The organism is Pseudonocardia sp. (genome assembly GCF_025465255.1).
Taxonomy (GTDB): domain Bacteria; phylum Actinomycetota; class Actinomycetes; order Mycobacteriales; family Pseudonocardiaceae; genus Pseudonocardia.
Window position 1 is genome coordinate 1 of record NZ_JAODNI010000113.1, and the last position, 56646, is coordinate 56646.

Here is a 56646-nt window from a genome sequence, read left to right on the forward strand (position 1 = left end):
CGGCCGCGCTCGCCGCCGGGCTGCACGTCACGCTCGTCGAACAGCCCTACCGGGTCGCCGGCCGTCGTGCGCCCGCCCCCGCGACGCAGCTGGACGCGGCGTGGCTCGCCGTCGCGGGGTGGGCCGCCGAGGAGTTCGCCGGGCTGCCGTTCCTGTTCGGCGGCCGCAGCTCGGGAGCGCGCGTGGCCTGCCGCAACGCCGCCGAGGGCAAGGCCGTCGCCGTGCTCTGCCTGGCCTTTCCCGTCCATCCGCCGGGAAAGCCGGAGAAGCACCGGCTTGCCGAGCTCGACGGCGTCGAGGTGCCGGTCCTGGTCGTGCAGGGGGAGCGGGACCCGTTCGGGCGCCCGGAACCTGCACCCGGCCGCGAGGTCGTGGTGTTGAAGGGGGACCACGGCCTGAAGGCGGATGTGCCGGGGGTCGGCGCGGCGGTGGGCGAGTGGCTGGAGAAGGTCAGCCCCGGACCGCGATAGCCGCGGTGCGCGCGCCCGCGAGCGCGACGAGGTCCGCGGGGGCCAGCTCGACCTCGAGGCCGCGGCGTCCGGCGCTGCAGAACACGGTCTCCCACTCCAGGGCGGACGTGTCGAGCACCGTCGCCAGCCGCTTCTTCTGCCCCAGCGGCGAGATCCCGCCCGCGACGTAGCCGGTGGCCCGCTCGGCGGCGGCGACGTCGGCCATCCGCGCCTTCTTCCCACCGACGGCCGCGGCGAGAGCTTTCAGGTCCAGGGTCGTGTCCACCGGCACGATCCCGACGGCCAGCGCGCCGTCCACCTCCGCGACCAGCGTCTTGAACACCCGGCCGGGCTCGAGCTCGAGCGCGACGGCGGCCTCCGGACCGTAGGCCCGGCCGTCGGAGTGGGTGTAGGAGTGCACCCGATGGGTGATCTTCCGCTTCGCCAGCAGCGCGGTCGCCGGCGTCCCCTGCCCTGCCATGGCTCTCCCTTTTCGGCTGCCCCACGGGAATTGCCGGGGGCCCGGACGGCGTTCGGACACTACGTGACACACGCTCTGATGGAAGCGCCGGCGGTGGCCGAGGCCCACGTCCGGCCGCACCGCCGAAGCGGTGGGCGCGTACTCTCGGCGCCGTCCGCGGTCGCCCGGGCGGCGGATGTCCGGCCTTCCCCCGGTGGGCCGGTTCCACGGGAGAGGAGCGCGGTGCCCGAGGACAGCCCCGAGAACATCGGTGCGGCGCACACAGCTGCGGCGACGGCGGACGCGGCGACACCCGAGATCGAGGAGCGCCCGGAGGACCGCGCGTCCCCCGGCGAGACGGCCGACGAGCGCACCGCGCGGTTCGAGCGCGACGCCATGCCGATGCTCGACCAGCTCTACGGTGCCGCGCTGCGGATGACGCGCAACCCCGCGGACGCCGAGGACCTCGTCCAGGAGACGTTCCTCAAGGCGTACTCGGCGTTCCGGACGTTCCGCGAGGGCACGAACCTCAAGGCCTGGCTGTACCGGATCCTCACCAACACCTACATCAACGGCTACCGCAAGAAGCAGCGCCAGCCGTTGCAGTCCCCGACGGACGAGATCACGGACTGGCAGCTCGCCCAGGCCAGCGAACACTCGTCGACCGGCCTGCGCTCCGCCGAGGTCGAGGCGATGGACAACCTCCCGGACTCGGACGTCAAGGAGGCCCTGCAGCGGCTGCCGGAGGACTTCCGGATGGCCGTGTACCTGGCCGACGTCGAGGGCTTCGCCTACAAGGAGATCGCGGACATCATGGGGACGCCGATCGGCACGGTGATGTCCCGGTTGCACCGCGGGCGTCGCCAGCTGCGCGACATGCTCACCGACACCGCTCGGGAGCGGGGATTCATCCGGGGCCAGGTCGAGGAGGTGACCACCCGATGAGCTGCGGGAACCACCACGAGACCGATTGCTCCGAGGTGCTCGCAGAGGTGTGGCTCTTCCTCGACGGCGAGTGCGACCAGGGCCGCAAGAAGCTTCTGGTCCAGCACCTCGACGAGTGCGGGCCGTGCCTCGCGGAGTACGGCATCGACGAGAAGCTGAAGGCCCTGCTGGCCCGCAAGTGCGGCGGCGAGCAGGCTCCGGACGGCCTCAAGGACCGGCTGCGCCACCAGATCCGCACCCTGGTGCTGGAGCAGGCCGAGGTGACCGTCGAGTCCGGGCCGGGCGGAACGACCGTCGAGGTCAGGACCACGCGTCGCGAGAGCCGCGGCTGAGACGGCTCGACACACAGGCGCAACCGCGACACAGCGAAGGGGCGGTACCGGGTACCGGTGCCGCCCCTTCGTCGTCGTCACGCTGCGCCTCAGCTGTTGGGGCGCTTGCCGTGGTTGGCGCCGTTCTTCTTGCGGTCGCGCTTCTTGCGTCCACGCTTCGACATGGTCGTACCTCCTTCGTCTGCGGCTGCTCTGCCTTGAGTGTCCCACGTGATTGGATGGGGCCCGTCCCCAGGCGGTGGGGTGCGCGCGGCGACGAGGAACGGCGGGTCCGAACGGGTGTCCACACTGAGCGACCTGCTGGCCGAGCACACACACCTCCCCGGGGATGCGGTGGACCATCTCCAGCGTGTCGTCGCGGAGTGGCAACTGCTCGCCGACATGTCGTTCGCGGACTTCCTGCTGTGGATCCCGCTGCCCCAGGACGCGGACCAGTCGATGACCAGCGCGCCCGTCGAGTTCCTCTGCGTCGCGCAGGCCCGCCCGACCACGGGGCCCACCGCGCACCCCGAGGACACGGTGACCCAGCGGGTGTCCCCGCAGGACAACCCGCAGCTGCGCCGGGCGGTCGTCGAGGGCCGGATCTGCCGCGAGGAGGAGCCGCGCTGGAACCTCGAAGTCCCGGTGCGCCGCGAGACCATCCCCGTGCGCTTCAACGGCCGGGTGCTGGCGGTGCTCTCCCGGGACACGAACCTCGCGATGCCGCGGGTGCCGAGCCCGATGGAGATCGCCTACCTCGGCTGCGCCTCGGACCTGTGCCAGATGATCGCGGACGGCACGTTCCCGTCGCCGTCCGCCGTGGCCGGCGCGGACACCAGCCCGCGCGCCGGTGACGGGATGATCCGCCTCGACGCCCACGGCCTCGTCGCCTACGCCAGCCCCAACGCGCTCTCGGCCTACCACCGGATGGGCCATGCGAGCGACCTCGTCGGCCTCCCGCTGGGCGCGGCCACCAAGCAGCTGGTCGGGGACCCGTTCGACGCGGTCGAGGTCGCGAGCCGCATCCAGGCGGCGCTGGACGGCCGGACGTCGATGCGCATGGAGGTCCGGGCCCGGGGCGCCACGATGCTGGTCCGGGCCCTCCCGCTGCGCCCACGGGGCGACGCGGCGGGCGCGCTCGTGCTCGTCCGGGACATCACGGACCTTCGCCGGCGGGACCAGGCGCTGCTCACCAAGGACGCGACGATCCGGGAGATCCACCACCGGGTCAAGAACAACCTGCAGACGGTCGCGGCGCTGCTGCGGCTGCAGGCGCGCCGGACGTCGATCCCGGAGGCCAAGCAGGCGCTCTCGGAGAGCGTCCGCCGGGTGACGTCGATCGCGCTGGTCCACGAGGCCCTGGCCTACTCGCTCGCCGAGCAGGTCGACCTCGACGAGCTGGTGGACACCGTGCTGCCGGTGATCGGGGACGGCGCCACGGCCGAGGTGCGGGCGAAGGTCCGCCGGGACGGCTCGCTCGGCACGCTCAACTCCGCGATGGCGACCCCGCTCGTCCTCGTGCTCACCGAGCTGGTGCACAACGCCCTGGCCCACGGCTTCGACGCCGGTCAGGCGGGTGAGGTCGTCGTCAGGGCCCGCCGTTCGGCCGGCCGGCTCGAGGTGATCGTGGCCGACGACGGCCGGGGCATGCCGGACGACTTCGACTACGACCGGTCCGACGGTCTGGGCCTGCAGATCGTCCGCACGCTGCTGACGGAACTGGACTCCCACCTGGTGGTCCGGGCCCGCGAGGGGGGCGGAACCGAGGCCCTCATCACGGTCCCGATGGCGGGGCGATAACCTTCTCGTGTGATCGCTGATCCCGGTGCCGTGGTCGCGCCGGTGCCGTGGTCGACGGTCTCCCGGTCCGGAGCTGCACGCCACAGCGAGCGCCCGGACAACACATCGCGGGCCCGTTGCCGGTGGCGTCCGGCTACGGGCCCGCGATTGGGAAGCGAGATGCTGTTGTCCCGAGAGGTTCGGGGGTGTGAACTTCTTCTTCAGGTGCCCGGGTCGTCCGGGCTGTCGATGCTCAGGCCGTGCGAGCGCGGGTCCGAGCGTTGCGCCGCTTCAGCGCACGTCGCTCGTCCTCGCTCATGCCGCCCCACACACCCGCGTCCTGGCCACTCTCGAGGGCCCAGGCAAGGCACTCGGTGACCACGGGGCAGCGGCGGCACACGGTCTTGGCCTCGGCGATCTGCAGAAGGGCCGGGCCGCTCGTCCCCACGGGGAAGAACAGCTCGGGGTCCTCGTCGCGGCAGATCGCGTGGTGACGCCAATCCATGGTGTTTCTGCTCCTCGTACTGCGCGATCGGGGTCGCGCCGATCGTCCGTCACGGTGTTTCCGCGCTTGTGAATGGTTTCACGAGCGCGGTCGGTCTTCAAGGGACAAGGTCCATCCAGGTGAGGCGACTCACCCACACCTCGCAACGATGACCGACACGATCGGTTACTGCATCGGTCAACCGCTACGACGAGCTATCAGTGTCCCTGCCCGACGGAAACCGGGATACCCGTTTCCCGTCGGACCATGCGAGGAAAATTCCCCCGCTGTCCCTCGGTGTCGCAGGACCTACCTTGGATCACCGTTTGGCCTGGTGCGAGCCCCTTGCGGCTCGGCGGTCCGTTCGTCGCGGTGAATGGACGGATGCCGTCACCCAGCGGGGTGATCATGCCGTTCGGACTGCGACGAGCTGTGCCTCTCGTACGACGACGCGTAGCGGCGCCGCTGCACAGGGTCAACGCCCGGAGGGCCCGGAACCTTCCTCAGACGACCACGCGCAGCACATCGGGCACGGACACGAACTCGACGTCGGTGCGCGAGCCCAGGTGGTCCCCGTCGAGCTGCAGGGCCAGCGGCTCGGCGCTGCGGATGCGCACGAGCGGCACGGCGTCCTGGCGAAGGACGTTGCGGCCGTGAGGATTGCCCTCGCGGGCGAGCAGGTGCGACAGCGCGTGCGCGATCGTCGGCAGGCCGAGGTGGCGCAGGGCGAACAACGCCAGGCCGCCGCTGAACGACGCCCCGGGGTTCGTCCGCACCGCTCGGCCGTTCAGGTAGGTCCAGGGGTCGGTGTTGCTCACGAACGCCATCCGCACGTCCTCGACGGGTGCGGCGCCCGGGATCTCGACGGTCATCGACGGAGGGTTGCGGCGCTGCCGGACGTACTCGGAGAAGGCGGTGCGGAAGTAGCGGCCGGGGGAGGCCTCCCGGCCGTCGGCGCGGGCCCGTTCGACCGCGGCGACGACGTCCGCGTCCCAGCCCAGGCCGGCGTTGAAGGTGAACCAGCGGTCGTCCGCCCGGCCGAGGCCGACGAGCCGGCTGCGCCTCGCCTCGAGCGCCGCCAGGATCGCGCCCGTGGCCTCCACCGGGTCCCGGGGCATGCCGAGGGCGCGGGCGAAGACGTTGGCGGAACCGCCGGGCACGACGGCGAGCGCGGGCGTCTCGGCGTCCGCGGGGGTGACGTCGATGCCCGAGCCGTCCGCGCGGGTCCGGTGCCGCACCAGGCCGTTGACGACCTCGTTGACCGTCCCGTCCCCGCCGAGGGCGACGACCAGCTCGATCCCGGCCGCGACGGCCTCCGCGGTGGCCTCCGCGGCGTGCCCGCGGTAGGCGGTCTGCAGGACGTCCAGCTTCAGCTCGCTGGCGAGCGCGTGCGCGAGCACGTCCCGACCCGCCGGGGTCGTCGACGTCGCCCGGGGGTTGACCACGAGGAGCGCGCGCACACCACGAGGGTATCCCGGCCTATTCTCGGGCCCGTGACGTCCGACCAGCCCGCGCCCCGCCCGGCCCCGGAACAGCCCGTGCGACCGCCCCGTCAGGTGCTCCTGGCCGGCGGGATCGTCGGGGCCCAGGGGCTGGTCGGCGTCGCGGTCGCGCTGGTGTTCCTGGTGCGGGCCATCGGTTCCGGTGCCCCGGGAGCCGGGATCGCGGAAGCCGTGTACTTCCTGCTCGTGGGCGGCGCGGTGCTCTTCGCCGGGACGGGGCTGCTGCGGGGGAAGCGCTGGGCGCGCACGCCGGCGATCGTCGCCCAGCTGTTGCTGCTGCCCGTCGTCTACTCGTTGATCGGGCCGTCGCAGCAGCTGGTCCTGGGGATCCTCGCCGGCCTCGTCGTGATCGGGACGTTCCTGCTGCTGATCAGCGAGCCGTCCCGGACCTGGTCGATGGACCTGTTCGGGGACGACGGCTGACCAGGGTCCGTCCTAGCCGCCGAGCTCGGCCAGCGGCTCGCCCGTGAGCCGGTAGGTCGTCCAGCCGTCCATGCCCACGGCGCCGATCGCGCGGTAGAAGGCGATGGAGGGGGCGTTCCAGTCCAGCACGGACCACTCCAACCGGGCGTACCCCCGCTCGACGCAGAGGGCCGCCAGGGCGGCCAGCAGGGCCTTGCCCAGGCCGGCCCCACGGTGGGCCGGCTGCACGTAGAGGTCCTCGAGGTGGATCCCGTGGACGCCCTCCCAGGTGGAGAAGTTCAGGAACCACAGCGCGCACCCCACGATGACGCCGTCACGGACCGCGACGTGCGCGAAGAGCGCCGGATCGGGCCCGAACAGGGCGGTGTGCAGCTGCGACGGCGTCAGCCGGCACTCCTCGCGCAGCTTCTCGTACTCGGCCAGCTCCTCGACGAGGCCCACGATCGCGGGCACGTCGCCCGGTTCGGCCCGTCTGATGCCGTTCGTCATCTCCTGCGTCACGCCTTACCGTAACTGCGCGTCATCGGCCTAGTCTCTTCGGCTGAACGGAGCAACTTCGGCCCTGCTCGCTCGTCTTCTCCGGTGGGGACAGCGGCGGAAAGGTGATCGATGGGTAGGCACAGCAGGTCGGGCAGGGCGCGCACGGCGCTCGCCGCGGGGTCGCTCGCGGCGGTCGGGATCGTCGCGATCCTCGCCGGTCCGGCCGCGCAGGCGGCGACCACGTCGCCCGCGGGCTCCGCAGCTCCCGCGCGCGTGGCGGGGACGCCGTGCACGGCGAGCGCCCACGCGTGCGTCGACCTCACGCTCAAGCAGGCCTGGCTGATCGCCGACGGCACGGTGACCCGCGGTCCTGTGCGGATCGAGCCCGGCGACGCGCAGGACCCCACCCCCGTCGGCACCTTCGACGTCCAGTGGAAGGACCAGAACCACGTCAGCGACATGCCCAACCGCGCGCCGATGCCGTTCTCGGTGTTCTTCGCCGACGGCGGCGTCGCCTTCCACGAGGGCAGCATGACCAACCCGTCCTACGGTTGCGTGCACCTGCAGCACGACGACGCGGTGGCGTTCTTCAACACCCTGCAGGTGGGGGACGAGGTCCAGGTCCACTGAGCCTGCCGGTCAGGGCAGGCGGAGGTTGACGTGGTCGAGCCTCGGCTCGCTCCGCTCGTCGCCCAGCACGCTCCACGCCGCGGGGTCCATGGCCAGGTGCGCACCGCCCGCTGGCGGGAGGCCGATCCAGCGGGCCATGAGGACGCGGCTGAAGTGGCCGTGCCCGACGAGGACGACGTCGCCCTCCGACCGCAGCGAGCGGACGTCCGTGAGCACCGCGTCCGCGCGGGCGCCGACCTGCTCGGCGGACTCGCCGCCGGGCGTCGGGTGGCTCCAGACCGTCCAGCCGGGGTCCGTGCGGCGGATCTCGGGCGTGGTGAGGCCCTCGTAGTCCCCGTAGTCCCACTCGACGAGCCGCTCGTCGACGGCGTCGGGGGTGAGGCCCGCGAGCTTGGCGGTCTCCTGGGCCCGGCTCCGCGGGCTCACCAGCACGCGGACGGGCGGCGGCGAGTCGCCGCGGAGCGCGGCGAACGTACGGCCGGCGGCACGGGCGAGCTCCCGTCCTCGGTCCGTGAGCGGGATGTCCGTGCGGCCGGTGTGCTTGCCGGTCGCCGACCACTCCGTCTCGCCGTGCCGGAGCAGGAACAGCCGGCCCTGGCTGTCGTTCGAGGCCACGGGGACGAGGCTAGTGCTCCGGAGGTGTCGACGCCGGATCCCGCGGGGGGACGCGACGCCGTCGTCGTCACCCTGCGCAGGTGACAGGCGGGCGCCTCCGCCGCCTGAAAGCCCGATCTTCCGTTCGCCACGGATCGATACCTCCGTACAGCAGCAGGTTGCTCGGCGGACGGCGTCAATGCTTGCGTCCGAAAGCAGGTGCCCTCTACCTCGGGGAATCGCTATCGGGTAGTCTGTGGATCACCCAGCGTGAGGAGTCGGACCAATGACCGGTCGTACGCTCGACCGGGTCATGGTCGGGATGCTCGAGGCGTGCTGCCGCAAGCTGTGGGGGTTCGCCCCGGCGATGATCCCGAAGATCGTCGGGCGCAAGGGCGCGTTCGGCGCCCTCGGGTGGTTCATCGCGAACATGCCGCGCTACCTGGTCTCGCTCTACGTCCTCGGGCCGGTGCGGTTCCACCTGGCCGGCATGGCGATCTCGCTCTACAACAACTGCGTCTACTGCGCGTTCGGCCACGGCTACGCCCTGGAGCTCGTCTTCCTCCGGGAAAAGGGCCGCCTGTTCCCGCTGGATGCGCGCACGCTCGAGGACTGGCTGCATCTCGAGCCCCGTCAGCTCGAGGACCGGCTGCGCGCCGTCCTGCACGAGGCCGGCCTGCACGCCGAGAGCATGTGGGTGGACCGCACGCTCGCGCTGGCGTCCGGGGACCAGCAGCCGGTCGACGGCACCGAGGCGCGGCTCGCCCACATGGTCCGGATGCTCGGCACGATGAACCGGATCGCGATCGAGTCCGGGTGCGTACCGGACCAGGCGCAGAACCCGGTGAACAAGAACCTGGTCGTCAAGGCCCGGCACACCGAGCTCCGCGCCGCCGCCAGCGTCTGACCCGGCGCCCTACGCCGGCCGCGCCCGGTCGGTGAGCAGGCGGACGGCGAGCGCCGCGAGCACGGTCCCCATCAGGTAGCGCTGAACCCGCAGCCAGGACGGGCGCCGTCCGAGGAACGCCGCGAGGCTGCCCGCGCTCAGCACGATCAGGCCGTTCACCGTGAGCGCGACGGCGATCTGCAGGGCACCCAGCGTCAGGCTCTGCAGCGCGACGGAGCCGCGGGCCGGGTCCACGAACTGCGGCAGCAATGCCACGTACAGCACGGCGATCTTCGGGTTGAGCAGGTTCGTGACCAGGCCCATCGTGAACAGGCGGCGGGTGGAGTCCGATTCGACGTGCGCGGGGACGAAGACGTTCGTGCCGCCCGGCCACACCGCCTGCCAGGCCAGGTAGAGCAGGTACGCCGCACCGGTGACCGTCAGGACCAGGTGGGCCGCCGGTACCGCGGTGAAGACGACGGCGAGCCCGGCGGTCGCGGCGGCCAGGTACACCCCGAACCCGGCGGCGACCCCGAGCAGGGACACGAGACCCGCGCGCCTGCCCTGGGTGATCGAGCGCGACACCAGGTACATCATGTTCGGCCCGGGCGTGAGGACCAGCCCGAGCGCGACGGCGACGATCCCTGCTGCGGCACCCGCGGTCACCATGCGTCGAGCCTCGCCGATCGAGCCGGCGACCGCGAGCGAGTTCCCCGAGGAGTCCGGGTCACGGCCCCGGGCGTCCACCCGCCCTCGGTATCGTCCGGACGTGGCGGAACCGGGACTGGTGCGGCGGCTCGGGCTCGGCGACGCGGTGGTGCTCGGGCTCGGCTCGATGCTCGGGGCGGGCGTGTTCGCCTCGTTCGGGCCGGCGGCCGCGGCGGCCGGCGGCGGGCTCCTCGTCGCGCTCGGGCTGGCGGCCGTGGTGGCCTACTGCAACGCGACCTCCTCGGCCCGGCTGGCGGCGGCCCACCCGGAGTCGGGCGGCACCTACGTCTACGGGCGCCGCCGTCTCGGCCCGGTCTGGGGGTTCCTGGCCGGGTGGGGGTTCGTGGTCGGCAAGACGGCGAGCTGCGCGGCGATGGCGCTGACCTTCGGCGCCTACGTCCGACCCGCGGACCCGGTGCCGCCGGCGGTCCTCGCGGTGGTGTTGCTGACCGGCGTGAACTGTCTCGGCGTGGCCAAGACCGCCGGGCTGACCCGGGTGCTGGTCGCCGTGACGCTGCTGGCGTTGGCCGCGGTCGTCGCCGCCGGCCTGGGGGGCGGTGCCGCGGACGCGACGAACCTGAGCGGGTGGACGGGCGGCGTCTCCGGCTGGGCGGGGGTCGGGCAGGCGGCGGCGGTGCTGTTCTTCTCGTTCGCCGGCTACGCCCGGATCGCCACCCTCGGCGAGGAGGTCCGCGATCCCGCGACCACCATCCCGCGCGCGATCCCCGCGGCGCTCGGCATCGTCCTCGGCGTCTACGCGGCGGTGGCGGTGACGGCGTTGCTGACGCTCGGCCCGGACGGGCTGGCGGCGTCGGCGGCGCCATTGGCGGCGGTGGCGGCCTCCGGTTCCTGGGCGTTCCTCGTGCCGGTCGTGCAGGTCGGCGGCGCCGTGGCATCGGCCGGGGTCCTGCTGTCGCTGATGGCCGGGATCGGGCGCACCACCCTCGCCATGGCGCGGGACCACGAGCTGCCCGCGGCGCTGGCCACGGTTCATCCCCGCTTCCGGGTGCCGCACCGCGCGGAGCTGCTGCTCGGCGCGCTGGTCACGGCGCTCGTCCTGGTCACGGATCTGCGGGGCGCGATCGGCTTCTCCAGCTTCGCGGTGCTGACGTACTACGCCGTCACCAACGTGGCGTCGTGGACGCTCGGCGGGCCACGCCGCCGCCTGTTCCGCGCCGTCGCGGCGATGGGCCTGCTGGGGTGCCTCGCGTTGGCGTTCGCCCTTCCGCCGCCCACCGTCGTGGCCGGGATCGTCGTGCTCGCCGTCGGGGTGGGTGGCCGCGCCGTCGCGCGCGCGTTCCGCTCCGGCGACCGGCCGAGCTCATCGGGGGGGCTCAGCGGCCGGTGACACCGTCGAGCACCTCGCGCAGCAGGTCCGCGTGGCCGTTGTGCCGGGAGTACTCGCCGATCAGGTGCACGTAGACCATCCGCAGGGACATCGCCTCGCCCCGGAAGTCGATCTCGTGGGTGAACGGCACCGCCGCGACCGCCTCGTCCGCCAGCCGCCACTCCTCGCGCAGTGCCCGGACGTCCTGTTCGGCGCGGGACGGGTCGACCCGGTCGAAGTCCGCGTCGTCGCCCGGGCCGCCGTGCAGGGGCGGTACGTCCTGACCGGCCATCCGCTGCCGGAGCCAGACCCGTTCGACCTTGGCGAGATGCCGGACCAGCCCCAGCAGCGACACGGTCGAGGGCGGCACGGGCCGTGCGGCGAGCTGCTCAGCGGTCAGGCCGGCGCACACCCTGAGCAACGTCGCGCGTTGCCGGGCCAGGTAGCCCTCCAGGAGGAGCCGGTCCTCGCCGGTCGTCGGCCCGTCCGTCAGCGGTCCGCCGACAGGGACGGGTGCAGGGCATGTCCAGATCACCACGACAGCTTCGCCGGGCCGGGAGCGGCCGACAAACGAAAAGCGGCGCCGACCCGCGGGGAATCGACCCCCGCCGGCCGGCGCCGCTCTCAGCGCCTGGATCAGGCGGCCTGCTTGGTCTCCCAGAAGATCTTGTCGATCTGCGAGATGTAGTCGAGGAGCTCCTGGCCCGTGGCCGGGTCGACGGAGGCCTTGGTGCCGCCCGCGCCGCCGCCGGCCTTCTTGGTGGCCTTGTTGAAGAGGTTGTGCAGCTCCGGGTACTTCTCGAAGTGCGGCGGCTTGAAGTAGTCCGTCCACAGCACCCAGAGGTGGTGCTTCACGAGGTCGGAGCGCTGCTCCTTGATCTCGATGGCACGCTCCCGGAACACCGGGTCCTCGTTGCCCTGGTACTTCTCCTGGATCGCCTTGACCGACTCGGCCTCGATCCGGGCCTGCGCCGGGTCGTACACGCCGCAGGGGAGGTCGCAGTGCGCGGTGGCCTCCAGCCGCGGGCGGAGAATGCGGGACAGCCGCATGGGTCCTCCCTGATGATGGTCCTGCTGGGTGATGATCGTTCTGGCGGGGCCAACCCTACTCCGGGCCCGCGGGATTCAGCAGGACGGAGACGTGTGATGCGGCTATGGCGCCGGGTGGCGGTCCGGGGACCGTCGATGTCCCCCACCCTGGCCGACGGCGACGTCGTCCTGGCCCGGTTCGGTGCCCCCGTCCGGAGGGGCGACGTGGTGCTCGTCCGCTGGTCCGCGCGGCCCGGGCAGCTGTCGGTGAAGCGCGCGGTCCGGCCGGAGGGCGCGGGCTGGTGGGTGCTCGGCGACAACCCCTACGGCTCGACGGACTCGGGTCTCCTCGGGCCCGCGGAGGTGCTCGCCGTCGTCGAGGCCCGGTTGTGGCCCACGCCACGTCGGCTGCACAGGACACCCGACCGGGGGTGACGGAAGTGACGTGCCGGGGCCCCGCGGGCCGGGTAGGGTGACCGGCCAGTACCCGACGACCGATCCCTCGCCTCGCCCCGCCGCATCCGGACGGGATGGCAGAGGGGGCCGTCCGGCACCGCGAGAGGGTCGACCCGAGGCCTCCGGTGCACGGCGAGTGGGCTGCACGTGACGTGCGCCCCGGACACCGCACACCTCCCAGGAGAGGCCCTCCCATGACCGTCGTGCCCGAGCGCGTCCTCGCGAACGAACCGATCACCCAGGAACAGATCTTCGACGCCCACGTGGGAGGCAAGCTCTCCACCGGCCTGTCGACCCCACTGTCCGACGCGCGGGACCTGACCATCGCCTACACCCCCGGCGTCGCCGACGTCAGCCGCGCCATCGCCGCGGACCCGGCCCTCGCCGCCCGCTACACGTGGACGAACCGCCTGGTCGCGGTGGTCAGCGACGGCACCGCGGTCCTCGGCCTCGGCGACATCGGCCCGCGTGCCTCGCTGCCGGTCATGGAGGGCAAGTCCGCGCTGTTCAAGGCGTTCGGCGGGCTGGACTCCATCCCGCTCGTGCTGGACACGACGGACGTCGACGAGATCGTCGAGACGCTGGTCCGCCTGCGTCCGAGCTTCGGCGCGGTCAACCTGGAGGACGTCTCGGCACCGCGCTGCTTCGAGCTCGAGGCGAAGCTGATCGAGGCGCTGGACTGCCCCGTCATGCACGACGACCAGCACGGCACCGCGATCGTCCTGCTCGCGGCCCTGCGCGGGGCCTGCGAGGTCGAGCGGCGTGCGCTCGCGGAGCTGAAGGTCGTGATCTCCGGTGCCGGCGCCGCGGGTGTCGCCTGCGCCCGGATGCTGGTCACCGCCGGAGCGCGGGACGTCGTCGTGCTCGACTCGCGGGGTGTCATCGACGCCGCGCGCGGCGGGGAGAAGGCGCGGCTCGCGGCGGAGACCAACCCGCGGGGTCTCACCGGCGGGCTCGCGGACGCCCTGCGGGACGCGGACGTGTTCGTCGGCCTGTCCAGCGCGAGGCTCCCGGAGCAGCTGCTCGCCACGATGGCGCCGCGGCCCATGGTCTTCGCCCTGTCCAACCCGGACCCGGAGATCGCGCCGGACGTCGCCGCCCGATACGCCTCGATCGTCGCCACGGGCCGCAGCGACTTCCCGAACCAGATCAACAACGTGCTCGCGTTCCCGGGCGTCTTCCGGGGCGCGCTGGACGCCGGGGCGCGCCGGATCACCGACGAGATGAAGCTCGCCGCGGCCGAGGCGATCCACCTGGTGGCCCGCGAGGACCTGGCGCCGGACCGGATCGTCCCGAGCCCGTTCGACCCGCGTGTCGCGCCCGAGGTGGCGGCGGCGGTGCGCGCTGTCGCCGAACGGGCGAGCGGACGGTAGTCACGCGCTGTAACCGAGTGCGCGTCCGGCGAACTGGGCGCCTTCCGTCGGTCGGCCCGAACGGTGACTCTCCGGTGACATGACGGGGGTCACTCACACGGGGCGTCGTGGTTCGTTCGAGGTAAGTCGGCGGATCGACCGGGCGACCACCTCGTTGTGCTCTAGGTAACGGGGGTTCGGCACACGACGCCTGGGGGGCGCAGTGGACGAGTTCGACGAGCAGTCGTCGCACACGGGGGAGACCCTGCGCGACGACCACGGCCGGGGCACGGACGAGGACACCTCGGCCGAGGCGGTGCAGCGCGCGGACCTCCGCCGCTCGCGCCACGCCGTCCTCGGCGGCGGGGTCCGCCCCGAGGTGGCGCGGTTCGCGAGCCAGCTCGCGCAGGCGATCTCGGACGCGCCGGGCGGCGTCGTGCGCTCGTCGGGCCGGGAGCCGCACGAGCTGCCGAGCGCCGCCCCGCGTGCCGTCGAGTACGTCCACGACGAGGTTCCGGCCGGAGCGCCGCAGCTCACCGAGGCGGTGACGGACCCGCGGCCGATGCAGGTCGTCGGCGCCGGGGCCGGCCCGTCCGGGTTCGCGGGGGCGCCCGTGGCCGAGCCGCTCGAGGCCCCGGCCGCATTCGACGAGCCGGTGTTCACCGAGCCGGGGTTCGCCGAGCCGGGATCCGACCCGGAGCTCACCGACCCCGTCGGCAGCTTCCCCCGCATCCTCCCCGCGCTCCGCGAGGCCGCCCTGGGCACCTCGACCCTGCCCCCCGGCACGCTCGACGGGTTCGGTCCCGGCGGCGTCGAGGTCGTCCGGCTGCCGTCCGCCCCGGCCGTCGTGTGCGACGCCTCGGACCGGATCGTGCGCGTCAACCAGGCGTTCCTGCGGCTGGCGGACCGGCGCACCGACGACCCCGTGCACGGCCCCCTCGGGATGCGGGTCAACCAGCTCGTCGCCGGCCCGGACACCGACGCCCGCCTGGTCCGGCCGGACCACTCGCTGGTGCGGGTGCGCGTCGTGCGCTGGGATCTGCCGGGCGCCCTGCGCGCGGTGCTCCTCATCGAGCTGGAGCAGCCCCAGGGTGACGCGGGAACCGCGGCGGACCGCCGCTGGACGGCCGAGCTGGAGCGGATCGCCCGCGTCGGCACCTGGACGTTCGACCTCGCCACGGCCACGCTCTCCCGCACCGAGACCCTCGACGAGCTGTACCGCTCGGTGGGCGTCGCCGCGGACACCGACCGCGGCCCCGTGGAGGGGGACCAGGTCGCGCTGCTCTGCCGCGGGCTGCGGTCCGGCGCCCGCACCCAGGACCACCACGTCGAGATGCGGCTCCCCGGGGACCGGGTGCTGAGCTGCCGGGCCGGCATCGAGCGCTCCGCGGACGGCACGCCGGTGCGGCTCGTGGGCATGGTGCGCGACGTCAGCGCGCAGCGCGTCGCCGAGGGCCGGGTGCAGCACTCCGGGCAGCGGTTCCTGGATCTCATGGCCACCGTGACCGCGGGGGTGGGGCTGCTCGACGCGTCCGGCCGGCTCGTCGACGCGAACCCGGCCCTGTGCGCGCTGCTGGACTCGCCGTTGGAGCGGCTGCGCGGCGTCTCCGCGCTGGACCTGACCGCGGAGCCGGAGGCGAGCCCCGACGGCCTGCCGCGCTGGCTGCGCCGGATCGCGCCGGGCTCGCAGCACGGCTACCGCATCGACACTCTCGCGCTGCTGCGCGCCGACGGCACCCGGGTGTGGTGCGAGGTCGGCGTCACGGCGTCCATGGCGGACGACGGCGGCGTGTTCTGGCTGATCGTCTGCGCGGACGTCGGCGAGCAGCGCCGCGCCGCCCAGCTCCTGCGCAGCGCCGCGACCACGGATGAGCTGACCCGGCTGCTGAACCGGGCAGCCGCCCTCGAACTGCTGGACACCCTGCTCGCCGGGCCCGGCCGGGACCGCGTGGCGCTGGTCTGCGGGGACCTGGACGACTTCGCCCGGGTCAACTCCTCGCTCGGCCACGAGGCGGGCGACGACATGCTGGTCGCGCTCGCGGGCCGGCTGCAGCGGGAGCTTCCGTTCGGCTGCACCGCGGCCCGGCTCTCCGCGGACGAGTTCGTGGTGATCTGCGCGGACCACGCGGAGGCCGGCGGCCCGGACGCGCTCGCCCGGACCGTCGCGGACATGCTCCGGACCACGGTCACCGTCCACGGGCGGCCGGTGCACCTCACGGCCTCCGTCGGGCTGGCCACCCCGAAGCCGCACGAGGACGTGACCGCGTCGGACCTGCTGCGCTACGCCGAGGCGGCCATGCAGGACGTCAAGCGCAACGACCGCGGCGGCGTCGGCATCGCCTGCGAGGGCGTCGTCTCCACCGCGACCCGGCAGCTGGAGCTCGAGGCCGAGCTCCGCGCCGCGATCTCCGGCGACGGGCTGCTGCTGGAGTATCAGCCGGTCGTCGGGCCGGACGGGGTCGTGCACAGCGCCGAGGCGCTGGTCCGCTGGCCGCACCCGGAGCGCGGGCTGATCCCGCCGGGGGAGTTCCTGCCGGTCGCCCAGCGCGGCGGGCTGCTGCGCGAGCTGGACCTGTGGGTGCTGCGCACCGCGACCCGCGAGGCCGCGGGCTGGACGACGCCGAGCGGGCGTGGCGTGGCCGTCGCCGTCAACCTCGCCGGGCTGCTGCCGAGCGAGCCGGACTTCCTCGCCCATGTGAGCGCCGCCGTCGCGGGTGCCGGCCTGATGTGGGACCAGCTGGTGCTCGAGCTCGTCGAGACGTCCATGGTGGCGCTCCCGCGGCACGCGCTCGACGCCATGGCCGAGCTGGTCAACCGGGGCGTCCGCTTCGCCGTCGACGACTTCGGCACCGGCTACTCGTCGCTGGCGCGGCTCAAGGAGCTCCCGGCGCAGACGGTGAAGGTGGACCGGTCGTTCGTCACCGGCGTCGCGGAGGACCCGGCGGACTTCGCCGTCGCCCGGGCCGTCGTGGACATGGCGCACGCGATGGGCCGCTCGACGGTGGCCGAGGGCGTCGAGACCGCGGAGCAGTTCCACGTGCTGCGCGGCCTGGGCGTCGACGCCTACCAGGGCTGGCTCTTCGCCCGACCGCTGCGGGCGGACGCGATGCGCCGGGTCCTGCTCGCCGAGCGCCTCCCGACGCCGGCAACCGCGATCGGCGCCTGAATCCCACGTCGCGGCCACCTGTCCGGACACGTCGCGGGTTGGTCACGGTCCCCGGTTCCCGGTTCGCCACCCGGATCTCGGCGGGATAGCCTCGCTCGACTGCGGCGGCCGGCAAGAGGTCGTCGGCGACGAACGGGGTTGCCCGGGTGATCGAGTTCCGGGACGTCACGAAACGGTTCCCCGACGGCACCGTCGCCGTGGACGCGCTGAACCTGACCGCGGAGACCGGCCGGATCACGGTGTTCGTCGGGCCGTCCGGCTGCGGCAAGACCACCTCGCTGCGAATGGTCAACCGGATGATCGAGCCCAGCTCCGGCGTCATCGAGGTCGACGGGCAGGACATCATGGCCGGCGATCCGGCCGAGCTGCGCCGCGGCATCGGCTACGTGATCCAAGCGGCCGGGCTGTTCCCGCACCGCACCATCCGGGACAACATCGCCACGGTCCCGATGCTGCTGGGCTGGAACAAGAAGCAGGCCCGCGAGCGGGCGATGGAGCTGATGGAGACCGTCGGGCTCGCCCCGGAGATGGGCAGCCGCTACCCGGCGCAGCTCTCCGGCGGCCAGCAGCAGCGCGTCGGGGTGGCCCGCGCGCTCGCCGCGGACCCGCCCGTCCTGCTGATGGACGAGCCGTTCAGCGCCGTGGACCCGGTGGTCCGGGAGAACCTGCAGGACGAGCTGCTGCGGCTGCAGTCCGAGCTCGGCAAGACGATCGTGTTCGTCACCCACGACATCGACGAGGCCATCAAGCTGGGCGACCGGGTCGCTGTGTTCCGCACCGGCGGCCACCTCGCCCAGTACGACGAGCCCGGCGTCTTGCTCGCCCGCCCGGCGGACGACTTCGTGGACAACTTCGTCGGCCGGGACCGCGGCTACCGCGGGCTCGGGTTCGTGTCCTCCAGCGGGCTGCCCGTCGGCGAGCTGCGGACGGTCGAGGTCGGGGGCAGCGCGCCCGAGGGCTGGTCCCTCGTAGTCGACAGGGAGCGGCGCCCGCTCGGCTGGCACCACGGCGGGACCGCGGGAGGCACGGCCGGCGAGGAGAACCTCGTCCCCGGCGGCTCCCTGTACGACGCGGGGTCCGGCTCTCTGCGCAGCGCACTCGACGCGGCCCTGTCGTCGCCGTCGGGCCAGGGCGTCGCGGTCGCCGCGGACGGCCGGGTGAGCGGCTCGATCAGCGCGGACGACGTGCTCGCCGCCCTGGCCGTCGCCCGCCGCGACGACGCGGCCGCGTAGGGGAGCGCACCGGTGACCTGGGTTCTCGGCAACCTGCCGCTGATCGGCGACCTGCTCGTCCAGCACATCGTGTTCTCGCTGGTCCCGGTGGTGATCGGGCTGGTGCTCGCGATCCCGCTCGGCTGGCTGGCCGACCGCACGCGCGCCGGGCGCACCATCGTGATCAACCTGTCCGGGCTGCTCTACACGATCCCGTCGCTGGCGCTGTTCGTGTTCCTGCCGGCCATCCTCGGCACCTCCATCCTGGACCCGATCAACGTGATCGTGGCGCTGAGCGTCTACACCGTGGCACTGCTCGTCCGCACCATCGCGGACGCGCTGTCCGCGGTGCCGGACCTCGTCGTCAACTCGGCGACGGCGATGGGCTTCACGCCGGCCCGCCGGTTCGTCGGGGTAGACCTCCCGCTGGCGATCCCTGTGATCGTCGCGGGGCTCCGGGTGGCTGCCGTGTCGTCGATCAGCCTGGTGACGGTGGGCTCGACCGTCGGGTTCGGCGGCCTCGGCCGGATGTTCACCGACGGCTTCCAGCGCGTCATCACCGCGGAGATCATCGCCGGGATCGTGCTGGTGCTGGTGCTGGCCCTCGTCGTCGACACGCTCCTCGTGCAGGGCGGCAAGGCCCTGACGCCCTGGGAGCGGGCCGGAGAGACCGTGCGGCGGGGGGTGGAGGCGTGAACTACCTCGGCTGGCTCGTCGACGGCGCGAACTGGGGCGGCCCGCAGGGCATCACCCAGCGGCTGATCGAGCACCTCGGCTACACCGCCTTGACGATGGTGATCGCGCTGGTCGTCGCGGTGCCGCTCGGTGCCTGGATCGGGCACCGCTCCACCTCCACCGGGGGCTTCGTCGTCAGCGGCGCCAACGGCCTGCGGGCGCTCCCCACGCTCGGCCTGCTCGTCCTGCTGGTGACGTGGATCGGCCTCGGCTTCACCGGCCCGCTCATCGCGCTGCTCGTCCTCGGCATCCCGCCGATCCTCGCCGGCACCTACGCCGGCATCCGCAATGTCGACCGCGCGATCGTCGACGCGGCCACCGGGATGGGCATGCGCGGCAAGGACGTGCTTCTCAAGGTCGAGCTGCCCAACGCCCTGCCGCTGATCATCGGGGGGATCCGCAGCTCGCTGCTGCAGGTCGTCTCCACGGCGACGATCGCCGCGTACGTCGGGCTGGGCGGCCTCGGCCGCTTCATCTTCGACGGCCTCGCGCAGCGGGACTTCCCGCAGATGATCGGCGGGTCGATCCTGGTCGCGGTGCTCGCCGTCGCCCTGGACCTGGTGTTCGGCGGGCTGCAGAAGCTGCTCGTCTCGCCCGGGCTGCAGGCCGCACCGCGCGGTCCGCGCCGGCTTCGTGCCGTCCCGTCCCCGAAGCAGCAGACCCCTGCCGCCGAGGCGGCCTGAGAACTCCCCACCACCCGAACCCCGCCCCGGAGGACCCTTCACCATGAGACGCACCCTGATCGCCCGCGTCGCCGCCGTCGCGGCGATCTCCGCGCTCGCGCTCACCGCCTGCGGTGGCGGTGGCGGGAACCCGCTGTCCAGCGGCAGCACCGGCAGCGCCGCCCCCACGGACACCATCAAGATCGGCTCGGCGAACTTCACGGAGAGCCAGATCATCGCGGCGATCTACGGCCAGGCCCTGCAGGCCAAGGGCGTCAAGGTCGAGACGACGCCACCGATCGGCAGCCGCGAGGCCTACTACCCCGCCCTGCAGGACGGCTCGATCGACCTGATCCCGGAGTACACGGGCACGCTGCTGCAGTACATCAAGAAGGACGCCACCGAGACCGAGCCGGACGCCGTCTACACCGCCCTCCAGAGCGCGCTCCCGCCGACGCTGACGGTGCTCCAGAAGTCCGCCGCCGAGGACCGGGACGCCGTGGTCGTCACGCGGGCCACCGCGACGCAGTACAACCTCAAGACGATGGACGACCTGGCGCCGGCCTGCGGCCAGATGGTCTTCGGCGGCCCGCCGGAGTTCCAGACCCGTCCCGACGGCATCCCGGGCATCCAGAAGACCTACGGCTGCACGTTCAAGAGCTACCTGCCCCTCGACGCCGGCGGCCCGCTGACCGTCGCCGGGCTGAAGGACGGCAACGTCCAGGCCGCGGACATCTTCTCCACGGACGCGTCGATCAAGACGAACGACTTCGTCGTGCTGGACGACCCGAAGAGCAACTTCGCGGCGCAGAACGTCGTCCCGCTGATCACCAAGGCGAAGGCGACCCCGCAGGTCACCGAGGTGCTCGACGCGATCTCGGCCAAGCTCACCACGCAGGGCCTGACGGACCTCAACGCCGAGGCCGCGAGTGACGCCAAGCCCAGCGCGGAGACCGTCGCGAAGAACTGGCTGACGGCCAACGGCCTGGCCTGACCCGCCCGGCCCTGATAGGTATCAGGGATGAATGACACCACGCCCGCGGGCTCCGTCACGTCGCTGCACCGCTACCCGGTGAAGTCGATGCTCGGGGAGCCGGTGGACGCGATCGTCGTCGACGCGCGCGGGGTGGCCGGGGACCGCCGCTTCGCGCTCGTCGACAGCGACACCGGCCGGGTCGCGACGGCCAAGCACCCGCGGCTGTGGCGCACGCTGCTGCAGTTCTCCGCCGTCTCGGCCGGGGCAGGCGCGCGGATCAGGTTCCCGGACGGGCACGTGCTCTCCGTCGACGAGGCGGACGACGAACTGTCCGCGCTGCTCGGCCGCAAGGTCCGGATGTCCGCCGAGCGGGCCGAGGGCGCGTCCGTCGAACGTCCGGACCCGGTGGACGTGCTGGTGGAGGGCGTGGACGCCGAGGTCGAGTACGGGGTCCTGGAGATCGCACAGGGCACGCCGGGCGGCGCGTTCGTGGACTACGCGCCGATCCACCTGATCACCACCGCGACCCTCGACGAGCTGGGCGTCGAGGCGCTGCGCTACCGCCCGAACGTCGTGGTGCAGACCCCGCCCGGTTACCCGCCCTTCGCGGAGAACGACTGGTGCGGGGCCGAGTTCACGATCGGCGACGTCCGGCTGCGCGGCACCCTGCCCACGCCGCGCTGCTCGGTGCCGACCCTGGAGCACGGGGACCTGCCGCGGGCCCCGCAGGCGGTGCGCCCGCTGCTGGAGCGCAACCGCGTGGACGTCCCGGGCTTCGGGGTGCTCCCGTGCGCCGGGGTGTACGCCGAGGTGCTGTCCGGGGGCACCATCCGGACCGGGGACGCGGTGGGCTGAGAGCGCCACCGAGCCCGGGCAGTCGCGGTGCTGGCCGCAAGGTCGATGGCGGACAACGTGAATCGCGTCCGGGTGACGTCGCCGCCCCTCTGCTTGTGAGCTGTCTCACCCGGTGGAAGTATCGACTCGGTCCGACGCACGTTCTCCAGCGAGAGGGCCAGGGGTATGGCCGAGCTCGAACCGAGGAACTTCCTGCAACCCTGTCTGCTGCTGCTCCTGCGCGAGCGGCCCGATCACGGCTACGAACTCGCCAACCGGCTCCGTCCCATGCACGACGGAGCGGGGGACCCTGGTGGCGTGTACCGCGCGCTCCGGGGCCTGGAGAAGCTCGGCCTCGTCCGGTCCGAGTGGCAGACCTCCGCCACCGGCCCGGCGCGGCGGATCTACCACGTGACCGGTGAGGGCGCCGCCATGCTCGACGGGCAGGCCAGAGGCCTGGAGAGCGTCCACGACGCGATCCACGTCTTCCTGGACCGCTACGCACGGGTCGCCGCGGTCGCGAGGCCCGTCGGGTAGCCGGTCCGAGCGATAGGAATGGGTCCGCGGGGGTCCCGTGATCGGCACGTGTGCGGCGTCGAGGGCCTCCCGAGGTCACCGGTCGGCCCCCTGAGCGGCGGTCTAAGGGTTCTCCCGGGGGCACGGGGGGTTTCTGCCGGATCCGGTGCGGGGGACCGGATCCTAGCGTTCCGGGCGTGGACACGACGGTCCCCGGCGCCACCGCAGGCGCGCCTCGTCCGGAGGCCCCGGACCACCCTCGGGCTGCTCAGGGCGCTGCTCACGGTGCACCTGCTCGCGGTGCTCGGTCAGCCGATCCTCGCGGGCCTGTTCCTCACCGGTCACGTCGACGCCATCGCGGTGCACGGGATCGTCGGCAGCGTGCTCGTGGTCTTCACGATGCTGGTCGGCGTGGCCGCCCTGGCGTACGTGATGGTCGTGGGCGGCCGCTGGTGGGTGCTGGCGGCCGTCGTGCTGCTGTTCCTCGCCGAGGGCCTGCAGGTCGGGATGGGCTACGCCTGGTCCTGCAGGTGCACATCCCGCTCGGGGTGCTGATCGTCACCCTGTCGGTGCTCCTCGCGGGCTGGGTGTGGACGCCCTCCGCCGGACGTGCGGGGTGAACCTCCTGTCCCGGCGCGGGTTCCTCGGCGTCCTGGGCGCGACCGCGCTCGTCCCGGGCTGCGGCACCCTCGGCATCGACACCTCGCACGGCCGGACCGGTGAGTCCCTGGCCGGCGTCGTGCACTGCCACAACCTCGAGCACGAGGACATGGCGATGAGGGCGACGATCCGGACCGTGTAACCGCTCGGTGGCCCGTTGTCACTACCCCCGGACCGTATGGATTCGCCAGGTCGTGGCTGCCATCCTCGATCAGGCGATGAATTCGGGTCGGGAGGAGGTCCACCCCGCATGGGCTTCACGGCCGTTCTCGCGATGGTCTCGGTCGGGCTCGGCGTGCTGCACCTGCTGCGAGTGGCCACCGCCCGGCGGGACGGGCGATCGGTGCTCGGAGAGGCGTCGCACGCCGCGATGGGCCTGGGGATGGCGGCGATGTTCTCCCCGTTCGGGGACCCGCTTCCGTCGGTGGTGTGGCTCGCCGTCTTCGCCTCGACGGCCACGTGGTTCGGCCTGCGCTGGCTGCGCGCCGGTCCCCGGGCCGACGACGCGGCGCACCACGTCGTCGGCGGCGTGGCGATGCTGCTGATGCTCGCTCTCGGCGGGCACGAGCACACACATGCCGGCTCGGCGTGGGTGTCCCTCGTCGCGGTCGTGTTGGCGGGGTACTTCGGCTGGCACGTGCTCCGCTGCTCGGACCGCTTCGTCGCGGCGCGCCGGTCCCCGGTGCCCGCCGGTCACGCGGGCTGTCCCGCGCCGGGTGCGGGAGCGGGGCTCCGCTCCCCGCACGTCGGCGCGCTCGCCCATCTGGTGATGGCGGCGTCCATGGGCGTGATGTTCCTGGGCATGGTGTGACCGCCGGACGGCCTGGGTGTATCGATCCGGGGTCGGGCAGGCGTCCGCTGGCGGGGCCTCCGGCCGTGGGCGACGATGGGCGCTAGATTCCGCACGCGGCGTACACGCGCCGTTGCCCGGGGTAGCCGGGTTCGGGTACACGACAGGCGGAGGACGGCAGCGCGTCATGGCGAGCATCGAAGAGGTCCGGTCCGGGATCGCGACGGCCAACGACAAGGCCTCGGAGAGCCTCGGCGCCCTGCAACAGGCGCAGAACTGCATCGAGCAGGCGCAGAGCGCGTTGCAGCAGGTCACCGAGGGCAGCAGCCAGGGTGACGTGGACCAGGCCAACGCCTACTACGCGGACGCCGCCAGCAAGATCGGTGACGTGCAGCAGGCCGTCAACGCCGCGATCGAGGCCGCCGAGGGCGTCGCGGCCCGGCTGTGACCTCGTCCCTCGGTGACATCCGGCTCGCGCTCGCCGAGGTCGGTGAGCTGACGGCGGACGCGCGACGGCACGTGGACCTCGCCGCGGAATGCCTCGACGAGGCGGTGAGCACCCTCGCCGAGCTCGTCGAGCAGACCCACGAGGACCTGCCGGTCGACGCCCTCGCGCGTGCCCGGGACGACGTCGCCGAGGTGGGCGCGAGCGTCTCCGCCGCGGCGGACGCGATCGCCGATCTCGACGCACGGATGTAGCGATGGTGCCTCGTATGCCAGGTCTGGGGAGGCCCGGCCGGCGGGAACGCATCACCGCCGCCTTCGACGAGTTCCGGGACGCGTGCGCGGCGGCGCTCGGGGCGGCGTCGCGGCTGCGGGCGGACGCCGTCCGCGCCCACGCCGGGACGATGTTCGAGCTCTGGCTGCGCCGCGACGGCGTCGAGGCCGCGCGGGCGGACCCCGCGCTGGCGCCGGCGTTCGGCTCGCAGGTGCTGGCCGCCGCCGTGGAGCGTGCGGAGTCCGACCGGCGGAAGGCGTTCGACCCCTGGCTGGAGCACGGTCCGCGCCGGCTCGCGGACATCATGGCCGAGGCGGCGACCGGGCCGGCCGGGCAGGAGCCGCGGGAGTGGCTCGGCGCCGTCGGGAAGTACGAGGGCGTGCACGACCCGTACCCGCGGCTGTGGCGGATCGGGAGCGGCCGCCTCGACGTCGGGGAGGCGTTCCCCGTGGGCATCCCGCTGCTGGACGAGTCCCACCTGCGCATCGACTCCACGCACGAGACCCGCGGGGCCGCGGAGGCGCTCGTCGAGCAGGTGCTGCTGCGGGTGCTCTCGACCTTCCGGCCCGGGATGGTGAACGTCCACGTCTGGGACGTCGGCCAGTTCACCGGGGCGCTGCCCGGGCTCTACCCGCTGACCCGCACCGGGCTGCTCACCGTGCACGACCCGGGCCGCCTCGGCGAGCTCCTCGACGAGCTGTCCGACCGGATCCGCAAGGTACACAGCCGGGTGCTCGTCGGCGGGTACCCGTCGCTGCGCGCGCACGCCCAGCACGAGGGCAAGCGCAGCGAACCGTGGGTCGTCGCGGTCCTCGCCGGCAACCGGCAGTCGCTGTCCGACGAGCATCACCGCCAGCTGCAGCGGGTGGCGCGCAGCGGCCTGGCGTGCGGGATCCAGCTCGTGCTGCTGGACGTCCCGATGACGGTCGGGGCGCCCGTCGAGTCCGTGCGGTTCACCCCGGACGGCGTCCGCTGCTCGATGACGGGCCCGAACGTCGCGGTCACGCCCGACCCGCCGCTGCCGCGCGGCGAGGTCACCGCGGCGTGCACCGAGATCGTGCGCGCCCACGAGGAGTGGCGGGCGCAGGTCAGTACGTTCGCGGACCTGTTGCCGCTGACCAGGGACTACCGGACGTCGTCGGCGGCCGGGGTGTATGCGCCGATCGGCTTCGCCGACGGCATGCCCGTCGAGATCGCCCTGGACGACGGTTCCCCGCACGCGTTGATCGGCGGCCCGAGCGGCTCCGGCAAGACGAACCTGCTGCTCGCCATGATCGGGTCGATGGCCGCCCGGTACGACCCCGACGAGCTCGAGTTCTACCTCCTGGACTTCAAGGAGGGCGTCTCGTTCGCGCAGTTCGCCCCGGGCCGGGCGGACGGGACCTGGCTGCCGCACGCCCGGCTCATCGGGATCAACATCAACACCGACCGGGAGTTCGGGCTCGCGCTGCTGCAGTTCCTGGCGGACGAGATGCGCCGCCGCGCAGATGCCGCGAAACGTCACGAGGTGACGAAGCTCGAGGAGCTGCGCGGGGTGGACGAGACCGGACGGTGGCCGCGGATCGTCGCCGTGATCGACGAGTTCCAGTACCTCTTCGCCGAGCGGGACCAGCTGACCAAGCAGGCGACCGCGCTGCTGGAGGACGTCGCCCGGCGCGGTCGCTCGCAGGGCATCCACCTGGTGCTGGCCAGCCAGGACGTGTCCGGGATCGAGGCCTTCTGGGGCCGTCCGGCGATCTTCGAGCAGTTCGTCCTGCGGATCGCGCTGCCGCGGGCCCGCCGGGTCCTCGCGAACCTCAACGACGCCGCGCTGTCCCTGCCGCGCTGGCACGCGATCGTGAACCACGAGTCCGGGATGAAGCACGGCAACGAGATCGCGCGGATCCCGGACGCGAGCGCCCGCACCGAGATCGACGAGGTGCAGCACGAGACCCACGCCTACTTCGCCCCGGGCCGGACGATGCCGCGGCTGTTCAACGGTTCCCGGGCCCCGTGGGTCGGCGACCTGCTCGACGTCCTGGGCCGCGAGGGCGGACCGCGGGCGCTGCTCGGTCAGGTGATCGACGTCGAGGGCAGCGCGGCGGCGGTCCGGCTGCCGGACACACCGGGCCGCAACGTCGCCGTGCTGGCGTCGGACGGGAACGAGGCGATGCGGGTGATGGGCGCGGCCGCGCAGTCGCTCGTGGCGACGGCTCCGCCGAACGCGACGTTCGTCGTCGCGTATCTGGTGGACAACGGTGACGCGGTCCTCGATCGGCTCGGGGACCGGGCGGACCCGGTGGGACTCGACGAGATCCGGGAACGGGTCGAGTTGCTGGCCGAGGAGGTCGCGGCCCGGGCCGCCGGGAGCGACCGGCCGCCGCTGTACGTGCTGCTCCTCGGCGCGGACGCGGCGGACCCCCTGCTCGAACGGTCCGGCACCGAGGCGCTGCGGAGCGTCCTGCGGTTCGGGCCCGAGGTGGGCGTGCACGTGATCGGCTGGTGGCGCAGCGCCACGCGGCTGCGGTCCCTGCTGAGCATGTCCGCGAGCCCGGACGACGTCGGCGCGTGGATCGCCCTGGACGTCCAGGGCTCCGAGCTGACGCCGCTCGCGCCGGGGATGGGCCTGACCTGGGCGCCCCGCCCGGGCCGAGGACTGTTCTTCGACCGCGCGCAGCACTCGCGCCCGGAGGTCGTGCTGGTGCCGGAGGTGAAGCGGTGAGCGAGCCGATCGACCCGGCGCCTGCGCGCAGCGCGGAGCGCGACGACGCCGCGGCGCGGTACCGGGAGGTGACCGCGGGGATCGAGGCGGCCGTCGAGGAGATGCGGGCGAAGGACCGGGACCGGGCTCTGACGCTCGAACGCCGCCTCGGCGAGCTCGACGACGTCATGGCCCGGGCGGGGGAGCGCACGGCCCTGACCCGGTTCACCGTCGACCTGCACTGGGAGGCCGCGCTCGAGGCGCTGTGGGGGGAGTCCTGGATGACCCTGCGGACCTTCCCGGCCCCGGACGAGACGGCGGACCCGAACGAGCTGGACGCGCTGGACCAGCAGGTCGCGAGCAGGTTCGACGTGCTGCGGGACCTGGTCCGCCGCCGCGGCTTCGGCCTCCGCCGCTGACCCGTCTCCGGTGCTCGAGTGGCTCGAGCGTCAACCACCGCCGCTCGAGCCACTCGAGCGGCGGCTAGCAGGCGGCGGGCTCCGACGTCCCGTCAGTCGTCCTCGTCGTCGCGCGCGAGGAAGGTCGCGAGGCGTTCCACCGCGTCCTCGAACGCGGGGTTCAGGTCGACGAACGTGCGGAGCCGGGCGGCCAGCCACTCCACGCTGACCGCCTCCTCCCCGCGCCGCTCGACGAGCTCCTCGATGCCGCGGTCGGTGAAGTACACGCCGACGGCCTAGCTGAAGGCCTTGGCGATCAGCTCGCGCTGCTCGACCTCGTGCACCTTCGACGACCCGGGGGCCGGCGCGGCCATCCGGCGACGCGAGATACGGGTCAGCCCCGACAGGCGCTCCGGCAGCTTCTCCGGGAGCTCGAGGCCCATGTGCGGCCACGCGCCCTGGTTCGCCGGCTCCTCCTGGACCCAGCGGACCTGCTTCGCGTTCGGGTACCGCTCCAGCACCGCGGCGAGCTGCCGGTCCGGGACCGGGTAGAGCTGCTCGACGCGGACGATCGCGACGTTGTCGATGTCCTGCTTCTCCCGGTGCTGCGCGAGCTCCCAGTAGATCTTGCCGCTGCACAGCAGAACCTTCTGGATCGAGGTGGCGGGGCCGTCGTCGGTGCGGTAGCGCGGGTCGTCGATCACCGGGCGGAACCGGCCGCCGGTGAAGTCCGAGACGGGCGAGACGACCGCCTTGTTCCGCAGCATCGACTTCGGGGTGAAGACGACGAGCGGGCGGCGGACGCCGTCGAGGGCCTGCCGGCGCAGCAGGTGGAAGTAGTTCGCCGGCTCCGACGGCAGCGCCACCGTCATCGAACCCTCGGCGCACAGCTGCAGGAAGCGCTCGATGCGCCCCGAGCTGTGGTCCGGGCCCTGGCCCTCGAGGCCGTGCGGCAGCAGCAGCACCACGTCCGACATCTGGCCCCACTTGGCCTCACCGGACGAGATGAACTCGTCGATGATCGACTGGGCGCCGTTGACGAAGTCCCCGAACTGGGCCTCCCACAGCACCAGCGCGTTCGGGTTCGCCACCGAGTAGCCGTACTCGAAGCCGACCGCCGCGAACTCCGACAGCGCCGAGTCGTAGGCCATGAAACGGCCCTGGTCCTCGGCGAGGTTGCGCAGCGGGGTGTACTCCTCGCCGGTCTTGCGGTCGATGAGCACCGAGTGCCGCTGCACGAACGTGCCGCGCCGCGTGTCCTGCCCGGAGAGCCGGACCAGCTTGCCGTCCATGGCCAGCGAGCCGAACGCGAGCAGCTCGCCGAAGGCCCAGTCGATGTCGCCCTCGCGCGACATCTTCGCGCGCTTCTGCAGCACCGGCTTGACGCGCTGGTGGGGGGTGAAGCCCTCCGGCAGGTTGGCGTGCACGTCGCCGATGCGGTGCACGACCTCCAGCGTGACGGACGTGTCCAGGTCGCTCGGGACGAGCTGTTCCTGCTCCACCGACGACGAGACGGCGGGCGGGGTCTTCTCCAGCTCCCGGACCTCGTTGAAGACGTGCTCGAGCTGGTTGGAGAAGTCCTTGAGCGCGTGCTCGGCCTCCTCCATGGTGATGTCGCCACGGCCGATCAGCGACTCGGTGTAGATCTTGCGGACGCTGCGCTTGGCGTCGATCACGTCGTACATCGCCGGCTGCGTCATCGAAGGGTCGTCACCCTCGTTGTGGCCGCGGCGGCGGTAACAGATCATGTCGATCACGACGTCGTTGTTCCACCGCTCGCGGTACTCGACCGCCAGCTTGGCGACCCAGACGCAGGCCTCCGGGTCGTCGCCGTTCACGTGGAAGACCGGCGCGCCGATCATCTTCGCGACGTCCGTCGAGTACTGCGACGAGCGCGACGCCTCCGGGGCGGTGGTGAAGCCGACCTGGTTGTTGACGACGACGTGCACGGTGCCGCCCGTGCGGTAGCCGCGCAGCAGCGCGAGGTTCAGCGTCTCCGCCACCACGCCCTGCCCGGCGAACGCCGCGTCGCCGTGCATCATCAGCGGCAGCACGGTGAACGCGCCGTCGCCCTTGTCCAGGATGTCCTGCTTGGCGCGGACGATGCCCTCGAGCACCGGGTCCACGGCCTCCAGATGCGACGGGTTGGACGCCAGAGAGACGACGACCTCGCCGTCGCCGAACATCCGGAAGTACTTGCCCTCGGCGCCCAGGTGGTACTTGACGTCGCCGGAGCCGTGCGCCTGACCCGGGTCCAGGTTGCCCTCGAACTCGCGGAAGATCTGGCTGATGGGCTTGCCGACGATGTTGGCGAGCACGTTGAGCCGGCCGCGGTGCGGCATGCCGATGACGACCTCGTCGAGCTCGTACTCGGCGGCCTTGTCCAGCACGGCGTCCAGCAGCGGGATGACGGTCTCGCCGCCCTCGAGCGAGAACCGCTTCTGCCCGACGTACTTGGTCTGCAGGAAGGTCTCGAACGCCTCGGCCGCGTTGAGCTTGCTGAGCACGTACTTCTGCTCGACGACCGAAGGCTTCTGGTGCGGGACCTCGATGCGCTCCTGCAGCCAGGCGCGCTGCTCGGGGTCCGCGATGTGCATGTACTCGGTGCCGACGGTGCGGCAGTAGGAGTCCCGGAGCAGACCCAGGACGTCCCGGAGCTTCATGTGCTTCTTGCCGCCGAAGCCGCCGACGGCGAACTCGCGGTCCAGGTCCCAGAGGGTGAGGCCGTGGCTGAGCACGTCCAGGTCCGGGTGCCGGCGCTGGCGGTAGTTCAGCGGGTCCGTGTCCGCCATCAGGTGCCCGCGGGTGCGGTAGGACTCGATCAGCTCGAGGATGCGCGCGGTCTTGTCGACCTCGCCCTCGGGGATGTCCTGCACCCAGCGGACGGGCTCGTAGGGGACCCGCAGCGACGTGAAGATCTCGTCGTAGAAGCCGTCCCCGCCGAGGAGCAGGTGGTGGATCCGGCGCAGGAAGTCACCGGACTCCGCGCCCTGGATGATCCGGTGGTCATAGGTCGACGTCAGCGTGATGATCTTGCTGATGCCGAGTGTCGCGAGCCGTTCCTCGCTGGCGCCCTGGAACTCGGCCGGGTACTCCATCGCCCCGACGCCGATGATCGTGCCCTGCCCCTGCATCAGCCGCGGCACCGAGTGGTTGGTGCCCAGCGTGCCCGGGTTGGTGAGGCTGATCGTGGTGCCGGCGAAGTCCTCCGCGGTCAGGTTCCCGCCGCGTGCCTTGTGCACGATGCCCTCGTAGGCCGACCAGAACTGCGCGAACGTCATGTTCTCGCAGCCCTTGATCGACACGACCACGAGCGAGCGCTGGCCGTTCCTGCCGGGCAGGTCGATGGCCAGGCCGAGGTTGACGTGCTCGGGCTGTACGACGGTCGGCTTGCCGTCCGTCTCGACGAAGTGCCGGTTCATCACCGGGAAGTCCGCCATCGCCTTCACCACGGCGTAGCCGATGAGGTGGGTGAAGGAGATCTTGCCGCCGCGGGTGCGCTGCAGCTGGTTGTTGATGACGATCCGGTTGTCCGCCAGCAGCTTGGCGGGCACGGCGCGGACGCTCGTCGCGGTGGGGACCGCGAGGGAGGCGTTCATGTTCTTGACGACCGCGTTCGCGGCGCCGCGGAGCGGGGTCACCTCGCCGTCGCTGCCGATGGGCGCGGGCTTGGCGGCCTGGGAGGTGCTGCCGGCGGCGGGCTTCTGGGGGGCCTTCGGCGGGACGGGCTTCGTGGCGGCGGAACCGTTGGAGCCGGTCTTCTGTGGCACGGTGGAGCTGGCGGCGGCGGCGGACACGTCCTGCTTTCCGGTCGGGGTGGAGGTCTTCTCGGCGGTCTTCGGCGACGTGGTCGACGCGTCCTGCTGCTCGGCGTCCTGCTCCTCGGCAGCCGGGGACTCGTCGTCGGCGTCGTCCGCTCCGATGTCGGAGAGGCCGCCGCCCGGCCGGTAGTCCGCGAAGAAGTCGTGCCACGCCGGGTCGACCCCGTTCGGGTCCTCGAGGAAGCGCTGGTACATCTCCTCGACGAGCCACTCGTTGGGACCGAACTGTTCCGTTGGGCTTGACGTACTGCTGGTGGACACGCTGTCAACCGCCTTGGTTCCGCTAATGTGTCGGGTCGCCGACGACCGGGGACCAGGGTAGTCCCCGCACCGGATCACGGGGTACCGCGCCAGGGGGATCACACAAACCTGGTGGGGGCACCGACGCACGCCGAGTCAGAAGACGGGCAGCGCGCCGATACCCGGTACGACCGCGGTCCGGACCGCCGTCTCGGCGATCACGGTGCCCACCGTCAGCCCGCAGGAGGAGTCCCGGCGCAGGGTGTCCCGCTCGCCGGCGTACTGCCCGTCGACGGGATCGACCAGGAGCTCGGTGCGGGTGGGCCCGTCGTCGTGCACGAGGGCGGCGCACAGGTTGCCGTCGAGGTCCTTCACCTCGTCGACGACCGTCACCGCCGGCAGCAGCAGCAGCGCGGCGAAGAGGGCCTCGCGCAGGTCCGCCGGCACGGTGCAGGTGCGCAGCGTGTCCACCGCCGCCCGGAACGGGCCGGTGTAGGTGCGCTGCGGCACGTCCTCGCGCAGGCGGGCGATCAGCCCGTCCGGGTCCCGCGGCAGCAGCGCGAGGAACTCGGGGGTGGGCGCCGCCCAGCCGCCGGTCGGACGGCGCGGCGAGGTCTCGTTGAGCTCGGCGTAGAAGTCCCCGTAGGGCGCCCGGAACCGGCCGCTGGGCCAGTGGTCGTTCAGGTCGAACCCCTCGGAGACGGCATCGTCCCCGGAGCCGGCGAGCCAGGTGACGCGGCCGGTGAGCTCGCGGTCGAGCAGCCAGTCCGCGTCCCGGTCCACCGGCGTCCACTGCTGGATCAGGTGCTCCGAGAGATGGACGTGGATCGTCTCCGCGGTGGCGAACGTACCCATCCACCACGCGTGGGTAGCGATGTACCGGTACTGCTCCGCTGTGAGCGGCTCGTCTGCGGTACGGACGAACGGGACGGGCACCAGGTTGCTCCCGCGGGTCGGTGAACGGGACGGGTCGGCCCACACATTGTGGAACGGGCCCGACACGGCCCGTCACACCACCCCCACCCCGCGAATCACCCGCGGGGGTGCCCACCTCTCAGGAGATCCACTCCTTGACCTGACCGAAGATCTTCGGGGCGTCCGCCGTGACCGCGTTGACGTGCAGATGCGTGACGCCGGCCTCCTGCAGCGCAGCGATCCGCTCGCGGACGAACGCGGGCTCGCCGATGAGCGTCGCCTTCTCGATGAACTCGTCCGGCAGCGCGGCGGCGGCCTCCTCCTTCTTCCCGTCGAGATAGAGGTCCTGCACCTCCTGCGCGGCGTCGGCCCAGCCCTGTCGCCTCATGACCGTGTTGTAGAAGTTCTTGCCCCGCGCGCCCATGCCGCCGATGTAGAGCGCGTACATCCCGCGGGCGAGCTGCCGCGCCGGCTCCCACATCTCCGGCTCGAGCGCGAGGATGCCGCCGCCGGTGATCTGCAGCGGGCCGAGCTCGGGGGCGCGCTTCGCGAACCCGGCGTCGAGCGCCGGGCCGAACACGTCGCGGATCTTCTCCGGGACGAGCACGTGCGGCAGCCAGCCCTCGGCGAGCTCCGCGGTCATCTCGACGTTCTTGTCCCCGAGCGCCGCGACCCAGATCGGGATGTTCGCGCGCTTCGGGTGGTTGATCAGCTTGAGCGGCTTGCCGAGCCCGGTGCCCCGGCCCTCGGGGAGCGGGATCTGGTAGAGGCCGTCGTGCTCCAGCCGCTCGCGGCGCCAGACCTTGCGGCAGATGTCGATGATCTCCCGGGTGCGGGTGATCGGCTTGTCGTAGGGGACGCCGTGGAAGCCTTCGATGACCTGCGGCCCGGACGCGCCGAGACCGAGGATGGCGCGGCCGTTCGACAGCGCGTCCAGGCCGGCCGCGGACATCGCGGTGAGCGTCGGGGTCCGGCTGTAGATCGGCAGGATCCCGGAGCCGATCTCGACCCGCTCGGTACGCGCCGCGAGGTACCCCATCAGGGAGACGGCGTCGTAGCTGTAGGCCTCCGCGACCCAGACGACGTCGAGGCCGGCCTTCTCCAGGCCGACCACGGAGTCGGCGTTCGCGATCGGGTCATCGCCGTACTGGAGCTGCGTCGAGAGCTTCATCCGACGGAGGTTACCGGCGAGTCAACGTGAGCGCCCTACACGACGGTCCGCTCCCGGCCCGCCCAGTAGGGTGCCCGGAGGTCCTTCTTGAGGATCTTGCCCGTGGGGTTGCGGGGGAGCTCGTCCACCATCTCGACGCTCGCGGGGCACTTGAACGACGCGAGCTGTGCGCGGCAGTACGCGAGGATCTCCTCCTGGTCCACCCGCGCGCCCGCCGCCGCGACGACGATCGCCTTCGGCACCTCGCCCCACCGCTCGTCCGGCACGCCGATCACCGCGACGTCCGCGACGGCCGGGTGCTCGGCCAGAACCCGCTCGATCTCCGCGGGGTAGATGTTCTCGCCGCCGCTGATGATCATGTCCTTGATCCGGTCGGTCACGTAGACGTAGCCGTCGGCGTCGACGTGCCCGCCGTCGCCGGACCGCAGCCAGCCGTCCGGGGCGACGGCGGCCGCGGTCGCCTCGGGCCTGCGCCAGTAGCCGCTCATCAGCTGCGGGGTCCGGACCCAGATCTCGCCGGGCTCGCCGGTCGGGACCGGCTCCCCGGTCGCGGGGTCCCGGATCTCGATCTCGACGCCGTGGATGGGCGTCCCGGCCGACACCAGCCGGTGCGCGGCGGCCGGGTCCTCGTGGTCGGCGGTCGGCAGCGTGCTCACCACGCCGCACGCCTCCGTCATCCCGTAGACCTGCGCGAGGGTGCCGGGGAACAGGGCGAGGCTCGCCCGCATCACCGGCAGCGGCATCGGCGACGCACCGTAGGAGAGGACCTCCAGGGCCGAGTAGTCCCGGTCCGCCGCGCCGGGCACCTGGGCCATCGCCGCCATCAGCGCGGGGACGAGGAACGTGTGCGTGATCCGCTCCCGCTCGAGCACCTCCAGCACGGCGGCGGGGTCCGGGACGCGCTGCAGCACGATCCGCGCGCCGTGGGTGAGCGCGACCAGCGCGTAGCTCGTGCCGCCGACGTGGAACAGCGGCATCGCGACCTGCACCGACGCGTCGGCGGTCATCCCGAACTCCGCCGCGCTGTTGCGGGCGTGCTCGAGCAGGCCGCGGTGGGTCAGCATCGCGCCCTTGGGGAAGCCGGTGGTGCCCGAGGTGTAGAGCTGCACGACGCACTCGTCCGGCGCCGCGGGGTGCAGGTCCGGGTCCGGCTCGTGGGAGCTCAGCCAGGCCTCGAACTCGTCGTCCCCGCCGCCGACCCGCACGACCCGCTCGACCGCCGTCAGCTTCTCCCGCACCTGCTCCACCGCCGGCGCGAACTCGGGCCCGACGAAGAGCAGCCGGGCCGCGGCGTCGTCGATCACGTGGACGATCTCGGGCGGCGCCAGCCGGAAGTTGACGACGGCGTTGGCGGCGCCGATCCGCGCGCACGCGAGCGTCAGCTCGATACAGGACGGATGGTTGAGGTCCAGCACCGCGACCCGGTCCCCGGGACCGATCCCCGCGGCCCGCAGCGCGCCCGCGAGGCGGCGCACCCGCTCGTCGAGCTCCGTCCAGGTCCGGGTGAGGTCGCCGAACCGCAGGACCTCGGCGTCGGGCCGCGCGGCCGTCCAGTGGGGGAGCAGGTCGGAGATCAGCGACACGTCGGTCATGGAGGACTCCTCGACGGCGGGGTGTGGTCGGGGCCACACGACTCGGCGGATCGTAGCGTCCGGCGCAGTCCTCGGAACGGGACGAATCCGGCGAGCCGGCCGCCCGGATGCGCCGACGGGCGCGGCGGTGGGCAGGATGGAGCCGCATCGACGATCGGGGGGCGACGCGTGCAGGACCACTCCGGGCGGATCGCCGTCGACGGCCTGAGCAAGCGGTTCGGCACCGTCGAGGCGGTCCGCGACCTCGGGTTCACCGTCGAGCCGGGACTGGTCACCGGGTTCCTCGGACCCAACGGCTCCGGCAAGACCACGACCCTGCGGATGATCCTCGGGCTGGTCGTGCCGACGTCCGGCACCGCGCTCGTCGAGGGCGTCCCCTTCGAGACCCTCGGCTCGCCCGGCCGCGTCCTCGGCGCCGTGCTCGAGGCGCAGGGCTTCCACCCCTCCCGCACCGCGCGCCGCCATCTGCTGGTGTGCGCGGCCGCGATCGGGGTGCCGGACCGGCGCGTCGACGAGGTGCTCGGCCTGGTCGGGCTCGCCGTGGACGCCGACCGCGGGGTCGGCGGCTACTCCCTCGGCATGAAGCAGCGCCTCGCGCTCGCGACCGCGCTGCTCGGCGACCCCCGGATCCTCGTCCTCGACGAGCCGGGCAACGGCCTGGACCCGGCCGGCATCGCCTGGCTGCGGGACTTCCTGCGCGGGTTCGCCCGCAGCGGCCGCAGCGTGCTCGTGTCCAGCCACCAGCTCGCCGAGATCGGGCAGAGCGCGGACCGGGTCGTGGTGATCCACCGCGGCGCGTGCGTCTACCAGGGCGAGCTGGCGGGGCTCGGCGGCGGTCGCCGGGGGCGGGTGCTCGTGCGCTGCGCGGAGCCGGTGACGCTCGCGCAGGCGCTGGTCGCGAAGGGACTGATGGAGGTGGACACGCTGCCGGACGGACGGCTCGCGGTGGGGGGCGCCGACGCGGTGCTGGTCGGGGACACGGCGCTGGCGGCGGGGGTCGCGGTGTACGGGTTGGTGGAGGAGCAGGTGGATCTGGAACAGCTGTTCCTGCAGCTCACCGGGGGTGTCGCCGGATGATCGCGCCGACCGCGTCCCGGATGCTGCGGGCCGAGCTCCGGCGGACGACCTCGGTCCGCATGTGGTGGGCGCTGCTGATCCCGGTCGTCCTGCTGGCGCTGTCGATCAACGTGTTCGGCGGCGTCTTCAGCTCGTCGCTCTCGGGGCTCGGCGGGGAGACGCCCGGGGTCCTGCTCGCGTCGCTGGCCTACTCCCTCTCGCTCGGCAGCGTGTTCGCCGCCGTGCACGGCGCGGTGCAGGCGTCGGGGGAGTTCCGGCACCGGACGATCACCACCACGTACCTCACCGGCGGGCGCGTCCCCGTGCTGCTGGCCCGCTGCGCGGTCGGCGCGGCCGTCGGCGCCGTCTACGCGCTGGGGACCCTCGCGTTCGGGCTGGTGGCGGGCCTGTTCGGGCAGGGCAGCGCGACGTTCCCGTCGCCCGGGCCGCTGTTCGGGCTGATCGGCTCCGGGATCGCCGTCTGCGCCCTGTGGGCCGTGCTCGGGGTGGCCGTCGGGACGCTCGTGACGAACCAGGCCGGCGCGGTCGTGCTGCTGCTCGTCTACGTCCTGGCGATCGAGAACGTGCTGTCGCTGATCCTGAGGTCGGGCGCGGACGCCGGCCTCGGCACCGGCCCGCCGGCGATCGCCCGGATCACCTCCTACCTGCCCGGGAACGCCGCGGACGTCGCGCTCTACGACATCCCGGCCGTCGAGCTCGCGGGCCCGCGCTACGGCAACCAGGCCGTCGAGAGCCTGGCGGGGGTGGCGTCGCCGCCGCCCGGCTGGGCGTGCCTGATCGTCCTCGCGCTCTGGGCGGGGGCGGGCGTCGCGGCGGCCTGGGTGGTGGGGGCCCGCCGCGACGTCACCTGAGCCCTCCTGCGGCGGAGTCTCAGACGCCGGTGTTCATCGTGTCCGGGTCCGGGCCGATGCGGCCGCCGTTGTCCAGGGCGTCGATCACGGCGAGGTCGTCGGCGTCGAGCTCGAAGCCGAGGACGTCGAAGTTCTCGGCGATCCGCGACGGCGTCACGGACTTCGGGATGACGACGTTGCCGAGCTGCAGGTGCCAGCGCAGGATCACCTGCGCCGGGGTCCTCCCGTGCTTCGCCGCGAGCTTCGCGACCACCGGGTCCTCCAGCAGGCCGCCGCGGGCGAGCGGGCTCCACGCCTCGGTGGCGATGCCGTGCTCGGCGTGGAAGGCGCGCAGCTCGGCCTGCGGCAGGTTCGGGTGCAGCTCGATCTGGTTGATCGCGGGCGTCACCCCGGTCTCGTCGAGGAGCCGCTGCAGGTGCGGCACTCCGAAGTTGGAGACGCCGACCGCGCGGGCCCGTCCCGAGGCGTGGATCTCCTGCAACGCGCGCCAGCTGTCGACGTAGCGGTCCGCACCGGGCGCGGGCCAGTGGATCAGGTAGAGGTCGACGTGGTCGAGCCCGAGCCGCTCGAGGCTCGCGTCGAACGCCTTGAGGGCGGCGTCCCGGCCCTGGTCGGAGTTCCAGAGCTTGGTGGCGATGAAGAGGTCGTCGCGCGCGATGCCGGACCTCGCGATCGCGGTGCCGACCTCGCCCTCGTTCTCGTAGATCCGGGCGGTGTCGACGTGCCGGTAGCCGGTCTCCAGCGCGGTGCTCACCGACGCCTCGGTCTCGCCCGGCGGCACGAGGAAGACGCCGAAGCCGAGCTGCGGGATCTCGACCCCGCCGGACAGGGTGACGGTGGGAATGTTGCTCATGATCCGCCCAACCGGCGCTCCGGCGCCCGGCTTCCCGCCGGTGGCCGGGCTCACCACGGCCGGCCGGAGAGTGTCGGCGGCCGGGCATAACCTTCACAGCGTGTCCTCGCTCCCCTCATCTCCAGAACAGTCGAGGCGGGCGGGCTGGATCCGACGGCTGACCCGCGCCTGCTTCGCCCACCGCGGCGTCACCGTCGGCGCGCTGCTGGCGTCGGTGTTCGGCGTCAGCCTGGACGCCCTCGGCCCGCTGCTCACCCGCGTCGCGGTCGACGACGCGGTCCGCGGCGTCACCGACGTGCTGCTCCCGATCGTGCTGGCGATCCTCGGGCTGGCCGTCGTCCGCTTCGCCGCGTCCTTCGCCCGCCGCTACCTCGCCGGCCGGATGGCGCTGGACGTCCAGCACGACCTCCGCCGCCAGGTGTTCGCCTCCGTGCAGCGCCTGGACGGGGAGAAGCAGGACGCGCTGCGCACCGGCCAGGTCGTCTCGCGCTCGATCACGGACCTGCAGCTCGTCCAGTCGCTGCTGTCGATGGTCCCGCTGACGGCGGGCACGATCGCGCTCGTCGTCGCGTCGGTGGCGGCGATGCTCTACCTGTCGCCGCTGCTCACGGTCATCTCGCTGATCATGCTGCCGCTCGCCGCGTACATCACCCAGCGCACCCGGCGCTCGCTGTTCCCGGCCACCTGGTCGGCGCAGCAGCGGGCCGCGGACGTCGCGCAGCAGGTGGAGGAGACGGTCACCGGCGTCCGCGTCGTCAAGGGGTTCGGGCAGGAGTCCCGCGAGGTCGGAACCCTGGAGGGGCTGGCCCGGAAGCTGTTCGCGGAGCGGATGCGCGCGGCCCGGATGACCGCCCGGCTCAACCCGATGCTGCTGGCGCTGCCGAGCCTCGGGCAGGTCGCGGTGATCGGCTTCGGCGGCTGGATGGCGTTGAACGGCTCGATCTCCCTCGGCACGTTCCTGGCCTTCACCACCTACGTCGCGCAGCTCGTCGGGCCGGCCCGGCTGGTCGGCTCGCTCGTCGTCAGCGCGCAGCTGGCGCGGGCCGGTGTCGAGCGGGTGTACGACCTGGTGGACTCGATGCCCGAGGTGACCGACCCGGAGCGGCCGGCGGCCCTGCCGGACGGGCCGCTGTCCGTCGAGCTCGACGCGGTGCGGTTCGGCTACACGAGCCGCGAACCGGTGCTCGACGACGTGTCCCTGCGGGTGGAGCCCGGCGAGACGCTCGCGCTGGTCGGCACCGCGGGCTCGGGCAAGTCGACGGTCGCCCTGTTGCTTCCCCGCTTCTACGACCCGCAGTCGGGCGCGCTCCGGCTCGGCGGCGTGGACCTGCGGGACCTGCGGTTGCGGGACCTGCGCCAGGAGCTCGGCGTCGTCTTCGAGGAGGCCTTCCTCTTCTCGGACACGATCCGGGCGAACATCGCGTACGGCCGGCCGGACGCGAGCGACGAGGAGATCCGGTCCGCCGCCGAGGCCGCGCAGATCGGCCTGTTCGTCGAGTCCCTGCCGAAGGGCTACGACACCGAGGTCGGCGAGCGCGGGCTCACCCTCTCCGGCGGGCAGCGGCAGCGGATCGCGCTGGCCAGGGCGATGCTCACGGACCCCCGCGTCCTCGTGCTGGACGACGCGACGTCCGCGGTGGACACCACCACCGAGGCCGCCATCCACGCCACCCTGCGCACGCTCATGCAAGGCCGCACCACGTTGCTGGTCGCGCACCGGCGCTCCACGCTCGCGCTCGCGGACCGGGTGGCCGTGCTGGACGAGGGTCGCGTCGTCGACGTCGGGACGGAGGCGGAGCTGCGGGCCCGCAGCCCGCTGTTCCGGGAGCTCCTCGCGGCGAGCACCGCCGAGGACGACGCGGGACGCGTCGCGCCCGTGGAGCCGGAGGTGCAGGTCGACGGCGTCACCGCGTCGTTGTGGCCGGACCCGGGGACGGTCCGGGTCACCGGCTCGGACACTGCGCTGCGGTCCGCGGCCGCGGACGCGGGGCACGGCGGGGGCGGCGGTCCGGCGGGCCGCGGCGGCGGGGCGACGGCCATGGTCGGCGGCATCGCCGCCACCCCGGAACTGCTCGCCGCCGTCGACGCGCTGCCTCCCGCCACCGAGGATCCCCGCCTCGGCGGGGAGGACCCGGCCGCGCCCGACCCGACGTTCCGGCTGGTCAAGCTGCTGCGGCCGGTCCGCTGGCTGCTCGCGGCCGGGATGGCGTTCGTGGCCCTCGACGCACTGGCCACGCTGGCGCTGCCCAGCATCGCCCGGTACGCGGTGGACGGCGGCATCACCGCCGGGTCCGGCCGGGTGCTGGCGATCGCGGCGCTGATCGGCATCGGCGTGGTCGCGGCGGACGCGTTCGTCGTCGCCGCGCAGACGGTCACCACGTCCCGGGCCGGGGAGAGCCTGCTCTACCTGCTGCGGGTTCGCAGCTACGCCCACCTGCAGAGGCTCGGGCTGGACTACTACGAGCGCGAGCTCTCCGGCCGGATCATGACCCGGATGACCACGGACGTGGACGCGCTGTCCACGTTCCTGCAGACCGGGCTCGCGCAGGCCGTCGTCAGCCTCCTCACGGTCGGCGGGGTCGCGGTCGCGCTGCTGGTCACGGACCTCGCGCTCGGCCTGGTGGCGCTGGCCGTGGTCCCGATCCTGGTCGTGGCGACGGTCGTGTTCCGCCGGGTGTCCTCGCGGGCCTACACCGAGGCCCGGGAGAAGGTCAGCGTGGTCAATGCGGACATGCAGGAGAACGTCTCCGGCGTGCGCGTCGCCCAGGCCTACGTCCGCGAGGAGCGCAGCGCCGAGGCGTTCTCCGAGCGCAGCGACGCCTACCGCCGCTCCCGGATGCGCGCGCAGCGCTACATCGCCACGTACTTCCCGGGGGTCGCGTTCATGTCGGACATCGCGCAGGCCGCGGTGCTCGGCGTCGGGGCCGCGCGGGTCGCCTCGGGCGGGCTCACCCCGGGGATCCTGACGGCGTTCCTGCTCTACCTGGGCCTGTTCTTCACCCCCGTGCAGCAGCTCTCCCAGGTCTTCGACGGCTACCAGCAGGCCCGCGTGGGCCTGCGTCGGATCTCGGAACTGCTGCGCACGCCGACGTCGCTCGCCCAGGTCCCGGCCGCGGAGGAGATCGCCGTGCCGGAGCGGCTGCGCGGGGAGGTCGAGCTGCGGGACGTCGGCTTCACCTACGCCGGCACGGACGAGCGAGCGCTCTCCGACGTCCGGCTGCGCGTCGGGGCTGGGGAGACGGTCGCGCTGGTCGGGGCCACCGGGGCGGGCAAGTCCACGATGGTGAAGCTGCTCGCCCGGTTCTACGACGTGGGCGAGGGTGCCCTGCTCGTCGACGGCGTGGACGTGCGGCGCTACCCGCTGCAGCGTTACCGGCAACGGCTCGGGTTCGTGCCGCAGGAGCCGCACCTGTTCACCGGGGATGTCGCGGCGAACATCGCCTACGGCCAGCCGGACGCGAGCCCCGCGGAGATCGAGTCGGCGGCCCGGGCCGTCGGCGCGCTGGGCCTGGTGCGGTCGCTCCCGGGCGGCTTCCGCCATCCCGTCGGGGAGCGCGGCCAGGGGCTCTCGGCGGGGCAGCGCCAGCTCGTCGCGCTGGCCCGGGCCGAGCTCGTGGACCCGGACCTGCTGATCTTCGACGAGGCCACCGCGGCGCTCGATCCCGCCACCGAGGCCGCCGTGCTCGAGGCGGGGGACCGGCTGACGTCGAAGCGCACGTCGTTCGTCGTCGCGCACCGGCTGGCGACGGCCGCGCGCTCGGACCGGATCGTCGTGCTGGACGGCGGACGGATCGTCGAGGAGGGGCCGCACGCCGAGCTCGTCGCGGCCGGAGGGCGGTATGCCGCGCTCTGGCGGGCCGGTGAACTGGAGCCCGCCGCGGAGGCCGCCGAGGAGGACGTCTCGGCGGCTCGTTCCGCCTGAATCGGCCGACCGCGGAGCACGGGCTCCGGCAGGCACGAGTGATCGATCCGTGGCGGAGTGCCGAAGCGGCGTGAGTTTTGGAGTATTCCTGCCTGAAATCGGGCAGATATTTGCTTCCGTGCTCCTCCTTCGGGCAAGCTCCCGCTGTGAGCGTCGTGCAGCACGAGGATCTGGTCGCGCATCTGGTCCAGAGCACATCGCTGAGCTGGGGCGAGGCGTTACGGGTGGTCGACGAGGTACTCGCGTACTTCGGCGAGCAGACCGAGGCCTTCGTCCGCCGCCGGCACTCCGAGCTGCAGGGGCGCGGGCTCACCAACGACCGGATCTTCGCGCGGCTGGGCGCCGAACTGGCCGCCCGGCGGGTCGCTCCACCGGAGCTGTCCGCCCGTCAGCTGCGCCGGATCGTCTACGGATGATCCAGACACGAGAAGGAGACGCCTGAGTGTGCGGGATCGTGGGATACGTCGGCGCACAGGACGCCGCACCGATCCTCCTGGAGGGTCTCGGGAGGCTGGAGTACCGCGGGTACGACTCGGCGGGCATCGCCGTGGTGCACCGCACGGGCAAGGGCCCGGCGACGCTGAAGGTGCGCAAGGCCAGCGGCCGGGTCGCGGACCTCGCCGCCGATCTGCCCGCCCGGTTCAAGGGCGCGCCCGGCATCGGGCACACCCGCTGGGCCACCCACGGTGAGCCGAGCGTGGCCAACGCGCACCCGCACACGGACACGTCCGAGCGGATCGCGGTGGTCCACAACGGGATCATCGAGAACGCGGACGAGCTGCGGGCCAAGCTGACCGCGGACGGTGTCGAGTTCACCTCGCAGACGGACACCGAGACCGTCGCGCACCTGGTCGCGGCCGCGTACGTGAACGGCGCCGCGGACCTCGAGCAGGCCGTCCGGACCGCGCTGAAGCAGGTCGTGGGCGCGTACGGGATCGCCGTGCTGGACTCCGAGCACCCGGACCGGATCGTCGTCGCGCGCAACGGGTCCCCGGTGCTGCTCGGCGTCGGGGAGCGGGAGATGTTCGTGGCGAGCGACGTCTCCGCGCTCGTCGGCTACACCCGTCAGGTCGTCTACCTCGACGACGGCGAGCTGGCCACGATCACCGCCACCGGCTACCGCACCTTCACCCTCGACGACCGCTCGACCGCCAAGCAGCCGTCCGAGGTGGACTGGGACGTCGTCGGCGCCGAGATCGGGGACCACGCCCACTACCTGGTCAAGGAGATCGCCGAGCAGCCGCGCTCGATCGAGCGGGCGCTGCGCGGCCGCCTCGACGAGCGGTTCTCCACCGCGCACCTCGGCGGGCTGAACCTCACGATCCGCGAGGCCCGCGAGTTCAAGCGCGTCAAGATCCTCGGCTGTGGCTCGGCCTGCTACGCGGGCGAACTCGGGGCCCAGCTGATCGAGGACCTGGCCCGAGTGCCCGCGACGTCGGAGTCCGCGTCGGAGTTCCGCTACCGCAACCCGGTCGTCGAGCCGGACACGCTCTACGTCGCGGTCAGCCAGTCCGGCGAGACCGTGGACACCCTCGCCGCGGTGCAGGAGCTGCAGCGCAAGGGCGGCCGGGTCATCGGGATCATCAACGTGGTCGGCTCGACGATCGCGCGGCAGGTCGACGGCGGCATCTACATCCACGCCGGCCCCGAGATGTCCGTGGCCGCGACGAAGTCCTTCACCTCGACCCTCATCGCGTTCGCGCTCCTCGCGCTGCACCTCGGCCGGGTCCGGGACCTCGCGCCCACGGAGGGCCGCCGGATCATCGACGGCCTCAACCAGCTCCCGGCCCAGATCGAGCAGATCCTGGACGAGGAGAAGCGGACGGGGCTCATCGCCGAGACCGCGGCCGAGATCGCCCAGCGCCCCAGCGTGCTGTTCATCGGGCGCCGGCGAGGCTGGCCGGTGGCCAAGGAGGGCGCGCAGAAGTTCAAGGAGGTCTCTTACGTGCACGCCGAGGCCTACGCGTCCGCCGAGCTGAAGCACGGCCCGCTCGCGCTGGTCAGCCCCGAGCTGCCGACCGTCGCCTGCGTCCCGGACGACGATCTCTTCGAGAAGAACGTCTCTACGCTCGCCGAGATCCGGGCGCGCAAGGGCCCGGTCGTCGCGCTCGCCCACCGGGAGCTCTCGACGGACCTCGCGGACCGCACGATCGTCGTCCCGCGGAACGAGCCGGAGCTGGACCCGATCCTGATGTCGGTCCCGCTGCAGCTCCTGGCCTACCACGCGGCCGTGGCCCTGGACCGGGACGTCGACCGCCCGAGGAACCTGGCGAAGTCGGTCACCGTCGAGTAACCGCGCCATGGAGCCACAACGCGGAAAATCGGCCCCTTCAGGGGCGTTGTGGCTCCATGACGCGGTCGTCGGCGGTCAGGTGCGCGTTGGGGCTCCTTGGCGGGGGCCGGTCAGCCACTCGGTCATGGGGCTGGTCAGCGGCGTCGTCATGGGCACGTGCGGGTGGCCGACGTAGGTCTCCACCGGGCCTGCCGTCCGCCAGCCGAGCCGGTGGAAGAAGCGCTCGTTGGGCAGCTGGACGTGGGCGAGCATGCGGATCCCGTCCCGGGCCCCCGCCGTCTCCACCGCGAACCGCACGAGCGGGCCGCCGATCCCCGCGGTCCGGAACTCCGGGAGCACCGCGAGCCGGTCGCCGAGCCATTCCCCGGACACCCCCGTCGGGTAGAGGCGGACGGTGCCGGCGGGGCGGCCGTCGTGCGTCGCGAGGACGTGGACGACGTCGTCCCGGGCGTCGTGCGCGTCGACGTCCGAGCCGTCGAACACGGCCTGCTCCTCGACGAACACCGCGCGGCGGATGCGGTGGTGCCAGGCCCGGGCGTCGGGGTCCGCGGCGGGCCGGCAGGCGACCGGATCCACCCCGACCACCACGTTCGACGCCCGGACGGGCCGGATCCGCTCCGCCGGTGCGGCGGTCACCGAGCCCCTCCTGACCTGCACGAACGGCACTTTCGTGCGCCAGGTCGGCACGAGAGTGCCGTTCGTGCGGTGCGGAGTGTGCGGGGCGCGGTCATGCGCTCGGGCGCTTTCCGATCTGCAGGAGCGGGGCGGCGCCGGGCGCGCCGGTGCCGCAGGGCGTGCCGCGGCGCTGATCTCCCTGGCTGGACTGCTGCACGAGGTTGAGCGACGAGCACGCCTGGCACCGCGCGCAGCCCGCGACCGCGGTGTCCGCGCCCAGCCCGCGCGCGGCGAGGAACCCGGCGACCTTGCGGTAGATCGGCTCCGTGTACTCCCGCGACGGCGCCGGCACGTCCTCCATCAGCGACCCCGCGACGGGCCGCAGCGGGACGACGAACGGGTACACGCCGATGTCGACGGCGCGCCGGCACATCTCCACGGTCAGATCCGGGTCCTCGCCCATCCCGAGGATCACGTATGTCGAGACGCGGCCCTCGCCGAAGAGCTGCACCGCCCGCTCCCACGTGCGGAAGTAGGCGTCGATCCCGGTCCGGAACTTGCCCGGCGCGACCCGCGCGAGCACCGCCGGGTCGAAGGACTCGACGTGCACGCCGACGGAGTCGACGCCCATGTCGTGCACCTGGTCGAGCACCGAGAGGTCCCGCGGCGGCTCGAACTGCACCTCGACGGGTAGCCCCGCGGCCTCCTTCACGGCCTGCCCGCAGCGCGCGACGTACAACGCGCCGCGGTCCGGGGCCACCGACGAACCGGTGGTCAGCGTGGCGTCGACGGCGCCGTCGAGGTCCCGGGCGGCGACGGCCACCTCGGCGAGCATCTCGGGCGTCTTCTTCGCGATCGTGTTCCCGGCGGCCAGCGAGACGCCGATGCCGCAGAAGCCGCACTGGTCCGAGTTGCCCCAGTAGTTGCAGGCCTGCACGACCGTCGACGCCAGCGAGTCCAGGTGCAGCAGCGCGATCTGGTGGTACGGGACGCCGTCGGCGGTCTCGAGGTCGTAGAACCGGGGCCGTCGCGTCCCCGCCACCGAGGCGACCTTCACGCCGTCCCGGAAGATCCCCTGGCCGTCGTCCTCGGCGCGCAGGGAGTACGGCGAGGTCTCGCTCGGTGGGACCGTGACGGGCACGCCCTCGATCCAGAGCATCCCCGAGTCCGAGGGACCCGCGCCGCCCGTGCGGGAGGTCTCCAGGGTGGTCTCGATCCGCAGGCCGACGCTCTGCAGATCCATGATCAGCTCGGCCACGTGGGCCGAGGTGCCGGCAGGAGTCCGGTCGAGCACGGTCATCCGATGATCCCCTCGCACGTACTCGGATAGGAGGCGTCCGTCTCCTATAGGAGATGTCCGATAGTCAACTATGGTGGACGAGGATGCAACATGGTGAACGGAGCGGATGTGTCACAACCCGGCCCGCGAGTGGCCCTGATCAGCCATTCGACGACGCCCCGCGGCGGCCACGTGCATACGATCGGGCTGGCCGAGGCCCTGCACCGGGCCGGTGACCGCGTCTACCTCGTCGCACTGGGGGACCCCGCGAAGGGCCTCTACCGCTCCGTCGACGTGCCGCACACGGTCGTCCGCGGGCCCGCGCGGGCGGGCACGACGCTCACCGAACGGACCCTCGCCGGGATCGAGCTGCTCGCCGCCGGCCTCGCCGAGCGGATCGGGGAGTTCGACGTCCTGCACGCCCAGGACTGCATCGCCGCGCGCGCCGCGCTGGCTGCCCGCGCCCGCACCGGCGCGCCGGTCCCGGTACTGCGCACCGCCCACCACGTGGACGACTTCACCACCCCGGTCCTGGTCGACTGCCAGCGCCGCGCCGTCACCGAGCCGGACCGTGTCCTGGTGGTGAGCGAACAGTGGCGGCGGATCCTCGCCACGGACTTCGGGGTGTCGACGACGATCGTGCCCAACGGCGTGGACACCGGCCGCTTCCCACCGGCCACCCCGGAGGCGACGCACGCGCTACGGGAGCGCGTCGGCGCGCGGGAGCGGTTCCTGCTGCTCGCGGTGGGCGGGATCGAGCCCCGCAAGGGGACGGTCCACGCGTTCCGGGCGCTCGCGCGGCTCCGCTCCGAGGGCCTCGACCCGGTGCTCGCGATCGTCGGCGGGCACTCGTTCCAGGACTTCGCGCCGTACCGGGACGCCGCGCTCGTCGAGCTCCCGGGCCTGGGGCTCCAGCTCGGCCGGGACGTCGTCGAGCTCGGCACGGTCTCCGACGCCGAGCTGGGCTGCTGGTACGAGGCCGCGGACGCACTCTGCTACCCGTCGACGGCGGAGGGCTTCGGCCTGGTCGCGATCGAGGCGATGGGGCTCGGGCTGCCGGTCGTCGCCAGCGACCTGCCCGTGTTCCGCGAGCACCTCATCGACGACGTCGACGCGCTGCTCCCGGCCGTCGGGGACGACCACGCGCTCGCCGCGGCGCTCCGCCGGATCGTCACCGACGCGGAGCTCCGCGCGCGGCTGGCGACGTCCGGACGCCTGAGCGCGGGCCGCTTCACCTGGGAGAACTCGGCGGACGTCCACCGCGGCATCTACCGGGAGCTCGTCCCGGCACCGGCCTGACCTACTCGGCGAGCAGCCGCGCGACCCGGGACTCCGCGACCGACCGTCTCGGGTCCCCGGCGGGCAGCAGGTCCGCCAGCCGCTCGTGCACCTCGAGGTCGTCCCGGCCGAGCGGGTGGGCGCCGAAGGTGTGCAGCAGGTCCACGTCGTCCGAGTCCAGGACGGCCCGGCGCAGGGCGGCCTCCAGCTCGTCCCGGACGGCGCGGATCTCGGGGGCGTCGGAGCGCGGGAGCAGCGGCCCGGCGCAGACCCGGATCGCGTCCGCCACCCGGCCGCTCTCCAGCGCGCGCCGGACGGCGCCGAAGTCCGTGTCGACCGTCGCGTCCAGCCGGTAGGGGCGGGTCTTGAGGACGTCCGCGCCGATCGAGGCGCGCAGCCGGTGGATCTCCCCGCGCACCGTCGTCTGGTTGCCGTCGTCGCCGTAGAGCAGGTAGGCGAGGCGTTCGGCGGTGAGGCCCTCCGGGTGCAGGGCCAGCGCCGCGAGCATCTCCGCGGGACGCAACGTCATCGGGATGGGGGTGCCGTCCAGCACCGCGCGCGGGGTCCCGTCGCCCATGAACCGCAGGGCGAGGGCGTGCCGGTCGGGCGCCGGCGCCTCGGGCACGGCGGTCGCCCGGCTCGAGCCGCGCGGCAGGGCGGATCTCCGCGAGATCTCCCGCAGCAGGTAGCCCTCGGCCAGCGGCTCGACCAGCAGCCGGCGGCCGTCGGCGAGCTCGATGCGGTCCGCGCCGTCGACGATCGGGACGCGCTCGGGCCACCAGCCGTACGGCTCGCCGGCGACGACCCGGCCGCTGGGCGTGACCAGCGCGCCCGCGGTCCCGCGCAGGCTCTGCAGGTGCGGCATGTTCCGCAGCCGCATCCGCTCGTCGGCGATCGCGAGCTGCACCCGGAGCTGGTTCTCGGCGAGCTGGGCGGTGGTGGTGACCAGCGCGAGCATCGCCGGGTGGATGGTCCGCCGGGGGCCGGTGATGTCGATGGCGCCGATGATCCGGCCGGTGTCCGGGTCGTGCACCGGGGCGGCGACGCAGGTCCAGGCGTGGATCGTGCGGACGAGGTGCTCGGTGGAATGGATCTGGACGGGGCGGCCCACCGCGAGCGTGGTGCCCATCGCGTTCGTGCCCATCGCGTCCTCGGACCAGCGCGACCCCTCGACGAGGCCGACCCGGTCCGCCGGGCGCAGCACCGCACTGGCGCCCTCGCGCCACAGGACGACGCCGTCCGCGTCCGTGACCAGGACTACGTGCATGGCCTCGTCCGCGATGCTCACCAGGTTGCTGCGCAGCAGCGGCATCACGGTGTGCAGCGGGTGGGCGGAGAGGCGGGCCCTGCTCTCGCGACGGTCGTAGGTGATCGGCGGCGTACGGCGTTCGGGATCGATGTCCGCGGCGAGGCTGCGCTGCCAGGACTCCGAGACCAGGCTGCGGAGCGGCGTGCCGCCGGAGCGGTCGTCCACGACGGCGGCGTACAGCTCGTCGAGCATGCGGGCCCGGCCGGGATCCCCGGCGGGACCGGTGTCCCGCTCGACCACGCCGTCGACTGGCATCCGCACCCCGTATGTCGCTGTTCCGGTGTAGTCCCGGACCGTCCTCGTTCCCGTCGCGCGCACCACCGCGGCGGAGACTCCGCCGCAGGCCCGCGCTGCCCCGCGCGACCCTCGCCCGCGGCCATCATCGGCCACCCCCACCCGGATAGGCAAGGCGACGAACGCCTGGCCGATAGGTCAGGTCCAGCCGGCGGCGGGCGTGCAACGAACGGGCAACGTGACACAACTTACCGTGCGGTGCGCACGGTCCCCGTCACACATCGGAGGTACGCGATGACGGTGTTGTCCTCGGACACCCTGCCGGACGCCGCTCCCGCCCGGCCGGCCCGGCCGCACTTCGCCCCGCCCGTCACCGCTCGCGTACCCGAGGGCGACCTCGCCCTGCGGACGGCCAGGGTGCTCGTCGTGGAGAGCGAGGCGATCGTCCGGCTAGGGCTGCGCCAGCTCTTCGCCGCCGAGCCCGACCTGCGGATCGTCGCCGAGGCGGCCACCCCGCGGGACGCCCTCTTCGCCGCGGACCGCGTCCGCCCGGACCTCGTGCTGCTCGACGTGGACCTCGGCCGCGGGGACGCCGCCGGCCTGGACGTCGCCCGCGCGCTGCTGCAACGCCACCGCGGCACCAAGATCCTCGTGCTCACCGCCTGCCGGGACCGCGACGTCATGCTCCGCACCATCCGCCTAGGGGTCCACGGCTACCTGCGCAAGGGCGCGGAGACGGCCGAGATCGTGCAGGCGGCCCGGACGCTGCTCCGCGGCGAGAGCGTCTTCGACTCGCGCACCACCGCGATCGTGATGGACGCGCTGCGGGACACCGAGCGCCCGGCTCCCGGTGTGACCGGACCCCGCGGCGCCCTGCTGACGGACCGGGAGACCCAGGTCCTGCGCCTGCTCGCCACCGGGATGTCCAACCGCGAGATCGGCGCCGAGCTCGTCATCAGCGAGGCGACCGTCAAGTTCCACGTCCGGAACCTGCGGGACAAGCTCGACGTCCGCCGCCGCACGGAGATCGTCTACACCGCGACCCGGCAGGGGATCGTCTGACCGTCGGCGCTCAGCCGAGCGCCGACACCGCCGCCGTCGCGACCGTCGTGTCCTGGTCGACGGACCCGGCGCTGACCCCGACCGCGCCGACCAGCTCGCCGTCGCGGTGCACCGGGAGGCCCCCGCCGAACGCGACCATGCCGCCGGAGAGCTGCTCCAGGCCGTAGAGCTCCTGCCCCGGCTGGACCAGCGGCGCGAGCGCGCCGGTGGGCAGGTTCATCAGGATCGACGTCCGCGCCTTGCGCTGCGCGATGTCGATGCTGGCGCGGATGGCGCCGTCCTGGCGGGCGAACGCCAGGAGGTGCCCGCCCGCGTCGACCACCGCGATGTTCATCGGCTGGCCGATCTCGTCGGCCTTCTCCAGTCCCGCGGCGAGCGCCTTCTGTGCCTCCGCGAACGTCAGCCCGTTCATCGTCGTGTCCTTCCCTCGTCGTCGAGCGGGTCCGGCGACCCGAGCTCCCACCCAACAGGACGGGGGCCCCGCGCGGCAGCCTTCTCCTCGGGCGAGTGGATCCGCCCCTGACCGGACGGTGGGGTGGCGTCGGTGGCGAGCGGGGCCCCCCATCCGGACGTCCGATCAGGGGCGCACCCGGCGGCCGGAGCAACCGCCACCGCCGCGCGGGCGACAAGGCCCCCGCAACTGGCGGCGTCACCGTTCGGCGGCGCCGCGGACCGGGCGCGTGTCCGGCGGCCGTTCGGGTAGGGCGGGCCCGGAGGGGTTCTCGCTGCCTGCGTCCGTGCGCAACGATCGTGCGACGTGGCCGGCGTCACTGTCGAGGAGTCGTGGCCCTTCTGCGTACCGTGAACGACGAGAGGTGATGCGCGTGTCCGCTCCAGCCCCGCAGTCCCGCCCCGATCTCGGGCCGGCCGACTATCCGCTCTCGGTCAATCGTCAGGACCTCCTCCGCACCCCCACCGGGAAGCCGCTCTCGGCGCTGACGATGAACGCCGTGGTGGCGGGGGAGATCGTCGCGGACGACCTGCGGATCGCGCCGGAGACGCTGCAGCTGCAGGCGATTCTGGCCGAGTCGGTGCAGCGCCCGCAGCTCGCCGCGAACTTCCGCCGCGCCGCCGAGCTCACGGCGGTCCCCGACGCCGAGGTCCTCGCGATGTACAACGCGCTGCGGCCCCGGGCGTCGAGCAGGGACGAGCTGCTGACGATCGCCGAGAACCTGGAGAGCAAGTACCACGCCCCCGTCTGCGGCGCGCTGGTCCGCGAGGCCGCCGAGGTCTACCAGCGGCGCGACCTGCTGGCCCGCGAGGAGGACTGACATGACCACCACCCAACCCCGGCACTCGCGGCGCACCGAGATCCTGGAGGACCGGCCCGTCAACCTCGACGGCTTCGTCGAGGAGTGGCCCGAGAAGGGCCTCGTCGCCATGGAGTCGGACTTCGACCCGGCGCCGAGCGTGCGGGTCGAGGACGGCCGGATCGTCGAGCTCGACGGCCGCGCCCGCGCCGACTTCGACTTCATGGACACCTTCATCGCCGACCACGCGATCGACGTCGAGACGACGGAGGCCTCGATGGCGGTCCCGTCGGACGAGATCGCCCGCATGCTGATCAACCCGACCGTCTCCCGCCAGGATGTGCTCGCCGTGACCCGCGGGCTCACCCCGGCCAAGATCCTCGACGTCGTCAAGCTGATGAACGTCGTCGAGATCATGCAGGGCATGCAGAAGATGCGGGCCCGCCGCACGCCCGCGAACCAGGGGCACTCCACCAGCGCCCGGGACAACCCCCTCCAGGTCGCCGTGGACGCCGCGGAGGGCGCGCTGCGCGGGTTCGCCGAGCTCGAGACGACGCTGGGCGTCCTGCGCTACGCCCCGCTGGTGGCGATCGCGCTGCAGGTCGGTGCGCAGGTCGGGCGCGGCGGCGTGCTCACCCAGTGCGCGCTGGAGGAGGCCACCGAGTTGGAGCTCGGCATGCGCGGCATCACCGCCTACGCCGAGACGATCTCGATCTACGGCACCGAGTCGGTGTTCGTCGACGGCGACGACACGCCGTGGTCCAAGTCCTTCCTCGCCTCCGCCTACGCCTCGCGCGGCATCAAGATGCGCTTCACCTCGGGCACCGGTTCGGAGGTGCAGATGGGCAACGCCGAGGGCAAGTCCATGCTGTACCTGGAGATCCGCTGCGTCCTCATGGCCAAGGGCGCGGGGGTGCAGGGCCTGCAGAACGGTTCGATCAGCTGCATCGGCGTACCCGGTGCGATGCCGGGCGGCATCCGTGCGGTAGCGGCGGAGAACCTCGTCGCGAGCATGGTCGACCTCGAGTGCGCATCCGGCAACGACCAGTCGTTCTCGCACTCGGCGATGCGCCGGACCGCGCGGATGATGCCCCAACTGCTGCCGGGCACCGACTTCGTCTGCTCGGGCTACTCCGGGGTGCCCAACGCCGACAACATGTTCGCCGGATCCAACTTCGACACCGACGACTACGACGACTGGAACACCATCCAGCGCGACCTGCAGGTCGACGGCGGGCTGCGACACATCCGGGAGGACGAGATCCTGCAGGTCCGCAACAAGGCCGCCCGCGCGCTGCAGGCCCTGTTCGCCGAGCTCGACCTGCCGCGGATCACCGACGAGGAGGTCGAGGCGGCCACCTATGCGAACGGCAGCGAGGACTACCCCGAGCGCGACGTGCTCGAGGACCTCAAGGGCGCCCAGTCGGTGATGGACCGCGGCATCACCGGCCTCGACCTGGTCACGGCGCTGGAGCGCACCGGATTCCACGACGTCGCCGAGAACCTGCTGACCGTGCTGCGCCAGCGCGTCTCCGGCGACCTGCTGCAGACCTCGGCCATCCTCACCCACGACTTCGTCCCGCTCTCGGCGATCAACGACGCCAACGACTACGCCGGGCCGGGCACCGGCTACCGGCTGCAGGGCGAGCGGTGGGAACAGCTCAAGAAACTGCGGCACGTGACGAGCGCCGAGAACCCCGAGACGGAGGTGTCGTGATGAGCGCTCCCGCCGCGGTGCGGACCCTGACCCTGAAGGAGATCGGGCCGGCCCAGCGTGCGTCGCGGCCGGACGAGGTGGTCATCGCCGTCTCGCCGGCCTTCGCCGAGACGTTCACCAGGACCATCGTCGACGTCCCGCACGCCGAGGTGATCCGGCAGGTCCTGGCCGGCATCGAGGAGCAGGGCGTCACCGCGCGGATGGTCAAGGTGTGGGACACCGCCGACCTCGCGGCCATCGCCCACACCGGTGCCCGGCTCTCGGGCTCCGGCATCTCCATCGGGCTGCTCTCCCGCGGGACCACGATGATCCACCAGCGGGACCTGCCGCGGCTGAGCAACCTGGAGCTGTTCCCGCAGTCCCCGCTGCTCGACGCCGAGGTGTTCCGCCGCATCGGGTCGAACGCCGCCCAGTACGCCAAGGGCGAGTCGCCGGCCCCGGTGCCGACCCGGAATGACCAGATGGCGCGCCCCCGCTGGCAGGCGAAGGCCGCGCTGCTGCACCTCAAGGAGTTCGAGTGCATCGTGGCGGGGCGCAGGCCGGTGGAGGTCGAGCCGGTGATCTCCCGGGCATGAACCGTCTGGTCGTCGGGGTCGACATCGGGAACTCGACCACCGAGGCGTGCGTCGCCTCGGTCTCGGGCGGTTCCGTGGAGTACCTGGGAACGGCCCTGACCCACACGACCGGGGTCAAGGGCACGCCCGAGAACACCGAGGGCGCCGTCGACGCCGTGCGCCGGGCCCTCGTGGGGGCCCGGCGCTCGCCGGCGGACCTCGACGTCGTTCTGCTGAACGAGGCCACGCCGGTGATCAGCGGGCTGGCCATGGAGACCATCTCCGAGACGATCATCACCGAGTCCACGATGATCGGGCACAACCCCGAGACACCGGGCGGCGTCGGGCTGGGGGTCGGCACGACCGTCTCGCTCGACGGGCTCGCCGGGGCCTCGCCGGACGAGCCGGTGGTCGTGGTGGTCCCGGGCGGCTGGGACTTCGACGACGTGGCCGCCGAGCTGAACGCGGCGGCCGAGCGCGGCGTACCGGTCGTCGCGGCCGTCCTCGCCCACGACGACGCCGTGCTGGTGGTGAACCGGCTCCGCACGCCGATCCCCGTCGTCGACGAGGTGGCGGCGGTGGCGAAGGTGCCCCTCGGGATGCACGCCGCCGTCGAGGTCGCGCCCCCGGGGCGCACCATCCGCACGCTGTCGGACTCCTACGGCCTCGCGTCGGTGTTCGGGCTCGATCCGGAACAGACGCGGCAGGTCTCGCCGGTGGCCCGGGCGCTCACCGGGAACCGCTCGGCCGTCGTCGTCCGGACGCCCACCGGGGACGTCACCGACCGGCGGATCCCGGTCGGCACCCTGACCCTCACCGGCGCCGGCAAGACCCTGCAGGTCGACGTCGACGCGGGCGCCGACGAGATCATGGACACACTCGACCGGGTCCAGCCCCTCGACGACGCGACCGGTGAGCCCGGCACACACGTCGGCGGGATGCTCGCGCAGGTCCGGGACACCATGACGGACGTGACCGGGCAGCCGGCGGCCGAGATCCGGATCCGGGACGTGCTGGCCGTCGACACGTTCGTGCCGAACGAGGTGCGCGGCGGGCTGGCCGGCGAGGTCGCGCTGGAGAACGCCGTCGCGCTCGCGGCGATGGTCCGGACCAGCCGGAGCCGCATGCAGGTCGTCGCCGACGAGGTGGCCGAGGCGCTCGGCTGCCGCGCCGAGATTGGCGGCATCGAGGGCGAGATGGCGGTCCGGGGGGCGTTGACCACGCCGGGCACCGACGTCCCGATCGCGGTGCTCGACCTCGGCGGCGGATCCACGGACGCGGCCCTGCTCGACCGCGACGGCGTGTGCACGGCGGTACACGTCGCCGGGGCCGGCGAGCTGGTCACGAAGCTGATCGGCTCCGAGCTGGCCCTCGAGGACCGGGAGGTCGCCGAGTCGGTCAAGCGGCATCCGCTGGCGAAGGTCGAGAGCTTCTTCCACATCCGACACGAGGACGGGACGGTGCAGTTCTTCACCGAGCCGCTGCCGCCGCACGTGTTCGCCCGCGTCGTCGCGATGACCCCGGAGGGGCCCGCACCGATCCCGACGAGGGCCTCGGTCGACCACGTCCGGCGGATCCGTAGGGAGGCGAAGCGGCGGGTGTTCGTCGTCAACGCGCTCCGCGCGCTGCGCCAGGTCGCGCCCCGCGGCAGCCTGCGGATGCTGGACTTCGTGGTCCTGCTCGGTGGTTCCGCGCTGGACTTCGAGATCCCGGACCTGATCGCCGACGCCCTCGCCGGGCACGGTGTCGTCTGCGGCACGGGCAACGTGCACGGCAACGAGGGCCCGCGCAACGCCGTCGCCGCGGGGCTGGTCGACGCGCACGCCGACGCGGTGTCCGGGTGAGCGGAGGGGGCGCCGAGCGACCCGCGGTCGTCGTGCTGCTGGCCGCGGGCGCCGATCCGGCGATCCTGCACGAGGTGAGTGCCGGCGCGGAGGAGGAAGGTGTGCCGACCCGCGTGGATCCCGTCCAGGAGGGAGACGCCGTCGCGCTCGCGCACACGGCCGCCGGACTGTCCACGCTGCGGACCGGCATCGGGATCGGCGGAGACGGCGCCGTCGCGGTCCATCACGACACGCTGCCCGCGGACGCGCCCGTCGGGCTCGCCGGGCCGGACGCCGCCGCCGCGGACCAGCGGACCATCGGGCACCTCGCGGCCCGGATCGTCAAGGTGCTCCCGCTGGCGTGAGCCGGGTCGGTCAGCCCCGGAAACGCTGCGGCTCCGGGGCCGGGAGGCGACCGCGCGGCACAGCTCGTCGTGGTGCACGGCGGACGCCGACGGCGGCCGGGACGGCTGGTGGCGCCGCTGATCGGGCATCGGCTCTCCTGGTCGGCTCCGGGTGTGTTCACGATAGGTGAGAGCCGTTTATGATGCTCAACGCGTACGTGTCCATGACCGGAGGGGACGAGTGTGACCCAGCCGAGCCAGGGCCCCTGGGAGCCCATCGTCGACGCCATCGGGCCGAGGGTCCGGGAGGCGCGTCAGCGACTTGGCCTGTCCCTGCAACAGCTCGCGGTCCGGGCCGACGTGTCCGCCGCCGCCGTGCACAAGGTCGAACGGGGGGACATGGTGCCCACGATCACCACGCTGCTGAAGCTCTCCGGCGCGCTCGGCACCACCGTCGCGTCGCTGGTCGACGAGCTGCCCGGCGAGCCCGTCGCCCGGTACGTCCGGGCGGGCGCGCGCGGCAAGGCGCCCAAGGAGTGGGCCCCGGCGGCGCTCGGCGTGACCACGGAGGGGATCGCCGAGGCGGACGCGACGTTGCGCGCGGGCGGCGTGATGGCCGTCGTCGAACCGGGCGGGGAGAGCGGGGACACCCGGCCCCGCCGACCGGGAGAGGAGCTCCTGCTGGTGTTGGAGGGTGCGTTGCGGGTCGAGGTGGCGGGGGAGCGGTACGACGTCGAGCCGGGGGACACCCTGCACTATCCGACGGACCGCGGGCACCGGTGGAGCAACGAGGGCGACGAGCCCGCGCGCGCGGTGTGGGTGACGATCCGTGCCTGAGCTTTCCGGGCCCGACTCCCTGTCTGCCATCGCCGCCGCCTGCCTCGCGAACCCGGGACTGACCGCGAAGGCCGAGATCGCCCTCGTCGGCGAGGTCCTCGGCGGGACGGACTGGATGGGGGGTCCCGGGGACGACGGCGCGGTGGTCACCGCGCACGGCGGCCCGGTCATCGCGTGCGGGGAGGCGCTGTTCCCCCCGTTCGTCGCCGCGGACCCGCACGGTGCCGGGTTCGCCGCGGTGCTCACGAACGTCAACGACGTGGCCGCGATGGGTGGGGTGCCGCTGGGCGTCGTGGACACCGTCGTCGCGTCGGAACCGGTGGCCCGTAAGGCACTCGCCGGGATGCGGGAGGCCGCCGAGCTCTACGACGTGCCGATCATCGGCGGGCACCTGACGATCCATGACGGCGATCCCGCGATCTCCGCGTTCGCCGTCGGGGCCTCCGCG

General features: G+C 73.0%; 56 protein-coding genes (1 of these 56 only partly in view). 38 read left to right on the top strand and 18 right to left on the bottom strand.

All coding sequences use genetic code 11. The features are described 5' to 3' along the window. A partial coding sequence (locus tag JWP64_RS13240) for an alpha/beta family hydrolase (protein WP_297496211.1) occupies positions 1–470 on the top strand: 470 nt, incomplete at its 5' end. Here JWP64_RS13240 and ybaK read toward each other — a convergent pair. Then, on the bottom strand, positions 451–930 hold the full coding sequence (gene ybaK / locus JWP64_RS13245; RefSeq protein WP_297496212.1) for a Cys-tRNA(Pro) deacylase: 480 nt from the start codon (positions 928–930) through the stop codon (positions 451–453). The two genes, JWP64_RS13240 and ybaK, sit on opposite strands and share 20 nt — an antisense overlap. Positions 931–1227: 297 nt before the next feature. On the opposite strand from ybaK, the gene JWP64_RS13250 reads away from it, so the two are divergent. From JWP64_RS13250 to JWP64_RS13260, 3 genes are all read left to right on the top strand, one after another. After that, positions 1228–1854 (top strand): sigma-70 family RNA polymerase sigma factor, encoded by a 627-nt coding sequence (locus JWP64_RS13250; RefSeq protein ID WP_297496317.1) that lies wholly within the window; start codon positions 1228–1230, stop codon positions 1852–1854. Next, positions 1851–2186, top strand: a complete 336-nt coding sequence (rsrA, locus tag JWP64_RS13255) for a mycothiol system anti-sigma-R factor (protein ID WP_297496213.1) — start codon at positions 1851–1853, stop codon at positions 2184–2186. The genes JWP64_RS13250 and rsrA overlap by 4 nt, the downstream gene beginning before the upstream one ends. A 279-nt stretch (positions 2187–2465) precedes the next feature. After that, positions 2466–3965, top strand: a complete 1500-nt coding sequence (locus tag JWP64_RS13260; protein WP_297496214.1) for a sensor histidine kinase — start codon at positions 2466–2468, stop codon at positions 3963–3965. 232 nt (positions 3966–4197) lie between these two features. Here the strand turns inward: JWP64_RS13260 and JWP64_RS13265 are convergent, their stop codons facing one another. Both JWP64_RS13265 and JWP64_RS13270 read right to left on the bottom strand, forming a co-directional pair. Beyond that, positions 4198–4449 (bottom strand): WhiB family transcriptional regulator, encoded by a 252-nt coding sequence (locus JWP64_RS13265; RefSeq protein WP_297496215.1) that lies wholly within the window; start codon positions 4447–4449, stop codon positions 4198–4200. 482 nt (positions 4450–4931) lie between these two features. Continuing rightward, complete coding sequence (locus JWP64_RS13270; protein ID WP_297496216.1) at positions 4932–5888, bottom strand: diacylglycerol kinase family protein; 957 nt, start codon at positions 5886–5888, stop codon at positions 4932–4934. A gap of 33 nt (positions 5889–5921) precedes the next feature. Here JWP64_RS13270 and JWP64_RS13275 point away from each other — a divergent pair, with 33 nt between their 5' ends. After that, positions 5922–6353, top strand: coding sequence for a hypothetical protein (locus JWP64_RS13275; RefSeq protein WP_297496217.1), 432 nt, complete (start codon positions 5922–5924; stop codon positions 6351–6353). A gap of 12 nt (positions 6354–6365) precedes the next feature. On the opposite strand, the gene JWP64_RS13280 is transcribed toward JWP64_RS13275, so the two are convergent. After that, on the bottom strand, positions 6366–6842 hold the full coding sequence (locus JWP64_RS13280) for a GNAT family N-acetyltransferase (protein ID WP_297496319.1): 477 nt from the start codon (positions 6840–6842) through the stop codon (positions 6366–6368). Positions 6843–6962: 120 nt separating this feature from the next. On the opposite strand from JWP64_RS13280, the gene JWP64_RS13285 reads away from it, so the two are divergent. Beyond that, positions 6963–7463, top strand: coding sequence for a L,D-transpeptidase (locus JWP64_RS13285; RefSeq protein ID WP_297496218.1), 501 nt, complete (start codon positions 6963–6965; stop codon positions 7461–7463). 9 nt (positions 7464–7472) lie between these two features. Here the strand turns inward: JWP64_RS13285 and JWP64_RS13290 are convergent, their stop codons facing one another. Further along, positions 7473–8078, bottom strand: a complete 606-nt coding sequence (locus JWP64_RS13290) for a histidine phosphatase family protein (RefSeq protein ID WP_297496219.1) — start codon at positions 8076–8078, stop codon at positions 7473–7475. Between the two features lie 265 nt (positions 8079–8343). Here JWP64_RS13290 and JWP64_RS13295 point away from each other — a divergent pair, with 265 nt between their 5' ends. Next, positions 8344–8964 carry a hypothetical protein gene (locus tag JWP64_RS13295; protein ID WP_297496220.1) on the top strand — a complete coding sequence of 207 codons (621 nt, stop codon included), beginning with the start codon at positions 8344–8346 and terminating at the stop codon, positions 8962–8964. Positions 8965–8973: 9 nt separating this feature from the next. Here JWP64_RS13295 and JWP64_RS13300 read toward each other — a convergent pair whose 3' ends face one another. Continuing rightward, positions 8974–9690: a LysE family translocator gene (locus JWP64_RS13300; RefSeq protein WP_297496221.1), complete on the bottom strand. Its 717-nt coding sequence runs from the start codon at positions 9688–9690 to the stop codon at positions 8974–8976. Between the two features lie 22 nt (positions 9691–9712). On the opposite strand from JWP64_RS13300, the gene JWP64_RS13305 reads away from it, so the two are divergent. After that, a complete protein-coding gene (locus JWP64_RS13305) occupies positions 9713–10999 on the top strand; it encodes an APC family permease (RefSeq protein WP_297496222.1) in 1287 nt (428 codons plus the stop codon). Here the strand turns inward: JWP64_RS13305 and JWP64_RS13310 are convergent. Next, positions 10986–11513 (bottom strand): DinB family protein, encoded by a 528-nt coding sequence (locus JWP64_RS13310; RefSeq protein ID WP_297496223.1) that lies wholly within the window; start codon positions 11511–11513, stop codon positions 10986–10988. The two genes, JWP64_RS13305 and JWP64_RS13310, sit on opposite strands and share 14 nt — an antisense overlap. A gap of 101 nt (positions 11514–11614) precedes the next feature. Further along, positions 11615–12028: a superoxide dismutase, Ni gene (sodN, locus tag JWP64_RS13315; protein WP_297496224.1), complete on the bottom strand. Its 414-nt coding sequence runs from the start codon at positions 12026–12028 to the stop codon at positions 11615–11617. Between the two features lie 96 nt (positions 12029–12124). On the opposite strand from sodN, the gene JWP64_RS13320 reads away from it, so the two are divergent. From JWP64_RS13320 to JWP64_RS13395, 16 genes are all read left to right on the top strand, one after another. Continuing rightward, entirely contained in the window at positions 12125–12442 is a 318-nt protein-coding gene (locus tag JWP64_RS13320; RefSeq protein WP_297496225.1) for a S26 family signal peptidase, read from the top strand. A 215-nt stretch (positions 12443–12657) separates the two neighbouring features. Continuing rightward, a complete protein-coding gene (locus JWP64_RS13325) occupies positions 12658–13836 on the top strand; it encodes a malic enzyme-like NAD(P)-binding protein (protein ID WP_297496226.1) in 1179 nt (392 codons plus the stop codon). 202 nt (positions 13837–14038) lie between these two features. Then, the gene (locus JWP64_RS13330) at positions 14039–16981 is read left to right on the top strand and encodes an EAL domain-containing protein (protein ID WP_297496227.1); all 2943 of its coding nucleotides are present in this window, start codon (positions 14039–14041) and stop codon (positions 16979–16981) included. A 146-nt stretch (positions 16982–17127) separates the two neighbouring features. Then, the gene (locus tag JWP64_RS13335) at positions 17128–18213 is read left to right on the top strand and encodes an ATP-binding cassette domain-containing protein (protein ID WP_297496228.1); all 1086 of its coding nucleotides are present in this window, start codon (positions 17128–17130) and stop codon (positions 18211–18213) included. Positions 18214–18225: 12 nt separating this feature from the next. After that, the gene (locus JWP64_RS13340; protein ID WP_297496229.1) at positions 18226–18888 is read left to right on the top strand and encodes an ABC transporter permease subunit; all 663 of its coding nucleotides are present in this window, start codon (positions 18226–18228) and stop codon (positions 18886–18888) included. Next, the gene (locus tag JWP64_RS13345) at positions 18885–19610 is read left to right on the top strand and encodes an ABC transporter permease (protein ID WP_297496230.1); all 726 of its coding nucleotides are present in this window, start codon (positions 18885–18887) and stop codon (positions 19608–19610) included. The genes JWP64_RS13340 and JWP64_RS13345 overlap by 4 nt, the downstream gene beginning before the upstream one ends. Before the next feature lie 43 nt (positions 19611–19653). After that, the gene (locus tag JWP64_RS13350) at positions 19654–20583 is read left to right on the top strand and encodes an ABC transporter substrate-binding protein (protein ID WP_297496231.1); all 930 of its coding nucleotides are present in this window, start codon (positions 19654–19656) and stop codon (positions 20581–20583) included. A gap of 27 nt (positions 20584–20610) precedes the next feature. Continuing rightward, on the top strand, positions 20611–21420 hold the full coding sequence (locus JWP64_RS13355; RefSeq protein WP_297496232.1) for an MOSC N-terminal beta barrel domain-containing protein: 810 nt from the start codon (positions 20611–20613) through the stop codon (positions 21418–21420). Between the two features lie 165 nt (positions 21421–21585). Further along, positions 21586–21936, top strand: coding sequence for a helix-turn-helix transcriptional regulator (locus JWP64_RS13360; protein WP_297496233.1), 351 nt, complete (start codon positions 21586–21588; stop codon positions 21934–21936). Positions 21937–22200: 264 nt separating this feature from the next. After that, positions 22201–22470 (top strand): hypothetical protein, encoded by a 270-nt coding sequence (locus JWP64_RS13365; protein WP_297496234.1) that lies wholly within the window; start codon positions 22201–22203, stop codon positions 22468–22470. Between the two features lie 61 nt (positions 22471–22531). After that, complete coding sequence (locus JWP64_RS13370; protein WP_297496235.1) at positions 22532–22717, top strand: hypothetical protein; 186 nt, start codon at positions 22532–22534, stop codon at positions 22715–22717. A gap of 108 nt (positions 22718–22825) precedes the next feature. Continuing rightward, positions 22826–23386, top strand: a complete 561-nt coding sequence (locus tag JWP64_RS13375) for a DUF5134 domain-containing protein (RefSeq protein ID WP_297496236.1) — start codon at positions 22826–22828, stop codon at positions 23384–23386. A 166-nt stretch (positions 23387–23552) separates the two neighbouring features. Beyond that, positions 23553–23813 carry a hypothetical protein gene (locus tag JWP64_RS13380; protein WP_297496237.1) on the top strand — a complete coding sequence of 87 codons (261 nt, stop codon included), beginning with the start codon at positions 23553–23555 and terminating at the stop codon, positions 23811–23813. Further along, positions 23810–24064 carry a hypothetical protein gene (locus tag JWP64_RS13385; protein ID WP_297496238.1) on the top strand — a complete coding sequence of 85 codons (255 nt, stop codon included), beginning with the start codon at positions 23810–23812 and terminating at the stop codon, positions 24062–24064. Before JWP64_RS13380 ends, JWP64_RS13385 begins: the two co-directional genes overlap by 4 nt. 14 nt (positions 24065–24078) lie before the next feature. Continuing rightward, a complete protein-coding gene (locus JWP64_RS13390; protein ID WP_297496239.1) occupies positions 24079–26784 on the top strand; it encodes an FtsK/SpoIIIE domain-containing protein in 2706 nt (901 codons plus the stop codon). Further along, positions 26781–27182, top strand: a complete 402-nt coding sequence (locus JWP64_RS13395; RefSeq protein WP_297496240.1) for a hypothetical protein — start codon at positions 26781–26783, stop codon at positions 27180–27182. Before JWP64_RS13390 ends, JWP64_RS13395 begins: the two co-directional genes overlap by 4 nt. Before the next feature lie 92 nt (positions 27183–27274). Here JWP64_RS13395 and JWP64_RS13400 read toward each other — a convergent pair whose 3' ends face one another. The 5 genes from JWP64_RS13400 to JWP64_RS13420 all read right to left on the bottom strand — a co-directional run bounded on the left by JWP64_RS13400 (position 27275) and on the right by JWP64_RS13420 (position 34900). Continuing rightward, positions 27275–27448, bottom strand: coding sequence for a DUF6104 family protein (locus JWP64_RS13400; protein ID WP_297496241.1), 174 nt, complete (start codon positions 27446–27448; stop codon positions 27275–27277). Positions 27449–27457: 9 nt separating this feature from the next. Next, positions 27458–31243 (bottom strand): multifunctional oxoglutarate decarboxylase/oxoglutarate dehydrogenase thiamine pyrophosphate-binding subunit/dihydrolipoyllysine-residue succinyltransferase subunit, encoded by a 3786-nt coding sequence (locus JWP64_RS13405; protein ID WP_297496242.1) that lies wholly within the window; start codon positions 31241–31243, stop codon positions 27458–27460. Between the two features lie 135 nt (positions 31244–31378). Then, complete coding sequence (locus JWP64_RS13410) at positions 31379–32158, bottom strand: hypothetical protein (RefSeq protein WP_297496243.1); 780 nt, start codon at positions 32156–32158, stop codon at positions 31379–31381. Between the two features lie 118 nt (positions 32159–32276). Beyond that, complete coding sequence (locus JWP64_RS13415) at positions 32277–33308, bottom strand: LLM class F420-dependent oxidoreductase (protein WP_297496244.1); 1032 nt, start codon at positions 33306–33308, stop codon at positions 32277–32279. A gap of 35 nt (positions 33309–33343) precedes the next feature. Then, positions 33344–34900, bottom strand: coding sequence for a long-chain-fatty-acid--CoA ligase (locus tag JWP64_RS13420; protein ID WP_297496245.1), 1557 nt, complete (start codon positions 34898–34900; stop codon positions 33344–33346). A 168-nt stretch (positions 34901–35068) separates the two neighbouring features. Between JWP64_RS13420 and JWP64_RS13425 the strand changes: the two genes are divergently transcribed. Both JWP64_RS13425 and JWP64_RS13430 read left to right on the top strand, forming a co-directional pair. Next, complete coding sequence (locus tag JWP64_RS13425; protein ID WP_297496246.1) at positions 35069–35977, top strand: ATP-binding cassette domain-containing protein; 909 nt, start codon at positions 35069–35071, stop codon at positions 35975–35977. Beyond that, complete coding sequence (locus tag JWP64_RS13430) at positions 35974–36828, top strand: hypothetical protein (protein ID WP_297496247.1); 855 nt, start codon at positions 35974–35976, stop codon at positions 36826–36828. The genes JWP64_RS13425 and JWP64_RS13430 overlap by 4 nt, the downstream gene beginning before the upstream one ends. Before the next feature lie 19 nt (positions 36829–36847). Here the strand turns inward: JWP64_RS13430 and JWP64_RS13435 are convergent, their stop codons facing one another. Then, positions 36848–37681 carry an aldo/keto reductase gene (locus JWP64_RS13435; RefSeq protein ID WP_297496248.1) on the bottom strand — a complete coding sequence of 278 codons (834 nt, stop codon included), beginning with the start codon at positions 37679–37681 and terminating at the stop codon, positions 36848–36850. A gap of 100 nt (positions 37682–37781) precedes the next feature. Here JWP64_RS13435 and JWP64_RS13440 point away from each other — a divergent pair, with 100 nt between their 5' ends. The 3 genes from JWP64_RS13440 (at position 37782) to glmS (ending at position 43896) form a co-directional block, all read left to right on the top strand. Next, positions 37782–41603 carry an ABC transporter ATP-binding protein gene (locus JWP64_RS13440; RefSeq protein WP_297496249.1) on the top strand — a complete coding sequence of 1274 codons (3822 nt, stop codon included), beginning with the start codon at positions 37782–37784 and terminating at the stop codon, positions 41601–41603. A gap of 146 nt (positions 41604–41749) precedes the next feature. Continuing rightward, the gene (locus JWP64_RS13445; protein ID WP_366889894.1) at positions 41750–42019 is read left to right on the top strand and encodes a hypothetical protein; all 270 of its coding nucleotides are present in this window, start codon (positions 41750–41752) and stop codon (positions 42017–42019) included. A gap of 26 nt (positions 42020–42045) precedes the next feature. Next, positions 42046–43896, top strand: a complete 1851-nt coding sequence (gene glmS / locus JWP64_RS13450) for a glutamine--fructose-6-phosphate transaminase (isomerizing) (RefSeq protein WP_297496250.1) — start codon at positions 42046–42048, stop codon at positions 43894–43896. 75 nt (positions 43897–43971) lie between these two features. Here the strand turns inward: glmS and JWP64_RS13455 are convergent, their stop codons facing one another. Both JWP64_RS13455 and JWP64_RS13460 read right to left on the bottom strand, forming a co-directional pair. Beyond that, entirely contained in the window at positions 43972–44532 is a 561-nt protein-coding gene (locus JWP64_RS13455) for an MSMEG_0567/Sll0786 family nitrogen starvation N-acetyltransferase (RefSeq protein ID WP_297496251.1), read from the bottom strand. A 91-nt stretch (positions 44533–44623) separates the two neighbouring features. Next, the gene (locus tag JWP64_RS13460) at positions 44624–45811 is read right to left on the bottom strand and encodes an MSMEG_0568 family radical SAM protein (protein ID WP_297496252.1); all 1188 of its coding nucleotides are present in this window, start codon (positions 45809–45811) and stop codon (positions 44624–44626) included. Between the two features lie 90 nt (positions 45812–45901). Here JWP64_RS13460 and JWP64_RS13465 point away from each other — a divergent pair, with 90 nt between their 5' ends. Next, positions 45902–47089, top strand: coding sequence for an MSMEG_0565 family glycosyltransferase (locus tag JWP64_RS13465; protein ID WP_297496253.1), 1188 nt, complete (start codon positions 45902–45904; stop codon positions 47087–47089). A gap of 1 nt (position 47090) precedes the next feature. On the opposite strand, the gene JWP64_RS13470 is transcribed toward JWP64_RS13465, so the two are convergent. After that, the gene (locus tag JWP64_RS13470) at positions 47091–48632 is read right to left on the bottom strand and encodes a GAF domain-containing protein (protein ID WP_297496254.1); all 1542 of its coding nucleotides are present in this window, start codon (positions 48630–48632) and stop codon (positions 47091–47093) included. Between the two features lie 273 nt (positions 48633–48905). On the opposite strand from JWP64_RS13470, the gene JWP64_RS13475 reads away from it, so the two are divergent. After that, positions 48906–49673, top strand: a complete 768-nt coding sequence (locus tag JWP64_RS13475; RefSeq protein ID WP_297496255.1) for a response regulator transcription factor — start codon at positions 48906–48908, stop codon at positions 49671–49673. A 10-nt stretch (positions 49674–49683) separates the two neighbouring features. Here JWP64_RS13475 and JWP64_RS13480 read toward each other — a convergent pair whose 3' ends face one another. Further along, entirely contained in the window at positions 49684–50085 is a 402-nt protein-coding gene (locus JWP64_RS13480) for a heme-binding protein (protein WP_297496256.1), read from the bottom strand. A gap of 412 nt (positions 50086–50497) precedes the next feature. On the opposite strand from JWP64_RS13480, the gene JWP64_RS13485 reads away from it, so the two are divergent. From JWP64_RS13485 to JWP64_RS13515, 7 genes are all read left to right on the top strand, one after another. Further along, positions 50498–50944 carry a diol dehydratase small subunit gene (locus JWP64_RS13485; RefSeq protein ID WP_297496257.1) on the top strand — a complete coding sequence of 149 codons (447 nt, stop codon included), beginning with the start codon at positions 50498–50500 and terminating at the stop codon, positions 50942–50944. A 1-nt stretch (position 50945) separates the two neighbouring features. After that, the gene (locus tag JWP64_RS13490; protein ID WP_297496258.1) at positions 50946–52640 is read left to right on the top strand and encodes a propanediol/glycerol family dehydratase large subunit; all 1695 of its coding nucleotides are present in this window, start codon (positions 50946–50948) and stop codon (positions 52638–52640) included. Then, positions 52640–53215: a propanediol/glycerol family dehydratase medium subunit gene (locus JWP64_RS13495; protein WP_297496259.1), complete on the top strand. Its 576-nt coding sequence runs from the start codon at positions 52640–52642 to the stop codon at positions 53213–53215. The genes JWP64_RS13490 and JWP64_RS13495 overlap by 1 nt, the downstream gene beginning before the upstream one ends. After that, a complete protein-coding gene (locus JWP64_RS13500) occupies positions 53212–55038 on the top strand; it encodes a diol dehydratase reactivase subunit alpha (protein ID WP_297496260.1) in 1827 nt (608 codons plus the stop codon). The genes JWP64_RS13495 and JWP64_RS13500 overlap by 4 nt, the downstream gene beginning before the upstream one ends. Beyond that, positions 55035–55382 (top strand): glycerol dehydratase reactivase beta/small subunit family protein, encoded by a 348-nt coding sequence (locus tag JWP64_RS13505; protein ID WP_297496261.1) that lies wholly within the window; start codon positions 55035–55037, stop codon positions 55380–55382. The genes JWP64_RS13500 and JWP64_RS13505 overlap by 4 nt, the downstream gene beginning before the upstream one ends. A gap of 222 nt (positions 55383–55604) precedes the next feature. Further along, positions 55605–56198 (top strand): XRE family transcriptional regulator, encoded by a 594-nt coding sequence (locus JWP64_RS13510; RefSeq protein ID WP_297496262.1) that lies wholly within the window; start codon positions 55605–55607, stop codon positions 56196–56198. Further along, on the top strand, positions 56191–56646 hold the beginning of the coding sequence (locus JWP64_RS13515; RefSeq protein ID WP_297496263.1) for an AIR synthase related protein. It continues 513 nt past the right edge of the window; 456 of the gene's 969 nt are visible here — the first part of the coding sequence; it begins with the start codon at positions 56191–56193; the stop codon falls past the right edge of the window. Before JWP64_RS13510 ends, JWP64_RS13515 begins: the two co-directional genes overlap by 8 nt.

Bases quoted from the DNA above. Each gene is read 5' to 3' on its own strand.
- JWP64_RS13360 (WP_297496233.1), top strand. From the start codon at position 21,586: ATGGCCGAGCTCGAACCGAGGAACTTCCTGCAACCCTGTCTGCTGCTG.
- JWP64_RS13480 (WP_297496256.1), bottom strand. From the start codon at position 50,085: ATGAACGGGCTGACGTTCGCGGAGGCACAGAAGGCGCTCGCCGCGGGA.
- JWP64_RS13355 (WP_297496232.1), top strand. From the start codon at position 20,611: ATGAATGACACCACGCCCGCGGGCTCCGTCACGTCGCTGCACCGCTAC.
- JWP64_RS13495 (WP_297496259.1), top strand. From the start codon at position 52,640: ATGAGCGCTCCCGCCGCGGTGCGGACCCTGACCCTGAAGGAGATCGGG.
- JWP64_RS13500 (WP_297496260.1), top strand. From the start codon at position 53,212: ATGAACCGTCTGGTCGTCGGGGTCGACATCGGGAACTCGACCACCGAG.
- JWP64_RS13325 (WP_297496226.1), top strand. From the start codon at position 12,658: ATGACCGTCGTGCCCGAGCGCGTCCTCGCGAACGAACCGATCACCCAG.
- JWP64_RS13475 (WP_297496255.1), top strand. From the start codon at position 48,906: ATGACGGTGTTGTCCTCGGACACCCTGCCGGACGCCGCTCCCGCCCGG.
- ybaK (WP_297496212.1), bottom strand. From the start codon at position 930: ATGGCAGGGCAGGGGACGCCGGCGACCGCGCTGCTGGCGAAGCGGAAG.
- JWP64_RS13280 (WP_297496319.1), bottom strand. From the start codon at position 6,842: ATGACGAACGGCATCAGACGGGCCGAACCGGGCGACGTGCCCGCGATC.
- sodN (WP_297496224.1), bottom strand. From the start codon at position 12,028: ATGCGGCTGTCCCGCATTCTCCGCCCGCGGCTGGAGGCCACCGCGCAC.
- JWP64_RS13375 (WP_297496236.1), top strand. From the start codon at position 22,826: ATGGGCTTCACGGCCGTTCTCGCGATGGTCTCGGTCGGGCTCGGCGTG.
- JWP64_RS13430 (WP_297496247.1), top strand. From the start codon at position 35,974: ATGATCGCGCCGACCGCGTCCCGGATGCTGCGGGCCGAGCTCCGGCGG.
- JWP64_RS13465 (WP_297496253.1), top strand. From the start codon at position 45,902: ATGGTGAACGGAGCGGATGTGTCACAACCCGGCCCGCGAGTGGCCCTG.
- JWP64_RS13460 (WP_297496252.1), bottom strand. From the start codon at position 45,811: ATGACCGTGCTCGACCGGACTCCTGCCGGCACCTCGGCCCACGTGGCC.
- JWP64_RS13420 (WP_297496245.1), bottom strand. From the start codon at position 34,900: ATGACCGACGTGTCGCTGATCTCCGACCTGCTCCCCCACTGGACGGCC.
- JWP64_RS13285 (WP_297496218.1), top strand. From the start codon at position 6,963: ATGGGTAGGCACAGCAGGTCGGGCAGGGCGCGCACGGCGCTCGCCGCG.
- JWP64_RS13265 (WP_297496215.1), bottom strand. From the start codon at position 4,449: ATGGATTGGCGTCACCACGCGATCTGCCGCGACGAGGACCCCGAGCTG.
- JWP64_RS13320 (WP_297496225.1), top strand. From the start codon at position 12,125: ATGCGGCTATGGCGCCGGGTGGCGGTCCGGGGACCGTCGATGTCCCCC.
- JWP64_RS13490 (WP_297496258.1), top strand. From the start codon at position 50,946: ATGACCACCACCCAACCCCGGCACTCGCGGCGCACCGAGATCCTGGAG.
- JWP64_RS13415 (WP_297496244.1), bottom strand. From the start codon at position 33,308: ATGAAGCTCTCGACGCAGCTCCAGTACGGCGATGACCCGATCGCGAAC.
- JWP64_RS13380 (WP_297496237.1), top strand. From the start codon at position 23,553: ATGGCGAGCATCGAAGAGGTCCGGTCCGGGATCGCGACGGCCAACGAC.
- JWP64_RS13295 (WP_297496220.1), top strand. From the start codon at position 8,344: ATGACCGGTCGTACGCTCGACCGGGTCATGGTCGGGATGCTCGAGGCG.
- JWP64_RS13470 (WP_297496254.1), bottom strand. From the start codon at position 48,632: ATGCCAGTCGACGGCGTGGTCGAGCGGGACACCGGTCCCGCCGGGGAT.
- JWP64_RS13435 (WP_297496248.1), bottom strand. From the start codon at position 37,681: ATGAGCAACATTCCCACCGTCACCCTGTCCGGCGGGGTCGAGATCCCG.
- JWP64_RS13350 (WP_297496231.1), top strand. From the start codon at position 19,654: ATGAGACGCACCCTGATCGCCCGCGTCGCCGCCGTCGCGGCGATCTCC.
- rsrA (WP_297496213.1), top strand. From the start codon at position 1,851: ATGAGCTGCGGGAACCACCACGAGACCGATTGCTCCGAGGTGCTCGCA.
- JWP64_RS13390 (WP_297496239.1), top strand. From the start codon at position 24,079: ATGCCAGGTCTGGGGAGGCCCGGCCGGCGGGAACGCATCACCGCCGCC.